Origin of the sequence: Pseudoalteromonas sp. SR43-3 (assembly GCF_014163875.1) — a bacterium.
Taxonomy (GTDB): Bacteria; Pseudomonadota; Gammaproteobacteria; order Enterobacterales; family Alteromonadaceae; genus Pseudoalteromonas; species Pseudoalteromonas distincta.
The window spans coordinates 156,365-209,830 of the sequence record NZ_JACJEC010000007.1 but is presented as its reverse complement, the minus strand read 5'-3'; the positions used below and the strand labels follow the sequence as shown (position 1 = coordinate 209,830).

The following is a 53,466-nucleotide window of genomic DNA, read 5'->3' as shown; positions in this document are numbered from 1 at the left end:
GGTGACAATAGCGTTTTGGACCCACCTGACTCCATGCCGAACTCAGTAGTGAAACGAAACAGCGCCGATGATAGTGTAGCATTTGCTATGTGAAAGTAGGACATTACCAGGCTTCAAATTGTAGAAAGCCCGACTAGAAATAGTCGGGCTTTTTTACGTCTGCAGAAAAGTGAAATACGCGTAATTAACACCCACTCATATCGCGCCACAAAGATAGTGTAGCATTTGCTATGTGACTTTCTACCGCTGTGGGCACTACGACATCCTACTGCGTAGCGCACCGACTTCAAATCGTAGAGAGCCCGACTAGAAATAGTCGGGCTTTTTTACGTCTGCAGAAAAGTGAAATGCGCGCAATTAACACACATTCACATCAACACCATCACGTAGGTCGGGTGAGCTTAGCCACTCCTGAAGTTAATTTAATCTTTTTTATTTTTTATAAAAGCTAATTACTCTCATTTCCTTAGATAACAAATTTAATTTTGCTTTGTTACTGTCTTTGATTTAGGATCAAATCAGTTTAAAACCAAGAACTAACAGCCTGTGTATAGATTATTAATTAGCGCCATATCCATTTTATTTTGTTTTTCTGTGTCGGCAGTTGAAGTAACTGATCTATATCAAGATATTTTAAAAGTGGATGACAAAACACGAGATACTCGATTAGCTGCGAGTCGAAAAGCTTTGCTTAATGTTTTAGTGAAAGTAAGCGGTGATGAAACTGCGGATCAAAATAAGTTAGCGCAGCAACGTACTAAAGATATTTCTGATTATATGCTTAAGTTTGAATATGACGAGAGAGCAAATGGACAATTGAAACTCGTTGTTAAATTTGAAGCTCGAAAGATCAACGCGCTAATCAAAGAGTTAAACTTACCTTTATGGGGAGTACAACGTCCATTAGTCGCAATATGGTTAGGTATTGAAGACAATTGGCGCAGAGAATTAGTAACACAAGAAAGTTACCCGCAATTAGAGCAGTTAATTTATGACAAAGCAGGGCGTCGTGGTTTACCTGTCGTTGTTCCATTACTTGATTTACAAGATCGACGTCTAGTAGGTATTCCTGAGGTATGGGGTAACTTTTCTGAACCAGTAGAAGAGGCCTCTAGACGCTACAGTGCTGAGCGAAGTATTACAGCAAGAATGTATAAAGAAGCTGATAGCGAAAATTGGATTTTAGATTGGCGTTTTACTAATGATGATCAATTTGATTCAAATAGATTAACGGGCGATAAGCAGCAAATAGTGAGTCAAATGATTGATACCTTAGCACGAGGTCTTGCAAGCGAGTATGCAATTGACCCAAATGCTTATTATGAACAAGCAACTGCTACGCTCACGCTAAAAGGCACACAAAGTTTTGTTGATATAGAATTAGCGAAACGAAGATTATTGAGCCTAAGTGTTGTTACGCAAGTCAAAATTGTTCGTAAAACACCGGAATTTGTTGAATTTAAATTAAATCATACTGGTAACTTGAGTGATCTTAAAAAAGGGTTAGGGCTAGACTCTTCATTTAAAGATTATGAGGATCCACGCGCATTTTATCATGTTGTTGATAAAAATAGCTTAGAGTATCAATGGGTAACACCATAATGCTAATGTCTGAGCCGATGCAAATGGCACTACCGGTTACTTTACCGGATGACGAAACATTTGCATCGTATTTTGGGGGAGAAGACTCTTTGGAGGTTAATCACCTAAAAGATAGCTTTTCCAAATTAGCAAAAACGTTTCAGTATACATACCTATGTGGTTTAGGTGATTCGGGCAAGTCTCATCTTTTATATGCAACCTGCATAAAAGCACAAGAGCGTGGCTTATCTAATATGTTGCTGTCTATGCGCGAAGTAATTGACTTTGGACCTATGGTATTAGACGGTTTAGAAGCACTTGATGTTCTATGTATTGATGACGTGCATTTAGTTGCAGGGAATGATGCGTGGGAAAAAGCACTATTTAACTTTTTTAACCGATTTAACGAACCCGGTAAAATGTTAGTAGTAACTGCTGATTTACTTCCTAGCATGCTCAATATATCTCTGCCTGATTTAGAGTCTCGTTTAACGTGGGGAACAACCTTTCAAATTCGTTCTATGAGTGATGACGATAAAGCACAAGCACTTGTTAAGCGCGCTCACATGCGCGGCCTTGAATTAAGTGATGAGTGTGCACGCTTTTTATTAACCCGTTTAAGCCGTGATATGCGAGCTTTATTAGATGTACTCGACAAATTAGATCATGCATCTATGGCTGCACAGCGAAAATTAACTATTCCTTTTATAAAATCAACGTTAAAGCTGTAGTAGGTCTAGAATCTAGACCCTGCTTTCAGTTATCATAAGCTATTATCAGAGCGTGTTTACCTTTCCTGATTGGAATTTGTTTAATTTAAGTGGGCTTTAATCGCGTCGTGAGGACATTAGCATAGTTTTTATATGCAATACCCGAACAACAAAGAGAGTAGCCACAAGATAAACACTTCGAACAACACGTGTTTGGTCTTTATTTAGGGTTATTGCATGACTTATGTAGGAAACTACAGCCCAATGCTTAACCTTATTTAATAGCCAACCACACAGTTGAGAAGCAATCTTGAAAGGCCAACACGCTCTTAAGCAATCACCTTCTGTGAAAGATCAGGTATCGAATGAACTTAGAAAATATATTAGCGCAAGCACTTGAGGCGGTAGCCAGTGCCAGTGAAATAGCGCAGTTAGAAGATATCAGGGTTAATTACCTTGGTAAAAAAGGCGAAATCACTAGCTTACTTAAAACGTTAGGTAAAATAGCACCTGAAGAACGTAAAGAAGCAGGCCAAGTTATAAACCAAGCTAAACAGGATGTGCAAGCTGCTATTAACGAAAAGCGTGAATTGCTTGCAAGTAAAGCACTTGAAGAAAAGCTAGCTGCTGAAACTATAGATGTAACTCTGCCAGGACGTGTTATGCCTACCGGCGGTTTACACCCAGTTACGCGCACTATTGAGCGTATAGAAAGCTTTTTTGGTGAGTTAGGTTTTGAAGTTAAATCTGGTCCAGAAATCGAAGACGATTTTCATAACTTTGATGCGCTAAATATCCCTGAGCACCATCCAGCACGTGCTGATCATGATACCTTTTATTTCAATCCTAAATTAGTACTACGCACACAAACTAGTGGCGTGCAAATTCGTACTATGGAAACTGAGCAGCCACCACTGCGCATTATTTCACCTGGACGTGTATACCGTAACGATTACGACCAAACACATACACCAATGTTCCACCAGGTTGAAGGTTTAATGGTTGATACCGATGTTAGCTTTACGGAGTTAAAAGGTATTTTGCATGATTTTTTACGTAACTTCTTTGAAGAGGATATGGAAATTCGTTTCCGTCCTTCATTCTTCCCATTTACAGAACCTTCAGCTGAAGTAGATGTTATGGGTAAAGACGGTAAGTGGTTAGAAGTACTAGGCTGCGGCATGGTACATCCCAATGTACTTAAGTCTGTGGGCATTGACCCAGAAAAATACACCGGCTTTGCCTTTGGCATGGGTGTAGAGCGTTTAACAATGTTGCGCTATGGCGTAAACGATTTGCGTGCATTTTTCGAAAATGACTTAAAATTCCTGAACCAGTTCCGTTAAGAGTGAAACAATAAAATGAAATTTAGTGAAAAGTGGTTAAGAGAGTGGGTTAATCCTGCTATTGATACGCAAGCTCTTTCGGAACAGCTTTCAATGGCTGGTCTAGAAGTTGATGGTGTTGAGCCTGCTGCTGCCAAATTTAATGGCGTAGTTGTTGGTGAAGTTGTTGAATGTGGTCAACACCCTGATGCAGATAAACTTCGTGTTACCAAAATTAACGTAGGTGGCGATGAGCTACTTGATATCGTGTGTGGTGCACCAAATTGTCGTTTAGGTATTAAAGTTGCTGTTGCAACTGTGGGCGCTGTACTTCCTGGTGACTTTAAAATTAAAAAAGCCAAACTACGCGGCCAACCTTCAAACGGAATGCTATGTGCTTTTGTTGAGCTAGGTATTAGCGAAGAAGGCGACGGCATTATGGAATTGCCAAGCGATGCACCAGTAGGCACTGATTTACGTGACTACCTAGGTCTTGATGACAATATTATAGATGTTGACTTAACACCAAATCGTGGTGATTGTTTAGGTATTAAAGGCCTTGCTCGTGAAGTAGGTGTTTTAAATAGCATTGACGTAAATGTATTAGATATCCCAGCGGTTACGCCAACAATTGATGACAAAGTATCAATTGAGCTAGTTAACGAAGATGCATGTCCTCGTTACCTTGGCCGTGTGATAAAGGGCATTAACCTTGATGCTGAAACACCACTTTGGATGGTTGAAAAATTACGTCGTAGTGGCGTACGTTCTATCGATCCTGTAGTTGATGTTACTAACTATGTATTACTTGAACTTGGTCACCCAATGCACGCGTTTGATTTAAATGCGATTGAAGGTGGTATTAAAGTTCGTAGTGCAAACGCAGGCGAAGAACTTGTTTTATTAGACGGTAATACCGCTAAATTAAACGACACAACACTTGTGATAGCCGATCATAATAAAGCACTTGCAATTGCGGGTATTTTTGGTGGGGAGCAATCAGGTGTTACAGATAAAACATCTGATATATTACTTGAAAGCGCATTTTTTAATCCTGTAGCAATTGCAGGACAAGCACGTAGCTACGGTTTACACACTGATGCTTCACACCGTTATGAACGCGGTGTTGATTTTGCTCTACAACACGATGCAATGGAACGTGCAACAGCACTTCTTCTTGAAATTGTGGGGGGTCAAGCAGGTCCAGTAGTTGAAGCTGTTGCGGCTGATAAACTACCAAAAGTGACTGAAGTACGTCTTCGTCGTGCACGTTTAGACCGTGTTATTGGTCATCATATTGAAGATGCTAAAGTAACAGATATTCTTACGCGTTTAGGTCTTGATGTTAAAGTAGAAAATGAAAGCTGGAGTGCGGACGTACCAAGCTACCGTTTTGATATTCGCATCGAAGAAGATTTAATTGAAGAAGTAGCACGTGTTTACGGTTACAACAGCATTCCAAATGTTGCACCAACTGCAAAACTTAAAATGACGACACATAACGAAGCAACTATTGCGCTTAGCAAGTTCCGCAATACGTTAGTGACTCGTGGTTACCAAGAAGCAATTACGTACAGCTTTGTAGACCCTAAAGCACAAGCTATTTTACACCCAGAGTGTAAAGCAATGGTATTACCGCATCCTATTTCAATTGAAATGTCAGCAATGCGTGTAAGTTTAATGCCGGGTTTATTAGCGTCTGTAGCGTATAACCAAAATCGCCAACAGCCTCGTATTCGTTTATTCGAACATGGTCTTAAATTTATAAGCGACGAAAGTGCAGAAAATGGTGTTTACCAAGTACCGGTTATTGGCGGTGTTATTACGGGTCTTGTAAATGGTGAACATTGGGTTGAAGAAAAACGCAATGTTGATTTTTACGATTTAAAAGGTGATGTTGAAGCCTTACTTGCAATTACCAATGACATTACTCGCTTTGAAATTAAAGCCGAGCAGTCAGATGGACTTCACCCTGGTCAATCAGCAGTAATATATGTTGATGGTAAAAAGGTTGGTTTTTTTGGTGCTTTACATCCTCAAGCTCAAAAGTCGTTAGATATCAACAACGCAACTTTTGTTTTTGAAATTGAAATGTCAGCAATAGAAAAAAGAAATTTACCGCAAGCCGAAGGGGTGTCTAAATTCCCTTCAAATCGCCGCGACATCGCGATTTTAGTGGCAGACAGCGTTAAATCTGGCGACATTTTAAGCGTGATCGAAAAAGTTGGCGGAAATCAATTGGTTGACCTAAACTTATTCGATGTGTATAAGGGCAAAGGTATTGAGCCAAATTATAAGAGTTTGGCGATTGCTCTAACACTGCAAGCGGTTGATAGAACACTCGAAGAGAAAGATATCAATCTAGTAGTTGATAACGTGGTGGCCGAATTGGCCGAACAGTTTAATGCATCGTTGAGGGACTAGATATGGCGCTTACTAAAGCCGACATAGCTGAACACCTATTTGAAAAGCTCGGGATCAATAAAAAAGATGCCAAAGATTTAGTTGAAGCGTTTTTTGAAGAAATCCGCTCAGCGCTAGAAAAAGGCGAGCAGGTTAAGCTCTCTGGATTTGGTAACTTTGATCTTCGAGACAAAAAAGAAAGACCAGGCCGCAACCCGAAAACAGGCGAAGATATTCCTATTTCGGCACGTCGCGTGGTGACTTTTCGACCAGGTCAAAAGCTTAAAACCCGCGTAGAAGTGGGCACAAGCAAAGCAAAATAAAAAAAGGCAGCGTAAGCTGCCTTTTTATTTGCCTGAATAACCTAGTTATTAAATTATACCAACCTGCATAAATCTTTGATCAATTTAACGAATTAAATAACACTATAACGTCGTTAAAATATTTTTATCTAGAACAACTAGATACAAAATTTTTGCCTAGTTCTAGCGTAATTTCCTTAACGTTAAATAGACCCCATACATAAGCAGATTGGTATTAGGTTATTTTTGCGATTATAAATTAAAACTCTCGAGGAGATACAAAATCACCTGCCATTATTTGCTGAAATGTTTGCTCTGCAAGTACATCTAGGCTATCTAAGCTTTTACCATTTGCGACTAATTTCTGCTCAATTTCAAATACATCAATATTTTCAATCCCCGACATTTGCGCTACTTTAGAAAATATATATGCGTGCTTAAACTTATCATGTTTATAAAAAAGACTAATAAGTGATGTATACACTTCCGGATTCGGTATGTTGTCTTTTTTATTGAGCTCTAGAGTTTTATAAAGTAAATCAATGGTTTTTTCATCATCAAATTTAATATAGTACGATGCTAAAAAAAATTGCATTTCGGCACTTTGCGTTACACTTTTATCATTTTCTATAGCCAATAATTTAGTCAACGCACTTTGGTTGTTATTTCGTGACCATTGGTAGTAGAGCAAACCTGGGTGGTTTGTATTTTGGGTATCTTGATATAACCGAGTCATTTCTTTAATACTCGTTAATTGACCATCAATACGTGACGTTTTTTTAGCTTTTAACTTAATATGTTCAATTTTAGCGGCCAAAGTTATGCATTGGTTATAAGATTCAAAATCCTTGAGTAATTGGTATTTATTTTCATCAGTAGGGTCTTTGTATTCTATGTAGCGTTTGATAATTACATCAGAACGCTCATCCTTGCAGTGACTGTCTTTGTTTAAGTCGCTACAAAAACCAGGTGTTTCTTTGCACACTTGTGCGAGTGTTAACGGCTCTTCACACCCTGCCAATGTTAGCAAACCCAATAGTACACTTGCTTTTTTAAGCATTCCTTAACCCCAAATGAATATTTACTTTGTTATTCTAACGCAATCATTTAACGCCTAACAGTAGAGAATAACTTCAGTTTAAATTAGAATAGCCCTGCCTGAAGTGCATTACTCTCAAAATATAGTGCATTTTTAAAGGCTATCCGTTCAAAATGATAAACTTAGGTAAATAAAATGACCTCATCTCACGAGTTAGAATACACAAATAGTTGGCAAGAGCGCCAAGATTACGCAGAAAGCATGCAACCAATTATTGGTAAGCTTTACCGTAATCGTGGTATCGAAATCGCTGTATATGGCCGTCCTCTCGTAAATGCCAGTACTATCGATATTATCAAATCTCACAAAACCGTTGCTCAGTTTGAAGGCACTAAATTACGTTTGCGCGAAAGCTTCCCATTTTTAGAAGCTATCAGCAAAATGGAATTAAACTCAGCACGTATTGATATTGGTAAGCTTGCATATAGTTATTTGTTCACTGAAGCCGCAAAAGGTCGTTCAGTAGAAGAGTTTGTAAAAGATGAACTTGCAGAAATAACAGACTCACCAGCGAAAGAGCCACGCGATGTAGTATTGTATGGTTTTGGTCGTATCGGTCGTTTATTAGCGCGTTTATTAATTGAAAAATCAGGTCCATATTCAGATTTACGTTTGCGCGCTATTGTTGTGCGTGGTGGTAAAGATGGGGATCTTGAAAAGCGTGCAAGCTTACTGCGTCGTGATTCAATTCACGGTCCATTCAATGGCTCAATCACGATTGATAAAGAACGCAATGCAATTAAAGCTAACGGTAGCTACATTCAAGTTATTTACGCTAACTCTCCTAGCGAAATTGATTACACTCAATACGGTATCGACAATGCATTAATTGTTGATAACACCGGTATTTGGAAAGACGAAGCGGGCCTTGGCCAGCACCTAGAGTGTAAGGGCGCTGCAAAAGTATTATTAACAGCTCCTGCAAAAGGCAATATCAAAAACATCGTATATGGTGTTAATAACAAAGATATTTTACCTGAAGATAAAATTGTTTGTGCAGCAAGCTGTACAACCAATGCAATTACACCAACGCTTAAAGCATTAAACGATAAGTTTGGTATCAATAATGGCCATGTTGAAACTGTACACTCGTACACGAACGATCAAAACCTTATTGATAACTACCACAAAGCAGAGCGCCGTGGCCGTGCCGCAGCACTCAATATGGTAATTACTGAAACAGGTGCTGCAAAAGCGGTTTCAAAAGCATTACCAGAGCTTGAAGGCAAGTTAACAGGTAACGCAATCCGCGTACCTACACCTAATGTGTCGCTAGCTATTTTAAATCTTAACTTAGCAACAAGCACATCAGTTGAAGAGCTAAACGCATTTTTACGCGATACAGCACTTCATTCAGACTTACGTGATCAAATTGATTACACTGCATCAACGGAAATTGTATCTACCGATTTAGTAGGTAGCCGTTACGCAGGTGTTGTTGATTCACAAGCAACAATTGTTGAAGATAACCGTATTGTTTTATATGTATGGTACGACAATGAGTTTGGTTACAGCTGCCAAGTAGTTCGTTGTATGCGCGATATGGCCGAAGTGTCATTCCCAAGCTTACCTCGCTAATTTATTTGCAGTGACTTAAAAGCCAGCATGTTGCTGGCTTTTTTGGTCGTGTATTATTTTTAAAGCGTATGCCTTGTGATAGGCTTTAATTAAGAAGATGCACATTCGTTTTACTATTTATAAAATAATGTCAGTTCTGTGAATTAATAAGCAGATAAACTTATTCAACCTAAAGGTTTTTTCATGAAAATCAGCAGCAATTTCGACAGTGGTAATATCAAAGTTATTGAAGCCACCGATCCTTTAAATATTCAATTAGAAATTAATAAAGATCACCAGTCTGAATTTTATCAGTGGTTTCACTTTCGTCTTGAAACAACACCTTACCAATTGCATAAGTTAAATATTAATGAGCTTGATAAATCAGCTTACCCAGATGGTTGGGAAGGGTACCAAGCCGTTGCATCATATGACCGCCAAACATGGTTTCGTGTACCATCAAGCTATGAAAATGGCACATTAAGCTTTGAAATTGAACCAGAGTGCGGCAGCGTATATTTTGCTTACTTTGCGCCATACAGTTACGACCGCCATTTAGATTTATTATCTTGGGCACAAAGCCAAGGCGCTTGCCAATTAATAACGCTTGGTGAAACACTCGATGGCCGCGATATGAGTGTGCTTAAAATTGGTGAGCCAAGTGAAGACAAGAAAACCATTTGGATCACAGCACGTCAACACCCAGGTGAAACAATGGCGCAGTGGTATGTTGAAGGTCTACTGCACAAACTTCTTGATGACGAAGACCCACATGCAGCTGCGCTTCTATCAAAAGCAGTTTTTTACGTTGTGCCTAATATGAATCCAGACGGTAGCGCACGCGGACATCTTCGTACTAACGCTAAAGGTGTTAACTTAAACCGTGAATGGCAAACACCAAGCATGGAAAATAGCCCTGAGGTTTACTTAGTGCTTAATAAAATGCGCGAAGCTGGCTTAGATATGCACTTAGACATACACGGCGATGAAGCTATCCCATATAACTTTGTGGCAGGAAGTGAAGGTATTCCAAGTTACGATGAACGCTTAAAAGGCTTAGAAGATAGCTTTAAAGCTGCGCTTTTAACTATTACACCTGAGTTTCAAGATGAGCATGGCTATCCAAAAGATGAGCCAGGTCAAGCTAACCTAACGGTAGGTTCATCAGCTACGGCTGAAGAATTCAAAGCATTAACGTACACAATTGAAATGCCATTTAAAGACAACAACGATTTACCTGATCCAGATTACGGCTGGTCAGATCGTCGTTCGTATCAATTTGGTCAAGATACATTAGCGGCTATTGTTAATGTTGTTGATGATTTAAGATAAAACGTTTATCTAAAAGGGTATCAATAGTTTTGATACCCTTTTTGCTTTTAATAAAACCCTTTGTATAAAAAATAATAATCATATAGCAGCTTTATTCTTAAAACGTTTTCAACGCTTCTTCGCTGCGTATCATCACCGTATCGGTACAAATCAATCTACTTTCATTTAAATACTACAGATGTAATGCCTTTCGCCAAGCGTGTAATTATATATTTTGAAAATTAAGTGTTAACAAAGTTAGGTTACTTAAGTTAAGATTAATTAAATCATGAGTCGGGACGGGAGAGGTAAAACCTTATTTCGTAAAGCTTATGTAGCGTAGTAGCTAAAGCAGAGTCTCGTAATTAAAAATAATAAATATAACTATAGAGGATATCCATGGAAGCTTTTGTAAGTGCTGTTAATGATGTTGTTTGGAGTAATGCACTCATCTATTTATGCCTAGGCGCAGGCTTGTTTTATTCAGTATTAACTCGATTTGCTCAAGTTAGACATTTTAAAGAAATGTGTAAGTTATTATTTAGTCCTAACACGTCTGATAAAGGTATCTCATCTTTTCAAGCCCTTGCAGTATCGTTGTCTGGACGAGTAGGCGTTGGTAATATCGCTGGCGTTGCTGCCGCTATCGGCTTTGGTGGGCCAGGCGCAATTTTTTGGATGTGGGTTGTTGCATTTTTAGGTGCAAGCACTGCATACGCAGAGTCTACTTTAGGCCAAATTTATAAAACAGAAGAAGATGGGCAATACCGTGGTGGCCCAGCGTACTATTTTGACCGTTGTTTAGGGCAAAAGTGGCTAGCTGTTTTATTTGCTGTTTCGGCGATTATTGCCTGTGGTGTTTTTCTACCTGGTGTACAAGCAAATGCAGTAGGTAATGCGTTTACCCAAGTGTTTGGCAGTGGCAACATGGTTACTACTAGCTTTGGTGACGTAGGTAGCTTTAAGTTAGTCGCTTTAGCAATCATCCTTATTGTTTTAGCGTTTATTATTTTTGGCGGTATAAAGCGTATTGCAAACTTTACGCAAGTAGTAGTGCCATTTATGGCACTGGGTTACATAGTACTGGCATTAATCGTGGTATTTTTAAATTTAGATAAAGTAGCTGATATATTCTATTTAATTATTAGTGATGCATTTACTGCACAGGCTGGTTTTGGTGCCGCTATTGGTTGGGGCGTAAAGCGTGGTATATATTCTAATGAAGCTGGCCAAGGTAGTGGGCCTCATGCTGCAGCCGCTGCAGAGGTTGATCACCCAGCTCAACAGGGTTTAGTACAAGCTTTTTCGGTTTACGTTGATACCATTTTTGTGTGTACTGCAACAGCATTAATGATTTTAATAACGCAGCAATATAATGTTGTGGGTGATTTACCAGCAGGACAGTTTATTGTACAAAATGTCGATGCAGCGACTGAAGTTGGCTCAGCAGCCTTTACTCAAATGGCTTTATTTAGTGTATTTGGCAGCTTTGGACAAGCATTTGTCGGTATTGCATTATTCTTCTTTGCCTTTACCACAATACTTGCTTATTACTTCATTGCAGAGACAAATATTGCTTACTTAAATCGTTACTTTAAAGGCAATATCCCGCTTGTCCTTGTGAAATTTGTGATTATGTTCATGGTTGCATACGGTATGGTTAATAATTCAGGTTATATCTGGACTATTGGAGATATTGGCGTTGGCTTAATGGCTTGGATTAACATATTGGGTATTTTAGCTATTTTCTTTGTAGCTAAGCCAGCTTTGTTATGTTTGAGCGATTATGAGGATCAGAAGAAAAAAGGCGGAAAAATCACATTTGACCCAGTTAAATTAGGGATTAAAAACGCCTCGTTTTGGGAAAAGCGTTTAGAGAAACAGTCAAAAGACGCTGAGTAATTAAACTTAGTGGGCAACTTAGAAAATTATAGCCCCTAAATCAGTTGTTGGTTTGAATTCAAAAAAGACAACGAGAAATAAAACAAGTACAATAAAGGCGCCGAAAGGCGCTTTTTTTATGCGTAGTATGGAGAGAAGTATGGCGATTATTCGTTGCCCAAAATGTGCAAAATCAATTTCAGATAAACATAAGCAATGTCCGCATTGCGAAAGCAACATTGCAGAGCTAAACGACGAGCAAGTTTTACAACTTCAGCGCGAACAGCGAATTAAAAAAAAGCAGATGTTTATAAATCACTCCTTTTTGGCGCTTATCTTATTTTTAGGTGGTTTTTTCTGCTTGTACTTTTTACAACCGCAAGAAGAAACACTTCAGTGGTATGCTTACACTGCCGCAATAGGCATAGGCTGTATCTGGTACCTTATAAATCGTATTATTTTAGTGACTCTAAAAAAGAAAAAATGACATGAACATCGACAATCTTGTACAAAATATTACTCCCGAATTATTCGAACGCTTACAATACGGTGCTTCTACTGGCAAGTGGCCAGACGGTACCGTTTTATCAGATGAACAAAAGCAACAAACAGTGCAGTTGGTTATGTTGTATCAAGCAAAGGTGGCTCAATCAAACGAGCAATTTACGATTGGTGCTAATGGTGAAATGATCCAAAAGACAAAAGCTCAACTACAAAAAGAATTCAAATCAGACAACGAAATAGCTAGGTTTAGTGAACATGATCTTTAAGCACCTTTTTACACCTAAGTGGAAACACCCAAAGCAACAAGTACGTCTTGATGCTATCGAAAAATTAGACATTGAACGTGATGCAACCATATTAAACACGTTAGCACTTGAAGATAGCTCAGCTGAAATTCGCCGTAAAGCGCTGCAAAAGGTAAACAATTTGCCGCTATGGTGGAAAGCGTATAAACAAGATCAAGCATTAAAAGATATAGCAGAGCTGCAAATATCTAATGCTGTTTTAAATAGCGAAAGTACATTAACAGCGCAAATCAAAAGTGAATACATAGAGCGTTTTGCACCTGTTAAAACACTCGAAAAGTTAGCATTTGCAGAAAAAGAACTGCAAGTACGCGTTAAATTATTAAAACGTTTAGCAAACCCAAAATTAGTAGAAAAAGCATTTAAAGAAGGTAGCGAAGAGCTACAAACTCAGTTAGTTGAACTTGTTATTACCCATCAATTAATTAAGCCATTAGTAAAACATGCAAAAGGTGATGCAAAAGCAGCACTTGAAACGCATATTGAAAATGAGCGTTTAGCAATTGAAATGCCACTTCAGGTTGAAAGTGCAACACGTGTTATTTTAGCTAAGTTAAATGCTTTACGTGAAAAAACAGATTTTGGTGTTGTAAATTCACAAGCCGGCGAATTAATGGCCCAGTGGCAAGCACTTGAGCTCAAATGGTTAAGTGATGAACGTGTAAAGCTGCTTGATGAAAAATATATTTCTATTACTACTAAGTTAGATGCACACATTGAACAGCTAAAAGCAGTACATGACAAAGAGCAGCAGCAATTAGCGCAACAACAGCGTCAATTATTAGCACTTGCAACACTTGAAGCTTTGGGTGAAGAAATTGAAAATGCCTTACAGCTTGGTCTTGAAACTCCAGAGCAAATTCAACAAGATTGGCTTGATGCAAAAGTAGCGCAAGCTAAGCAAGCTATTAGCGAAACAGAACTTGCTAATAATGCACAATCAAAACTCGCTGTAAGCAAGTTAGAAAAACTATTTACTCAAGTTGCTAAATTACCCGAGCTAACAACTGCTATTAAAGAGTACAAACTCGCTTTTGCAGCATTATGCGAAATTAAGCCAGCAGAAGATTTAGCACAATACGATGCAACTCTAACTGAATTTAATAATGGCTTTAAAGCAGCGCGTAATCATTTGAATGTTTTAGATGGCGCACTGCAAAGTACCTTTAAAACACAGTTAAATGGGCATAAAAAGCAATTTTTAGCACCAATGAATGAGCTAGTTAAGCCACTTGAAAAAAACCAAAGCCAAGCAAAGCGCAAAGCTCGTGATGTTAAGCGCCTAATTGAAGAAGGTCGTTTTAATGTTGCTTTTGGCGTGTTTAAAGGCTTTGAAGAGTTATTTAATACACTTACTGAGCAATATCAGCAGCCACTTGTAAACATAAAAGCAGACCTTGAAGCGCAACTTGCAGATGCGAAAGATTGGCAAAAATACGCTGCAGCACCAAAGCGTAAAGCTTTATTAGAAGAAGTAAGTGCATTAGTAAGCGAAGAGTGTACAGACCCACAACAACGCGCAGAGCAAGTAAAAGCGCTACGTAAACGTTGGAATGAGTTAGGTCGTTTAGACACAGATGAAGAAAAGCTACAAGGTGTGCAGTTTGATGAACAAATCGAGTTGTTATTTGCGCCTTGCCGTAGTTACTTCGCAGAGCAAGAAGTGCAACGCGAAGCATCAAAAGCACAGCGTGAAAGTATTATTAACGACATGCATGCGCTCCATTTACAGCCAACTGCTGAGGATGATTTTGATTGGAAACAATATGAAAGCCAATATAATCGTTTAAATAAAGCGTGGCGCAGTGTGGGTAAAGTTGACCCTAAAACATACCGTACACTAAACGATCGTTATAAAAATGAGCAACAACAAGTACTGGCTTTATTAAACGCATTTCATAAATGTAATGCAGCACTTAAAAATGAGTTAGTAGAAAAAGCGCAGCAATTATCACAAAGCGATGATTTAGCCGCTGCCTGCCAAGAGTTGAAGCAAATGCAGCAGCAATGGCAAACCATTGGCTTTGCTGGTTTAAAAGCTGAAAATGCGTTATGGCAAAAGTTTCGTCAGTATAACGATGAAACATTTACTAAGCGTAGTAGTGAGTTTGAGCAGCAAAAACTCGAGCAAAACGAGTCAGATAAACAAGCAATTGCAGAGCTTGCTGAGCTTGAAGCAGCACTTAGTGATGTTAATCAAAGAGCGCAGTTGCACGACCTAGAAACAAAAGTGAAAGGGTACACGCAATTTAGATCGTTAGCGCCAAAGGTTACTAAACTATTAGCTGCTATTGACGATAAACTTGCATTGCTTACAAGCAAATCAGAGCAAGCTAATCTAGATGCGTTAATTACAGCACTTGAAAACAATGAAGCGTTACCAAGTCAGTATCAAGCACCGCTTAAAACAGCATTAAATACAGATCAACTTATTACGCGCATGGAAATATTAGCGAACGTAAGTTCAACTGATAAGTCACTTAGAATGGCAGAACAAGTAGCCATGTTAGATGACAAACATCGTGGCGAACATGCTGATTTAAACTATTATTTAAAACAGTTATTAGCGCTCAGTGCTGGTTCAGTTGAACCTGACACACTAACGCGACTTAAAGCGACACTTGCAGCTTAATGCACTAGAACCAGCACAATATGTGCTGGTTACTATTTTAATAAGCCGCTTTAATAGCGGCTTTTTTATGTACCACTAATTTATAAACAAAAGGGTTCTCATGAGAATTTTAGTTATTATTGCAGCGTTATTTTTAACCGCCTGTAATACCACGCAAGGCATATCAGTATATTCATTTACTAACTCTGAGGTTGAGTCTGTACTGGGTAAGCAATTACCAAAGTTAAGTGAAAAAGTAAGCTTAATGGGTTTGCCGGTTCAGTTTGATGTAAACGACTTAAGTGTCAACATTGGACCTGATAACCGCGACGTTGTTGTTCTTGGTGCCGATTCTAGCGCTGAAATTAATGCATTCGCTCTTAAATACCCTGTGCGTTTAAAGCTGCAAATTGAAGGTAGCCCATTTTACGACAGTGAGAAAAAAGCAGTGTTTTTACGTAATATTAAATTACTTGATTCGAGTGTAGATGCCGGCGGTTTTAAAGGTAATTTAGGTGCGCTTGATAGCCAAGCAATGGATGTTATTAATGCTTTTTTAGCGGTTAACCCAGTTTATACTCTAAACATGGATGACCCTAAAATGATGCTACTTAGTAAACTTCCACTTGATATGAAAGTGGTTGAAGGCGCAATTAAGCTAGTACCTCGTCTATAAGTAGATCTACCTACTTACAATATACGTATTGATTAGCCTGACTTTCAGGCTAATTAGGTTTTAATATTATGGCGGCTCCTCGTACTGTTCCCACTTCTCGGCTTTCCCGTTTTGCAAAATTAGGCTCACTTGCCACAGGTGTTGCTACCAACATGTTAGTTGATGGTGCTAAGAGCGCGCTAACAGGTAAAGGTTGGGATAATAAAAGCTTACTACTACAACCTAAAAACATTGAAAAACTAGCCACACAGCTATCACATTTACGTGGTGCAGCAATGAAACTGGGGCAATTGCTCTCAATGGATGCCGGTGATCTACTTAGTCCTGAATTAGCTCAGTTACTTGCTTTACTTCGCTCAGACGCGAACCCAATGCCTCATAAGCAGCTTGTTGAAGTGTTAAAAGAGCAATGGGGGGATGAGTGGCTAGCGCGTTTTTCTCACATTGAGCTAAGACCTTTTGCAGCGGCTTCTATAGGGCAAGTTCATTTAGCTTATAAAGAAAATGGCGATCAGCTTGCTGTTAAAATTCAATATCCTGGTATTGCAAAAAGTGTAGTAAGTGATGTCGATAACGTTATTTCGTTATTAACGATTTCTCGGTTATTGCCAAAAGATCTTAATATTAAACCACTTATTAATGAGGCTAAGGCGCAGTTATTAGCCGAGGCTGATTATAAGCGGGAGGCTCAGTACTTAATACGTTATAAAAATGCATTAGCAACTAATCCCCACTTTAAAGTACCCAACGTATATCCAGAGCACAGCACACAACAAGTGCTAACTATGGAGTATATAAAAGCAGAACCTATTGAGAGCATTACAGAGCTACCTGATAGTCAAAAAAGCTTTGTTGCAGAGCAACTGATTGATTTGTTTTTTAAAGAAATGTTTGAATTTAAATTAATTCAAACCGACCCTAACTTTGCCAACTTTCATTATCAGCTTGATACACAAAAAATTGTTTTATTTGATTTTGGTGCAACGCGAGAAATATCAACCGAGCTTAGCTTAGCGTACTTAGCCTTATTTAAAGCGGGTAGCGAAAACAACCGAGAAGGTGTACTTAAAGCGGCATCACACATAGGTTATTTTAAAAATGACTTAGTTGATGAGTATAAAAACAACGTCATTGATTTATTTTTAATGGCGTGCGAGCCGCTAAGAGTAAAAGGGGAATTTGATTTTAAAAATAGTGAACTCGCGCTCAAAATTAAAAATGCAGGGCTTGCCCTTAGTGCGCAATCTCAGCAATGGCATACACCGCCTGTTGATGCGTTATTTATTCACCGAAAACTTGCAGGACTTTATTTAATAGCCGCAAGGCTAGGTGCAAAAATAGATGTAAAAACGTTATTTAAGCACTATTTATAGCTTTTTAACTTACGCGTAAGTGCACTTTAAGTAATGAGTGCAATTAGTGTATAAAATTGCCATAATGCTCGCGATATTTCGCGAGGTGTATTTATGATAAAACAATTTTTAAACGATCCTAAATTATTGCTAAACGCAGTAGGTGAGGGCATATACGGTTTTGACCTATCGGGTAATGCGGTGTTTGTTAATCCTGCCGCTGAGCGCATGACAGGTTGGTGCGCTGAGGAACTATTAGGTAAAAAAATACACCAATATCATCACCATACTCATGCTGATGGCACACCTTATCCCGCAGATGAATGCCAAATTTACTGCACCATGTTTGACGGAAAGCGTCGTGAAGTTAAAAATGAAGTTTTTTGGCGTAAAGACGGTAGCTCATTTGCAGTTCAATACACTTCAACACCGGTTTATCAAAATGATAAGTTAATTGGTGCTGTAGCGGTATTTCGCGATATATCACTGCAACAGCAAACACAAAATGCACTGCAAGAGGCACTTACTCAAGTAAAGCACTTAAGTGAGCAGCTAAAAGATGAAAACAACTACTTAATTGCAGAGCTCAACGAAGACTGGCAAGACTCAGGGCTAGTTGGACAAAGCCATATATTTCAAACCATGTTAGATCAAATAAAACTGGTAAGTGAAACCGACAGCACAGTGCTTATACTTGGCGAAAATGGCACGGGTAAAGAATTAGTAGCCCGTAATTTGTATCGACTAAGCAAGCGTAGCGAACAAGCTTTTATAAAAGTAAATTGCGCCGCATTTACCCCAAGCTTGCTAGAATCGGAATTGTTTGGTCATGAAAAGGGCGCGTTTACAGGTGCCAATGACCGCCGTAAAGGGCGCTTTGAACTTGCTGATAAAGGCACCTTGTTTTTAGATGAGATAGCAGAGCTTCCACTTGAGGCGCAAAGTAAATTACTGAGAGTCCTGCAAGAACAAGAGTTTGAACGCGTGGGTGGCAGCAACACGCTAAAAGTAAACATTAGAGTAATTGCAGCGACTAATCGCGACTTGTGGGAAATGGTACAAAAAGGCACGTTTAGAATTGATTTGTATTATCGGCTCAATGTATTTCCTATAAAAGTACCCGCCCTTAAAGATCGAAAAGAAGATATTCCTTATTTATGCGCTAATTTGATTGCGCAGCTAAATAAACGGCTCGGGAAAAACTTAAAAGGGCTAAGTAAAAAAGCAATTACGCAGCTGCAGGCTTACGATTGGCCAGGCAATATTAGAGAGCTGCAAAATGTACTTGAACGTGAAGCTATTTTATCTAATCAAGCGGTACTTCAGCTAAGTCAGCCTTTGCAAGCGGGTGGTGAAGTTGTTATTAATCCTTCACTTACGCTCGATGAAGCGCAAAAGCAGCATATAACCTCTGTTCTCGCGTTATCGCACTGGCAAATATCAGGTGATAAAGGAGCGGCAGTTAAATTGGGCTTACCTGAGAGTACACTACGCTCAAAAATGCGAAAGTTAGGAATCGCTAAAAATTCGTGATATATCGCGAAGTACGCTTTATATCGCGTGGTTGATTTTTATTTTTTAAAATAATTTCTTTAATATCAATGAAGTAATTAAGGTTTCAGCTTGGTCTGAAAGTTGCAAATGCTTGCGTAACACCCGTCATTATGAAGCAAGTACTATGAAGTTTGATATTAAAGAAGAAGACATGATTATTAAGCCCTATAACACAGAAGGGCCAATTTATATCCGCGAGCAAAAAGGATTTTTTCAGCGCATACGCCGTAATTTAGGTTGGCTGCTAATGCTAACTTTTATTGCAATACCGTGGATCCAATATAACGGTCAACAAGCTGTGCTGCTTGATGTGGCAACGCAAACCTTTACTATTTTTGGTTTAACACTCCTTCCTCAAGATTTTATGATTTTAGCCCTGCTATTCATGGTGGGGGCTTTTGCGTTATTTTTTGTAACCAACTGGCTTGGTCGGGTTTGGTGTGGTTATACCTGCCCGCAAACAATATGGATGCTCATGTTTTCGTGGGTAGAGCAACGCATAGAAGGCACTCGAAATCAGCGAATTAAATTAGATAAATCTCAGTGGACGCTAAGTACTTGGCGCAAAAAAATAACTAAGCACAGTGCGTGGATTATTATTTCAGTTTTAACCGCCACCTCGTTTATGGCGTATTTTATTCCAGCAAAAAGTTTGTATATGGAAATGCTTACATTTGAATGGTCAGGTATTACGAGCTTTTGGGTGTTTTTATTCGCTTTTTGCACTTACGGTAATGCAGGGTTTTTACGCGAAAAAATGTGCACGATTGCTTGCCCGTATTCTCGTTTTCAGGCTGTTATGTTTGATAAAGATACGTTGCTTGTAACCTATGATAGCACGCGCGGTGAAAGCCGAGGGCCACGTAAACGCAAAGCTGATCCAAAAGAGCTTAACTTAGGTGACTGTGTAGACTGTAACTTGTGTGTAGAGGTATGCCCTGCAGGAATAGACATTCGAAATGGCTTACAATATGAATGTATAAACTGTGGCTTATGTATTGATGCTTGCGACGATACTATGGAGAAATTTGGTTATCAAAAAGGCTTAATTAAATACGCCAGTGAAAAACAAATGGAAGGCAAAAAAACCAATCCATTTAGATTAAAACTAATAGGATACGGCGCATTAACGGTTTTGTTAATCATTTCTATGTTTGCATGGATGCTGCAACGCACACCAATAGAAGCCTCAGTACTACGCGATAGGAATGCGCTTTATAGAGTGAACTACGAGGGCCTGGTAGAAAACCCTTATACACTTACTATTATTAATAAAACGCAGCAAGCACTGCATTACAGTATTGCCATAGAGGGCTTGCCAGAAGCAACACTCTCAAGTCCAAGTTCTACACTTATACAGCCAGGTGCAATGAAAAGAGTCCCCGTTACTGTAACAGCCGATGGTTACAATATTGCGCACAAAGTGAGTAAGTTACAATTTATAGTAACAGCGCAAGAAGATGCCAGCATTACTATAACCAAAGACAGCCAATTTTATAAAAATTAGTACAGTATATAAGCTCTATATAAACAATGACTTGAGCTCTACCTAGCTCAAGTCATTGTTTAATTCATTTAAAATAAAATGCTTTGCAGATTCTAGATTATCAAAAAGACAATCTTTGAAAGTAACGTCTCTTTTGGCGTTTTGCATTATTCGTTGCATTTGGCTTATAGCAATAGGTGATGTAAGCACAAACGCGCTAATTAAACAGTTGTTTTGCTGCATGCTGTGGCTTATGGCTACCATTTCTTGCTCGGCCTGTGGGGTTGCAGCTACAACGTTTGATGAGTCACTTATATAACCCCATTTTTCGCCTTTAAATGATTGAATGGTTTCAAAAAGCGCTGTTTTAAAATTACTTAAAAGCTCAAGTTCTAGGTTTCCGCTAAATTGTGCAATAACTATATTATTTTCAAGCGATAAATTAACGTGTCCGTTTTCATTTTTGTATTCCATTAATACCTCCTAAATTAGCTTTTTATCTAAATTTAGTTTAGCAGCCAATAGGGTACAAGCGGCTGCAAACTTATTAAAGTGCTTTAATATAGTTAAGGGCGCTTTTAATAACCGCTACTTGCGCCAAAATACATTCTTCATCTGTGGCTGTTGGACTATCAGGGTATACCTCTGTTGTGGTTACATAGGGTGCATCTGTAAAGCCCATACACAAACCTAAATCGCGTGCTGCGTAATTAATAACGCCAAATTGCTCTTGAGGGACGCCTATTAACTGGTTATTTTCATCACTCGGTGCAATGTGCGTGACCTTTGTTACATCTTCGATAATTACTTTTTGAAATTCAGGCTCAGGCTTATTGGTATCGGCCACTAAATAAAACCCATCAGGTATGTTCCAATTAGTGTTTGTCGTGCCTTCACGGGCAGCAAGTGCGGGTCTAAATTCACTGTTATCGCTGTCGGTTGTTTCGTGTAAATCAATATGAGCAACTAAGTCTACATTGAGTGATTTTACAAACGCCATAATAGCTGCTGACTCTTGTGCTGGGCTGCCTTCGTAAAATGAGCGGTTAGGATCAATAGCATCAGGGTTCCAGCGGTTTATTGTTTCATATCCCCAAGGGCTAATGCAGGGCGCAACAACAATATTAAACTGCTCAGAGTGTTGCATAGCGGATGTTTTAGCAAATCTAAGTGCGCCATGTACGCCACTGGTTTCGTAGCCATGTACACCACCGGTGATTAAAACAGTTGGCTTATTGGCACTAAAGTTAGGCGTTTTTAATATATATAATGGGTAAGTACCAGCGGCGTAATTAAGCTCGCCGTATTGCTCTATATCTAAGGTGCTTTTAAGGTCATTAATTAGCGTTACGACTTCGTTTTGGTAACTGCGTTTAATGTTTTGGCGTGCTAACCACTGGGCTTTATCGTTGTTATTCCATTTTTTGCCTGGTGTGCCAATAGGGTATGTGCTGTTAGTCATAATAAACCTTTATATCAACTGTTATTTGTTCTCCTATAAATAAGGAGGGCAATTACAATTGGTAAAATTACTTAATAAAGGCGTAGCTTAACGCTGAGTAAATTAGCGTGCAAATTAAAACGTTAAAGTCATATTTTTAATAGCGCGTGATTGCTGGGCTTTAATATAACTTTGGTTTGCGAACTCACCCGAAATACTACCTACTCGTTCACGCCTTACACTAACGGTTAAACTACACGTTTTACTTTGATCTACTTGCGAGCTGCTAAACATATCTAAGCTTTGCAAATCTATTTCAAGGCGCGAAGTGCCAAGCGCAAAAAGCATTGATTGTAAAAGTGTTTCATTATTATTGTTAGTGCAGCTACTGCTAAGTTCTACTTGACTAGTACTATTGGGGTCAGTGCCATCTAACTGAACTGTAAGGGGACTATTAATACTAAAAGTTTGGTTGTTACTCGGGGTTAAAATAATAAAATTTAAAGGTAGCTCCACACTTGAATTCGCATTTATGCCATCGTCTCGTTTAAATTTTATATCAAACTGTTGATTATCGTCAGTGGCATTTATATACGCTTGGTAATCAACGTCTAAAAAGTCGGTATCTTTTGTAAGTACAATAGCAGTGTTATTAACAACAGCTTGTAATGAGTCGCTATCGCTTAAAACAATGTTTGAGCCATTAGCATCTCCCGCATTTAGCTCTGCGTTAACACGCGTGCGGTTACCGTCAGAAACCAGCTCAAAGCCTGCCCAAATTCCTTTTGTTTTTACTAAATTAGACTCTGTTTCTGTTGTACAGGCGCACAATAATAAAATTAAAGCAGTTGTGGTAATGCACTTTTTAAGCATGTTAGCTCCTTTTAACCACTGAATTAGCTATAAGTAATTGTTTAATTGCGGATATACCTAGTAAATATATTAAGTGTATTTGTGCATTGTTACACAACACGCTATCTGTAAATGTTTAAAATTGTTAATGGTTGTGAGTAAAATGATAACATTAAGTTTTAAAAGTCAGCCTGCTAAGAGGTTGCTTGATAAATGACTACTATTTAGCGTTAAATGTAATATAAAAGAGTATGTTACAATCAAGCCAAAGCATATCTTCATATTGAGTATTATGGCGCAGTATATTGCTACTCCAAGTTGGCTAGGCCGTTTTTTTACCCGTATTAAACACGTAACTATTGAACAAGAGCGCCTTGTTGTGCATTTTAGAAGTGCTCCCGCACGGACATTTTTAATTAAAGACTTTGATAATTACTCAATACTTGAAAATCGTTTATTTAGCGCCAAAATTAATTTGTGCGATAGTAGCAATACATCAATTAGCTTTTTAAACAAAGCACAAGCTAAGTCTTTAAATACCGCCCTTAATACGCAATTTTCAGCCATGCTTGAGCAAAAAGTAAATAACGCCAAGGCTTTGCTAAAGCGTTATGCTTTAGATGAGTTTTTACGTGATAGTTCCATGAAAATACTTAATAACGAAGTATTTTTACTTGCTAAACAATACGCTCAAAGTACAAATACATGGCAACAACACTTATCGCCAAGCAGTATTAAATTTTTAAATATACTGAGCTCCACACCCAATACTCACGATGCAATCGCACAGCTGCGCCATAAATATGAAAAAAAACAGCTAACTCTTAAAAATGACTTTTTTAATCAAGTAGAGTCAAATCCATTAACAACAGAGCAGCGCTTAGCGGTTATACGCGATAACGATAAAAACCTAGTATTAGCGGCAGCAGGCACAGGTAAAACATCTGTGATGGTCGCAAAATCGTTAGATCTAATAGCGTGTGATATTGCCAAGCCTGAGCAAATTTTGGTGCTGGCCTATAATAAAACAGCAGCAAATGAGCTTAAAGAGCGCTTTATTAAACGTGCCACGCATGCAAACTTGCATACCAAAGCACCCACTATTTTAACGTTTCATGCGCTTGGGCTTAAATTATTACAAAGTGCTAAAAAGCCAATCGAATTGTCAAAATTTGCAACCGACCCAGTTCAATTAAATAGTTGGTTAACTGGGTGGGTAAGTAAAAAAATACAAACCGAGCCACAGTTTTTAAAAGCATTTGTAGATTTACTCCATGAGCCGATTGATATATTTAGCTTTAAAGATAATGCACAGTACGAGCGGTACGTACGCGATAACGAATACCGTAGCCTTGCGGGTCATAAAGTAAAAAGTTATCAGGAAGTGCTTATTTCAAACTGGCTACATTTGAATTGCGTGGCGCACAGTTATGAGGTGAATTATCACTTTAATCAAGGCGCAGAGCTAAGTGGGCAATACCAACCAGACTTTTATATACCTCAATACGATATTTACTTAGAGCACTTTGGCATTGATAGGCAAGGGAATACTCGTGCCGATATAGATAAAAAACACTATAACGAGCAAATTGCATTTAAGCGTAAGTTACATAAACAAAATGGCACCACTTTACTCGAAACCTTTCATTACAACTGGGTAGAAGGAAAGCTAGAGCAAACTCTCGCTAAACAATTAAAGCAGCATAATGTTGAATTAACACCTTTAAGTAACGACGAAATATTTCATACTTTAAATAACTCAGGACAGTTACAGCAAGGCATTGATAAGTACATAAAATGCTTACAAGCTATTCGAGTGGAGCAACTAAGTAATAAGCAAATAGCGCAGCGCATCAAGCAAAGTGGTATTAAAAACTATCAACAATATGCAAACTTGTTAGTGCAAATTCATGACGCTTATATAAATGAACTAAGCACGCAAAATGCCATTGATTTTGACGACATGATTATTCAAGCAACAAAGGCGATAGTAAGCGGAGATTTTAATATTCCATGGAGCCACATTTTAGTTGATGAGTTTCAAGATATATCAAGTGCGCGTATGGGTTTTTTAAATGCCATATTAAAATATGGCAAAGGAATACGCTTTACTGCGGTAGGTGATGACTGGCAAGCAATTTATCGGTTCTCGGGTGGTAATTTAGCGCTTACTACACGCTTTAATGAATTAGTGGGCAGCCACTCACTTACTATGTTGCAAAAAACATTTAGATATAACAATAGTATTAGTGATGTAGCGGGGCGCTTTGTAATGCAAAACCCTGAGCAATATAAAAAGCAGATCAGCACACATACGCAAGTAACCACACCACAAGTTATTTTGTTAGACGATTTATACCAAGGCACTAAATCGATAGAAATAAAAGTACAGCAGAGCATAAGCACTATTCAAAAAAACGATGCATCAGCGAGCATTGCCATACTTAGTCGATACCGATACATGTTAAATAGCGTGCAGCAGCATTTAAAAGATAAAAAGCATACAAACCCTCTTTATTTTTGGACATTGCATAGCGCTAAGGGGCTTGAAGCCGATTACTGTATTATTATTGGTTTTGAACAAGGTAAATTAGGGTTTCCTAGCGATAATCAAAATAACGTCCTGGTGGAGTCGTTATTACCAGTGCAAGATGAATTCACTCACTCAGAAGAAAGGCGTTTGCTTTATGTAGGTATTACGCGCGCAAAACATAAAGCGTATTTAATTGCAGACCCTTATGCATGCTCAGCGTTTGTAAAAGAACTAGTAAATGACGATTATCCTATTCAAATCGGCTCCACGTTGTTTAACAAGTCGCAACTAAAGCAAAGAGAGTGTAATACGTGCAGCGACGGATTAATTGTGCCAAAAACGGGTCAGTATGGTGATTATTATAGCTGTACTAATACGCAGATTTGCGAAACTAAACTACGAGTGTGTAAAAGCTGTAGTAGCCCATCAGTTGATAAAAGCACGTATTCACAATGTGTGAATACAGAGTGTAAAACGCAGCATCCAATTTGTGAAAAGTGTGGTCGCGAAATGCGTAAACGTAAATCTAAGCACGGTGAATTTTTAGGGTGCAGCGGTTTCGCGCTTAAAGAGGATAACTGTAAAAACACTCGAAAAATGAATGTTTAATGGCTAACGAGCAGGTTTACACCTGTCTATTTTATAGAACAATGTAAATAGAAATTATATTCATTTGATTGATTTTAACAAGTTATCAATGTCTAATAGAAGAATGAGCTTTAACTGTTGTTTATTATGCATTTTTTCAATAGGTTCTTTTTATTAAACGATCACTATTCAGCCCCTGATCAGGTTGCTAATTGGCGAGTAAGTGCACTGCGCATTATTCTATCATTAGTAATGGTGTTATGTTTTGCTGTGGTGTGCCACACGTACGCAAGCGCTATTGAGTTTAACTTAATTTATATTGTTGTATTAACAAGCAGTTTTTTTGCGACTGTATGCGGTTTGCTTATAGCAAGTAAGCGTTTTTATCACTTCAGCGCTCATGTACTTTTAATAGCCATTGTAGCTGCTAGCGTGTCAATGAACTTATTTTTAACAGACCTAGAGCTTGCTAAAGTGGGCTCTATGTATATGTATTCCTGCCCAATAATCGCACTTATGCTACTTGGTTATAGAACAGCCCTTGCTTATGGCGTATTAAATATTGTACCGTTTTATATGATCATCAATAACGTTGATATATCGGGCTTAACTGGCATTGCTCAACAACTTCCCGATGCCAGCTTATACATTACAGGGCTAATATTCTTATTTTTTAACATTTGTATTCCCCTTGCTGTGGCACGCACAATTGTGGCTGCTAAGCGTTTAAACAAAACAATGATAAGCGCTAATACACACCTTAAAGATAAAAATGAGCTTTATCGAAGCCTGTTCACCGAATCAAATAAAGCCAAAATTATTGTTGACGAAAACCTTGTCATTACTGATTTTAATCAACACGCTATTGATATGTTTGGTATAAAAAAAGAATTAAAAGAAGAATGCGTTAACCTTTCTCATTTATTTCCTACTTTAGTTTTTGACGCTCCTAATGCTCAAAATAAAATTGTGAAGTACAAAAAAAGCTATTTTAAAGCCTGCTACCAGCAAATAACAATGAGTACTAACTACCGTGTATACGACTTTTACGATTGCACGCAAGAGCAGCTCATTAAACAAAATTTATCGATGATGGAACAAGAAAATAAACGTTTACGCTTTAGAGACTCGCAAACAAAACTACCTAATAGAGAATGGTTTGAGCTGCAATGTGACAGATTAACAAGCAAATACCAAAAAGGTTTTTTTATCGTTGTTACCCAAAGTGCAAATAGTGAATACTTAAATTTAAAGCTCACTAAAGCCGAGTCTCAAGCATTACTTATTAACGCGTACAAGCGTTTAAAAGCGATGCCAGATGGGCCTCTTTTGTGTGCCCATATAGGAGTAGGAAAGCTTGCTTTTATAATTGGCGCAAACTCGCAAAACGAGCTTGAAGATAAGCTATTAATGCAAATAAAAAATACATTAGATAAAACTTATAATGTGTTTGGCACTAAGTGTCAGCAATCATTTTTATTTGGTTTTGCAAAGTATCCTGATCACGGAAAAAACAGCACAACAGTACTTAGCAATGCGTGCGAAGCACTTAAAGTTGCAAACTGTAATATGCCTCTAAGTGGTTATAACGAAAAACAATCACAAGCTTTTATCGAAAAATACGAAATTTCGATGTTGCTAGACGAAGCGCTTCAGCAGGGCGATTTGTCGGTACACTATCAACCTAAAGTAGATGCAACGGGTCAATGTATTGGGCTTGAAGCTTTAGCGCGTTGGAACAGTCCAATACTAGGTAATGTGTCGCCAGTGGTATTTATTCCTATTGCCGAAGAATACAGAATGGTCAGTAGGTTAACCGATCTGATTATTCAAAAAGTCTGCGCTCAAATTGCCAATTGGACTAAGGCGGGTTTACCGAGTGTGCCGGTGGCAATAAATATATCTCTAATTGATTTTAGCCAAACCGATTTTATGTCAAAACTGGTTAAATACCTTGCCGACTTCAACGTAAAGCCACCTCAAATAGAGTTAGAACTGACTGAAACCTCTCTTGAGGCAAACCAAGCGCATTCGCTAAAGCTTATGCAAACACTGCAATCGTGGGGTTTTACTATTTCGGTTGATGATTTTGGAGTGGGGTATTCTAATATTGCACGCCTTGCCGATTACCCTATTAACAAGCTCAAGTTAGATCGCTCATTAATCAGCCAAGTAACAAGTTCTACGCGTCAAAAAAGTTTAGTTAAAGCGGTGCACGTTATGTGTGAAGAGCTTGATATTAAGTGTGTAGCCGAAGGAGTAGAAACCCAAGAGCAAGTAGCAATAATGGCGCAAATGGGGTGTAAAGAATTTCAGGGCTTTTACTTTGCGAAACCAATGTCAGCCGAAAATTTTGCAGAGCATGTTAGCCGCCATGGCTTAGTGTTTAATCCCAAAGAGATGACGGCTCAACTTTAAATGTATAGCAGGTATTTTATTACCTAGTTACAGAGCTGTTGGGCGTTTATAGTTATTTCGCACTGATGAATAACTCCTGCTCCCCAATGCTGTATATCTGATTGAGCAGTACAGCCTGCATCTTCAATTAAAGCCGTATTGGCATCACATAAAAGTAGCACTGCGTTATCATCTTGTACGTTTACAATAAGCGTGTATTCCCCAAAAGGTGCAAGTTTGCTTAAATCGTTATTAACAGCGGCTTTTAATAACTCATCAGTTGTTGAATAGGATGTTTCACTAAATTTTAGTGTGCCATCAACGGCTGTAGCAATATCTTTTAATTGTGAGGCTAAGTCGGCCATCACTTCTGGATTGTTTTTTTTAGGAGTGTAGCAACCGCTAAGTAATACTATGAGGCTTATATAAAGTAAGTGTTTCATTTTATTGGCTCCATACCGTCATCGTGTTGTGTTCATCGTAGCCTGTATCTAGGTTCCAATTTTTAATTGCACTGTAATCAGTATCTAAAAATACGGCATTGGCAATAATGGTTATGTAGTGCTGAATGTTACTAACGGCAAAGTCAAAAATATCGTTGTAATGCATAGGCTCGTGCGGCGTTTTTAGATGTTCAATAAAAGTGGGGTCTACTTCGTTTGGGCGAGGATAAAACAAGCCTAAATTAGCAGCAACATGGCGTGCACAGGCAAATAATCGATAGCTTTCTTCAACATTATTTACTACAAGCTGAAAACCGTTATGCCATGAATTAAAGTTAGGAGCGTGTTGTGCTGCGTAGCTTGGGTGAACCGTTAATAAAGCATGTCGCCAAATTTTTGCAATATCGGTATCAAAATTATCGTCTTTGTTAGTACAAGATCCAATATTTTGTTGCACGCGGTCAGCATAACCTAACTCACCTAAGTTTAAACGTTGCCAAATAAACGCGTCTTGATTCATTTCGCAGGTACGGTGCGCCGTTTGGTTTTGCGCGTAAGGGCCTACTTTTAATTCAACAACCGGATGCACTGTTATATCTGCAGCAACATGGGCCATATAACCGCATAACCAGGAAAAACACTTTTCAAATGCTTCACCTTCAAGTGTTTTACAGTATTCAATCATTGCTTTAAGTAAATCGCCTGTGTGCTCATAGTGCATTAGGTCGGCCCACGCATTTTGGCTAGGCTGCGCTACAGCTAAGTAAGGATAATCGGGGGCTACACAGCCTAGTTCAAGGTATGCTTGGCGTTGGCTTAAAATAAGCTTTGCTTTTTTAGGCATATCCATTTTAGCGAGTGACTTGGTTTGCGTTGCAAAATTTACAGCAGTGATGTGCGCAAAAGCACCTGGCATTGTCATATCCTTATGATTTATTAATAAGGGTACAGATTAACATTGAGAGGGGGTTAAATAAAGCCAACTAAATGCAAGTATAGCGGGGTAAACACCTATTAAATTAGCTGCTCAACTAATTGGCCATTCTCGTATAATTTAGCATGTTGACGCTTATGTTCTTCAAATAGGTAAGCTCTTAGTTGCTCTTGACCGCTATGAATTTGCGTTATTTTAGCGGCTATACCTTGCGTGCTTTGCCTTACGGGTTCTATTTCCATCGAAATACTTTGTTTGTTAGGTAAAATAAATTCCATGTGCTGCGATTTATTTAAATGGTTACCTTTTCTGAGGGGTTTTAAAAACATCCCCGTGTTTGATATTGATTCAATTTTAAACCCTTGGCTTTTAATATTTAGCTCACTCCAGCGCCAACTGCGCAGTGTGCCTTGTGTGTCTATTACTTCGGGGGCGGTTAAAATCGGTTTGATTATACCGGCGCTATCAATTTTCAAGTCCAACGGAAACCATAACTGATAGTGTGCAACCTCTGCGAGCAGGGTTAAATTAGCGCTACTAAGTAAGTGAGCAATATTGGCTGGTACTGAACTTTGTAACGTTAAAACGTGACTGTTGTGAGCATGTGACTTTGTATTGGGCTTAAATAACTCAGCAAAAAAATTTATCTCTTCATTAGAAAAGTCCATATTTCACCCCAGTTACATAAAATAATTCACCACCGTAATTTAAACAATGAAATTGGTCAATAAATGCTCCGTTTAAATTTGTTTAGATAATATTTACAAAGACAGAGGGGCAAACTAAACAATGTATTTAAATGCAGTGCTCAACCCGAACGTTTTTCAGAGACTTGAATTATTTAACATTTATAAAAATATATTTAGGCGCAAGTGGCTAGCTGTTAAACTACAACACATTAGTTTTATTATTTATATTAGAGTTTACATTATGATATGTGCATTTTTACGTGATCAACAGCCGAAGTTACTGGGTATGGTAGTGGCATTGTTCGGTGCCGGTTTTTCAATAAATGCAGTGGCTCAAGAGCAAAGCCAAACTTTAATTTTAGTGGGGTCAGAGCTTACTACCTGTACTAGCGCCAAGCTTAATAATTGCCAAAAAGAGGCTGTTATTGATGGTAAGTCACATAATTTATATACACTTAGCAGCTCTCAAATAAAAAACATCGCGCAGCATTGGCCTAATAATAATGTTGAGGCAAAAACGGCTGTATTAAAAACACTTAAAACCATACAAAGTAAATCGTCAAATAGCGTATCAAAAACAGATTTACTCTGGCAGTGGCGCGATATAAATAATCAGCAATTAGAAAGTCTAACTCAGCAAGAGTACAACTTTGTATTTGATATGCTAGAAGTACCGCTACTTAATAAAAACGGTGAGCGTTTAAAAGAGCAAGTAAATACCGATTTTAATAATGAGGTTGCGACTAATAATATTTTACAATTTGTGTCGGGCAGTTTAAAAGTTAATAACCCAAAACCAACCATGCTTGCTATTACGGCTTCGAGCCGCGACCCTTATGAGTCGGCAGATGTAGCGCAAAGTCTTTTGGCACAATCAAATATAAACACTCAATGGTTAGCACTAACGCCAGCGCTTGCTAAAGCGATTACGAGTAACTCGTGCGATGAATTACCAGCGCTTAGAAATACATTAATGAATGTGTATAACCGTGAAGTGATTTATCCCGATCGCACAAAGGCCGAATACGCTTTATGTAAAAATGGCACTAATGCACTTGTATCACTTATTAAAAATAGTACCGGTGTGATGTTTAATGATGGTGATGCGGCTTTAACACATAAGGTATTATTTGATCAAAACAATAACCCATACCCGTGGACGCAAGCATTGCAAACTCGCCCAGTAATTGTAGGTGAAGGAGCCGGTGCTGCAATCCAAAGTAAAGTGACGGGCATGCTTACAAATACGACAAGCCTTGAGGCACTTCGTAAAAGTGAAAATAACACTAATGCTGGTGGGCTGGGCAGTTTTAACTTTGGTGTACTAGATATTCAATTTAGCGAACAAAACCGTACATTTAGGCTTGCAGCAACGCTAAATAAAAACGAAGTGAAAAATACTAAAACAGAGATTCAACATGGATTTGGTATTGATGAAAATACAGCCTTAGTTGTTATTAAATCGCCAGAAGGTAGTTTAATAACCGTAATAGGCAAAAGTGGTGTAGTGCATTTGGCTAACCAAGGTAAAGCCCAACCTGAGAGTAAGAGCTATAGCTATTCGTACTGGCCTACTAGCAGTGTAATTGAAATTACCAATAACACGTTTACCTTAAGCGCACGCACAATAGATGAAGCGTTACCCGCTATAAAAATACCTCCACTGCCAGTGCAGCGTTTTGGCTCAATTTTAACAAATTCAAAACTGCGTTCACTTACTCAAGCTATGTGTTTAAGCCAAGAGCAAAGTGCGGTAGCCCAACAAGACGAGTTTATAATTAGCCTTACAGCAACGAGTGACACGCAGTATCATCGCATCAATGCAAAAGAGTTTGGTTGTGCGCTAAGCAATTTAGAGTTAGCTATAAAGTCGATTTAGTGACTAACCTGAGCCAAGGGTTTAAGTTTTTGGCTCTTCTATATAAAATAGCCACCATAATGATTTAAAAGCCTTACTAAAAGAGTGTTAAAATGAATAAAGAAAATGATGTAATTTCTAGTCTAGCCGAATTAGAAAGCTTTTTATTAAATGTAGAAAACGGCGGTCTTGGCCTTAAGGGTGTTTCGGGCGTTGGTATGGCAACAAACAATAGTGATGGTAGTCGTTTTGTAGCCGTGTTTGACGATAATCAAAAATTACTTTTAGCGCGCGGTATTACAGAAGATGTATTCCAAACCGGGCAAGACATGGTACGTAATGGTGTAGGGCGCAAGCACTAGTACTTTAATAAAAAAGCGCTTAGAGCGCTTTTTTATTTTAATTTCAATAAATTGAAATTAAATGGCTTTATATAGATCCCACAAAGGCCACTTCAAGTTAATAACAATTAAATACAACCCCCTCAAAAACTACAAGACTTACTAGGTAAATTCGTTTTATTAAGTGCGCTTAGATAAATAAGATAGTGCTACGGATAAATTGTAGAATCAAAACAGATGGATTTTGGCTATATTTTGAAGAGAAGTTTAACTTATTGATATAGGTGTAGTTAATTGGTCGGTATGGAGAGATTCGAACTCTCGACCCCTGCCACCCCATGACGGTTTTAGCTGTTGTATTTAAAGTTAAATTCAATCTTAAACTCTTGTTTATAATTGATTTTAGCTTCTCGTGATTTCAGCAAGTTTCTAAAAATTAAGTTATACTGGCTACACATTGGCTACACGCTCGGGTTCAATATGGCAGATTTAACTTCAATAACACAAGCTAAACTATCGACATTTAAAAAAAGTGCAAAACCGCGACAACAGTTAGGATGCAACAAAATTTCAGGGTTTTTCTATCTTAAGCTTTCTCATGGTGGCGCATGGAGATTGCGTTACACTGATTTACTTGGAAAGCGCAGAACAGCCACAATAGCAGACGCGAACATAAAACCAAGCCAAGCGGCAGCGGAGGCTATTTCATGGAAGGCTAAATTAAGAGAGGGCATCGATCCGCTTTCATACAAAGAAGGCTTAGCGCAATCACAACGCGAAGAAGAACAGCTAAAAGCAGCCAATGTATATTTAAAAGTAGGTGAGTTTTTTGAGGCAATCTATACCCCGCATAAATTAGATAACTACCGGTATGGCGCAGGTACACTAAAAGGTATTAAGCATAATTTTTCGCACTTGTTTGAGCGCGATATGGATAAACTAAATAGTGCTGATATTTTACAGTGGTACAACAAGCGCAGAAGCAAAGGCATTATGCGTTCAACACTCGTAAGGGATTACGGCGCATTTAAAGCCATGCTTAATTATGCTGCCCAGCCTTTAAGGGGAGTGAGTGAGCCAATTCTTAAAGTTAACCCTATTAAAAATTTTACGTTACCAGCGCTCACTATTAAAGAGCAAGACGACTTAGAAGTCCATAACGAAAAGCTAAGCCACCAGCGCGACATATTCAGCGATGAAGTTAAACAGCAAATAAGCACAGGCTTACAGCTTTACTCAGATAACCTTAAAAAGAAAAGACGTTCAAGCATAGCCCACGGTAAAAGCCATTTAATAAATTTAGATAATCACACTTACCCGCACTGGTTTATTCCCTTTTGCCATATAGCGCGATTAACAGGTATGCGCCCATCCGACATATACGCTTTGAGGTGGGATAACTTGGTATTCAATCAATTTAACAACCAAACCACACTTAGCTTTACACCCAGCAAAACCAAAAAGGCCGAGAATAGCCGAAAAATTAAATTCCCTGTAACGGATGAATTAAAATTTGTATTCAATACATGGGCAGCACAGCAAGAACAGGCTAAAAGCGGTTTAATATTTAAGTCTGAACGCACTAACAAAACTTTAGAGCGTAAAGCGCACCTTAGGCATTGGAAACAAGTTAAAGCGCTTGGCGGTGTACCTGAAAACTTAGATTTTTATTCATTTAGGCATAACTTTATTTCTGAGCTGGTGGCGCGTGGTGTGCCTGTATTAACTATTGCTGGCTTAGTCGGCCATAAAGACGGTTCAATGATTGCGGCTAACTATCTAAGACATGATGAACAAGATACGGCAAGCTATTTAGTGATCTTTGGGCAAAGCTGGAATGATATAAATAAGGAGGTTGAAAGTGGAGTATAAGCATATTGAGTTTCTGAATTATTACAGGGGTAAGCTTAAAGAAAGCGATATTTTTAATAGCTGCCCGAATGATTTAATAACAGTTCTAGCTAGTTCTTCTGCTCTATTCTTACATAGACCAATCACTAAGCATACTTACCATAGTGTAGATGTGTTCAACTCTTTTCTACTCAGAAATTCATTACCAGTGCCCGACTTTTTAATAGAGAAGCTCCTAGAAATAACAGAAGAGAGAATAAAAAAAACTAAAAAAACAACATTTGACCATCTCTCTGTTCGAATCAAGAAAGACAGGGTAAAAAGTAAGCTTTTAGGTTATATGAATAAATTAGTAATTGCTGGAGCTAGTGTAGAAAGAGCTTCTGAAATAGTTGTGCTTTCAAATAAAAATGATTTTGATGGTAAACCAGCTTTTAAAGCTTCAACGTTAGAAAAGAAATATCCAAAGTTTGCGTATGAACTCTTACCTAAAGAACAAATCACTAGAAAAGAGAGTACAAAGCGCTATATGGAGTTCTTCTCTAAACCTGAGAATATTCAAGCTAGCGAACCAGAAGATACGTTGCATTTTTGGGAGGACATTATTCAAAAAAGCGAAGGAATAAAAATTCCCGATTACTTGAAAGGAAATCGACGGGAATAATTAAATTTTTTGTATTCCCTGATGTAGAGCAAAATTACTTCCCATAATGTCACCTGAATCAACAACAAATCAGGTGATTTTTTATGAACCATTCAATTTCAAACGAAAACTTACGCTTAAAAGATGCCGCTGCCTATATAGGGGTGAGCAAGCCCACCTTATGGAGGCTTGCTGAACAGAACGAAAACTTTCCTAAAAAAATTCGCATAAGTACACGTTGTTGCATTTACAGAAAATGTGACCTTGATCAGTGGTTAGCGAGCAAGGAGGTATAACAGTGAAAAAGCTAAACGATTTTAACCCTTGTTATATACCTAAGTCACATACTCAAGCTTATAAACTACTGTCATTACTTTTAGATAATTATGAAGTATATGAAGCCGAATTAACCCGCATCTTTAACGGTCGGCAACGAAGCCCGCTACAAAGCTTAGGGGGAAGTAAGTATTGCTGGAACATCATTAACCACACAAGTGATAAAGGCGTTATCTTTGCGCGTAGTTTAGACCCGAGACATAAATCAGGTTCAAAGCTTGATGATGCTAAAGCAAGGGCAGAGAGAAAAAGCGAGTATAAACAAGATTCACATAAGCTGGCTAAACAAGGTCGAATTAGGGAGTCTACAGCCTTTCTTGAATCTATCAGAGCGAAGTCAGAGCTTGCCGATCTAGTGAGTGATGCTGCAAACGATGATTACTACAATCAACAAACCGAAAATGAAAAAGCCACTACAGCGCCAACTGTAACGGCCTCTAGTTCAAATACTGGTGATGAAGCTTCACAAACTAACCACCAGCCAAAAAAGGAGTCAAAATAATGAGCCCTTTTAAAAGTTACAAACAAATAAAGTTTGCGGTTGATAAGTTACTCAACTCAGAGGTAAGTGTAAAGCTTAGTGATATTTTAATTCTATTATTATATTTAATTTTTCAAATAGTGGTATTAGTGGCTTTGACTATCACTTTGATTAAATCGGGGGCTTTATGATTGAGCATAAAAAAGCCCTCGGCAAAGGGCTGATTACAAAACTATGTTGTGGCCTTTATTATACCAATAAACTTAAAACATTGTTGAGCGTTAGCCCCAACATAAACATGTTGCTTGTAAGTATTATTTTTAATAAAGGGCTTAAACATGCTTAAATTTTTACATGGCAAAAGCCACAACGTCACCGCTGATTTTACGCATATAAATTGGCATGAGTTAAAACTAAAGGTTAAAAGTCCTCAAGACTTAGGCGCATTAACACCGAAAGAAGCTAAAGCTAGATCGGCCGTAATTGCGGCTACTGATGCGGCTAATAAAACAAAAGAGTCTATTCTCTTACATGATAAGTTTACGCTACTTAGGCTTGATTTAGACGATACTAACCTAGAGTTAACGACTATTGCCGACATGCTAGAAAGTATGTGTATTGAGTCATACATAATCCATACAACAGCAAGCCACCAGCAACAGACCACAACAAATCGGTATAGAGTTTATATAGAACTAGCCGCTTCTATTACTTATGAGGTGTGGGCGGCAATGGAAAGCTATTTAAGCTATGTGTTCATGGCAGATGATTGCGCCAAACGCCCGCAGCAAATAATGTATTTACCTGTCCGCTTAAAAGGCGATAGTTACCAATTTAAAATTGCAGCAGGTAGGGCGCTTGATGTTGAAAGCTCTCAGCTTTACAAAGACGCACAAGCTTTAGAAGCAGAGCAAAACCAGGAATTAGAAAAGGCTACTAGCCTACCTATTAAGCCAAGTTATCAAACTCAGTTAATAGGTAAGCAGGTATCTATTATCGATGCTGTTAACAGCGCTTACTCATGGCATGAGTTACTTATTCAATACGGTTACAAAGCACAAGGTAAGGCGTATTTACCGCCAGAGTCCACCAGCAAACAGGCAGGTGTTTATATATTAACAAGTCATACCGATGGTAAGGAGCGTTATTATTCGCACCATGAAAATGACCCCTGCGCTAATGGCTTATGTATAGATAAGTTTGATTTTATGGTGATACGTTCCTATCAAGGCGATTATAAACGAGCGTTAAAGCTGGTGGCTGAAACTTACTTTTCTGAGTTGCACAAACACAACTTAAAAGAGTACAAAATTCATAAGCAAAACCAACGCACTCAAACGTTGTTTATGGGGGCTAAATTATGAGTATAGCTATACCAGCCCCGCACAAAAGCTACGAAATAGAGTTGCCTCAAAATACGGTATTAGATAGGCCACGCTTTACCGATTTAAAAGAGGATAATAAAGGCAATGTAAGAGTACTAAATACTAATCAAAACCTCGCTGATTTAGCTAATTTTTGTAGCTTAGATTTTAGGTTAAATATGATGACCTTTAATAATGAGGTGTGCGATATTTTTGGTAACTTAATCGCCGACTCGTTCGACAGCATTAACAGTAAACTTATATCAGCTGCAAATATTTATGGTTTACCTGAAAAGGCAATTAACACACATTTAGTTGCATTATGTGAGCAAACTAAATACCACCCTATAAAACTATACTTAGATGGTGAGAAATGGGACGGTAAAGAACGCGTAAGTGCGGTAATTAGCTGCTTAAACGCTAAACATGAAGCGTTAGCCGACACGATATTAAAACACTGGCTGGTGGGCTGTGTGGCTTCTCTTTATGAGAAAAATTTTAATAGTAAACTTGTGCCTGTATTGCAGGGCAATCAGTCTTTTAGAAAAACGGCGTTTGTCTCTCGCTTTGCTGAGATTATCCCACATGCGTTTTTAGAAGGGGCAGCTTTAAACCCCGATGATAAAGACAGTGTGTTGTCGTGTATTCGCTCATTTATTGTTGAGCTAGGCGAGCTTGAACGTACCAGTAAAAACTCACAAGGAAGTTTGAAAGCGTTTATCACTAATAAGGTTGATACGGTTCGCCCACCTTATGCAAGGCTCGATATTAAAAAACCAAGGCAAACACATTTTATTGCCACGGTTAACGGTAGCGAGTTTTTAAAGGATGAAACAGGCTCAAGCCGCTTTGCTGTTATTGAAATGGAGCGAGCCGCTAACATGGATAAGCTAAACGAGTTACTGGGCTGGCACTATGACGGTACAGGCTCATTAAAACAGGTTGATGAGTCACAACTTAAACAGTTTTGGCTTGAAGTAAAGCAGCTCTATTTAAGTGGTTATGGCTGGATGCTAAAAGACGAAGATTTGCAGCAAATAGCCAAGTTTAATGACAGCTACCAAGATAAGGGCTTTGCGTATAGTTACATATACGACAATTACATAGCACCAGCCAGCAAGATAGATTTTGCAAACGAAATTGATAGGCCACAGTGTATTAATGGTTGGTTTTCAGCTGGTGAGTTAATTTATGAAGATAAAAAACTTAACTCTTATACAAGCGGTGTTGTCGGTAAAGCGCTAAAGCAATTAAGCCGCGAAGGTTATCTACAAGCCAAAAAAGCAGGGGGGAATCAAACACGCTATAAATTAAGCATTTACTAGCCGCTTCTTTTATATCAACTGTTAGGTTAGTTGAGTAAAGTTAAGCTCTTAAAATTCACCTAACCCAGCTAAAGCCCTTTATTTATAAGGGCTTTACTTGTTTGTGTTAAGTAGTTAAGTAACTTTCTATAAATAAATTAAATAGCTGATTTAAAATAGTGTGGTCTGTAAAGGGAATAAGGACTACCGAGTATAGAAAAGGCTAATATAGTAAAGGTGGCCTTTTTACTTAACACTTAACTTAACAGCTTTTTATGATTTTAGAATCAATATATTAGGAGTAGTTAAGAGTGAATGTATGGCTTAACTAATTAAATAGTTGTAAATATTCACATGCTTGTATATTTTTATGGTTCATTAAATGAAAAGGGAATAACTATGAAATATGGAATTTTAATTTTATGTGCTTTATTACTAACGGCCTGTGCTACTGCAAATTACACAACAGGCAGCGACTTTAAAACAGATAAGGTTGATCAGATTGAAAAGGGAGTTACAACTAAAGAGCAAGTTGCAGATTGGTTTGGTGAACCGTATTCAAAAACTGTTATTAATGGCAACCAAGTAAAGTGGCTTTATTTTTACTCACAGGGCACATCTAAAGCCCAATCTTATGTGTTCACTATGAAAGTTCAAACCGAAGGCACTCAAAAAATGTTAGATATACTTTTTGATGACGGTATTGTTTCAAACTACACATTCACTAATGGCGCAGCGCCCCAGATGAGTATTAACTAATTTTAAAAGCGGCGTTTTTATACTTTATTAACGCCGCTATAAGCTAGCTAAAATAAATAATTAAATTTAATCCTCAACAATTACCGCAGTGCCAGAAGCAACGATAAATAACATACCGAATTTACCACCGCCCGATATTTCACTGTAATCTAGGTCTATGCCTACCACAGCGTTAGCACCTAGAGAAAATGCTTCTTTTTGTAGTTCAGCTAAAACGTTTTTACGAGCGTCTTTCAACGTATTTTGAATACTTTTATTTCTACCGCCAAAAATATCACTTATGCTCGCGAACAAGTCTTTAAATATGTTCATACCATACGCACATTCAGCAGTTATAACGTCCAGCCTTTTCAGCACATTTAAATTTGATGAGGTTTCAGTGGTTAGTATTACTTCATTTGGACTACGGATTATTTTATAATTTTTTGCAGTGAGACTCTCTTTTATTTTTACGATTTCGCTAACTGTTTTTTTGTCTTTCATTTTTTCATGGAAAGTAGACAACTTACGCTTTAAGTATATGTCTTTTGTGCTCTCTAATTTTTGAGCTGTTGCTTCTGACACATCAGTTAAGTGTTTCCCATAAAACAGAACGTCATATGATGAAGTACCTTTAACCGTTCGCAAGCCTGCAATACCATATTCTTTTGAATTAAAGTTGAGTAATGTGCTTGTCAGAGTGATTTCGTTATTGTGTACATCTGTCAGCTTATCCTCAATATTATTGGTTATTATTATACTTTCTTTAATACCGTGCTTTTTATAGATCCCAGATTGACTAAATAAAGTTGATAGATTACAAAGAAATTTATCCTTATAAAAGATTGATGCAACCCCTTTATACCCATCCTTTTTTAGTGAAAAGCTTAGGCTGTCAATATCATAAGTTATTTCTGTAAAATTATTCGTCAGGCCTTTGTCGTTTAATGTCCATTCTGTTTTTGTATTTGAAGAAGATGATTGTTGGTTGTCTGATAGAAACATAACCGTCCTTAGTAGTTGTAATTATTTTAGAATCACAAAAGAACGAGGCAAATTCAAGCTATTTAAATTTAATATTATAAAGCGATATTTAATGTACTTTTTAGTAGGTCATATCCGCATGATACTAAGCTAAGAAAGGGTATAATAAGAACTCATATTGGGGGATATATGAATACATCACATAAAATTAATAACGATAAGCTAATTTTTATAACGCTGGTGGAGTTGATAAACCAATCCAGTCGATACAAAAACCCTAGTTATCGTGTTTTAGTCAATTACCTGAATAATAGAGGCATTAAGACAAGCTGGGGTAATTCTTGGACTAGTAAAAGCTTATTCAGGTATCTACAAAGAAACGGCTTCTCTGGCGTATGGGGGCTAAGAAATAGCTTAGAACAACATAACAAATTAGCTAGATTTCTATAGGGTATTTTCAGACACCGTAAAAGGAAGATTCGCAACCAGTACGCGCGAACGATTAAAGAGATAAATTTTTTAATTCCCGACTATAAAAAAGAAAAGAGTGGCTACAGATTGGCTACACGGAGCAGTTTAGGTTTTAACGAGAGATTTATAAGTTGAGGTAAGATATTGATTTAAATGGTCGGTATGGAGAGATTCGAACTCTCGACCCCTGCCACCCCATGACAGTGCGCTACCAAGCTGCGCTACATACCGACGTTGTTTGCAATAGTACGTGTATTTTTTTAAAAATCAATAAGCGATTGTTTGTTTGGGTGTTTATTACGCAAGAGGCCTAAAAAGGCGCCCTTGCGGTGTATTAATTAGCTAGTCTTTATTTAGCCACTTTTTGATCGAGTCATACATCTCATCTCGTATTAATGGCTGAGCTTTTTTGTTAGGGTGTAAACTATCGTTTTGCATTAGATCAGATTGGCTGGCAATATCTAGCATAAAAAAGTTCATTAAATGCGCATTTGTCTCTTCGCTAACGCGCGAAAAAGTGTCAGTAAACATTTTACTGTAACGCGGGCCGTAATTAGGGGGAATGTAAATCTCCATTAAGGCGGTCATCGCATTAGCTGCTTGGCTTTTTTGAATAAGAGACGTTAAGTTAGTTTGCATTTTTTTAACTGGGAAACCACGTAAACCGTCATTAGCACCTAGCTCAATAAGTACATGAGTGGGTTCGTATTGCTCAAGCAATGCATCTAAACGGCGTAGGGCTCCACCAGATGTTTCGCCACTAATACTGGCGTTGATAAGTTCAATGTCGGCTTGTTCGTCATCGTATTTATCTTGTAACAATTTTACCCAGCCTTCTTCTTGTTGAAGTCCGTAGGCTGCGCTTAAACTGTCACCGAGTATTAAAATCGTGTTTTCGGCTGCTGCGCTCAGCGGTTTGATAACTAAAAATAAAATGAATACTAAACGAAGGATTGAATGAGTCATATGTCAGCGCTTTCTCAATTAAATATAATTCAGGTTAATGGTTTGTCTAAAGTAGTCTCTACCTTTGAAGGTGAGCTGCCCATCCTCAGCGACATCAGCTTTAATGTCAAGCATGGCGAGTCTGTTGCTATTGTTGGCACATCGGGCTCAGGTAAATCTACGTTACTCAGTTTATTAGCAGGGCTGGACACCGCCAGCAGCGGTGAAATATTTTTAGATGGTGAACCATTACACAATTTAGATGAAGAAGAGCGTGCTGCACTGCGCGCGGCTAAAATTGGATTTGTGTTTCAATCGTTTATGTTAGTACAAAGCTTAACGGCACTAGAAAACGTTATGCTACCAGCAGAGCTCGCTGGTGAAAGTGATGCAAAAGAGCAAGCAATTGCTTTGCTTGAAAAAGTAGGCTTGAGCCATCGAATTGATCATTACCCGTCGCAACTCTCTGGCGGTGAACAGCAGCGTGTTGCTATTGCGCGAGCATTTATTGGTACACCTAAAATACTATTTGCTGATGAGCCTTCGGCTAATTTAGACAGCAAAAACGGTAAAATGATTGAATCCTTATTATTTGATTTAAATACTCAGCACGGTACTACGCTTATTTTGGTAACTCACGATGAAGGGCTTGCACAAAAATGTGAGCACATTATTCAAATAGAAGCGGGTTTACTGGTAAAAAGCCAAGTAGAGGACGTTGCTAATGTGGGTTAAGTTAGCGCTTAAGTTATTTTCGCGAGAATTTCGCCGTGGTGAGCTTACGGTTATAAGCGCAGCTATCGCTCTTGCTGTTTTAACCGTGCTTACACTGTCGATGGTTACTGAGCGAATAGGGCAAAGTATTGCGCAAAAAAGCAGTGCTTTTATTGCAGCAGACCGTGTACTTGCAAGCGACCATGTTCTGGACACCGCTTTTATTACTCAAGCACAGAGCCAAAATTTAAAAACGGCGCAAATGGTGTATTTCGACACTATGTTGTTTGCCGATGATGAAATGCAGTTTAGCTCAGTAAAAGCGGCATCTAATGCGTACCCGCTAAAAGGGCAGTTAAAAGTTAAAGATACCCTAACCGGTGAAACTAAAGTTGCTAATAGCGGGCCAACGCCGGGTAATGTGTGGCTAAGTGAGTCGGTATTTTACAGTTTAAATATTGATATAGGCGCGCAAGTAGAGCTTGGCGCGGCATTATTTAATGTTTCAAAAGTTATTGTAGAAGAGCCAGACGCGCCATTTAATGTATTTTCAAGTAGCCGTCGTGTGCTTATTAATATTGACGATGTTGCAAAAACTGAAGTTGTGCAGCCGGGTAGTCGTGTTTATTACCGCCAACTTTATGCAGGTAGTGAGGCCGACATAAATAGCTTTTACGAGTGGCTTAAACCACAAATGAAAGAAAACCAACAATGGTATGGCGTTAAAGACCGCCAATCACCCATTTCAAACAGCTTAAACCGCGCTGAGAGCTTTTTATTACTTGCTGGTTTACTGGGCATTATTTTAGCCGCAGTGGCTATAGCTGTTTCAGCAAAACGTTATTGTGAACGCCAATACGACCCAGTAGCGATGATGAAAACGCTAGGCGGTAGCCGTTCAATGATCCGCAAAATATACATGCTCCATTTATTGCTTGTATGTGCAATGGCGGTAAGTATTGGGCTGTTAATTGGTTATGGCTTGCAAGAAATAGCAACAAGTTACTTATCAAAAAGTATGGGCACAGAGCTGCCTTTAGGTGGCTTTAAACCTTGGCTGGTAGCTATAAGCACTGGCGTAATTTGTGCCGTTATGTTTTCTATTAAACCGTTATTTGATTTATTTGATATTCCACCGCTTAGAGTACTGCGCCGTAACTTAGGTGACAAGTTGGCAGTGAGCCGTGTGCATTTAGGTATGAGTGCGCTAACTGTGTTTTTATTAATGTGGTTATTTAGTAACAACATAAAAATAACGCTTATTTTGTTTATATCAACACTTGCGCTAATTGGTGTGCTGTTTTTAGTATCTAAATTAATATTTGGTGGTGGTCGAAAGCTAGGATTAAAGCCAGGTAACAGCTGGTCGCTTGCAATTGCATCTATCCAAAAGCGTGCAAATGTGAACGCGGTACAGTTAATTAGTTTTTCGTTAGCAATTAAATTACTGCTGTTTTTAGTGGTACTTAAAAACGACATGATATCTGATTGGCAGTCGCAACTTCCAAGCGACGCGCCTAATGCGTTTTTAGTTAATATTACGCAAAATGAGCTTGAGCCAATTAATGAATATTTAGCTCAAAAAGATATTCAGGTATCAGAGTTTTATCCAACTATTCGTGGGCGCGTAAATGCGGTAAACGGCGAGTTGGTAGCACGTTCTGTATCGCTGCAAGACAACGAGAAAAAAGACGAAGAAGCACGTGCAGGTATTGGTCGTGAGCTAAACCTTACATGGCTTAAAGATGTGCCTGACCAAAATGAAGTAACACAAGGCACGTGGTTTGGTGAAAATGCGATGGCTGAGGCTTCAGTAGAGGAGTCGATGCTTGAGCGATTAGATGTTGAGATAGGCGATACGCTTACATTTTTAATTGGTTCGCAGTCGTTCGACGCTAAAATCACCAGTGTGCGCAAAGTAAATTGGGCCACGCTTAAACCTAACTTTTTTATTATTTTAAGCCCTGATGTACTTGCAGATTTTCCGGCGACGTATATTTCGTCGGTACGTATAAATCCAGATCAAAAACGTGACTTTAGCCAGTTATTACGTACTTACCCTACTATTACAGCCATTGATATTGATAACTTTGTTAAGCAAATACAAACTACTATTTCGCAAGTATCGCTCGCCATTGGCTTCGTACTTGCAATTGTTGTGCTGTGTGGCGCGCTTGTACTTATATCGCAAGTGCAAGCTAGTTTAGGTGAGCGTATGCAAGAAATTGTAATACTGCGAACGCTTGGGGCTAAAAGCCGATTAATTAAAAACGCGACCCTGTATGAGTTTTTATTACTAGGCGGTTTAGCTGGTTTAGTGGCTGCATTTTTTAGTGATATAGCGCTTTTGATTGTGCAGCAACAAATGTTTGATTTAGCAGGTAAGTTACACCCACATATATGGATTATAGGTCCGGTAGCTGGCGGCGTATTTGTGGCAGGCTTAGGTTATTTAATGATTGCCCGAACACTTAAACAAAACACCCAAGGATTAGTGCGTGCCCTAGGGTAAGCTTAAACTAACATGCTCTGTAAATGCCCACCTAGTACGTGGGCATTTTTGTTTTTCTTTGTACTGGTAATTTATACAGTGCTCTGGCATTATTAACGTAATTTAAAAATAATAACAATGGAGCGCTGTTTGGCCATCATTTTAGGGATCGATCCTGGTTCACGTTTGACCGGATATGGTGTTGTTGCCCATCAAGGTTCTAAATTTACATACTTAGGCAGTGGCTGTATTAAGTTAGCCGATCATCCTTTTCCGGTTAGGCTTAAAATGATCTACCAAGGCATTACACAGCTTATTGAGCAGTTTTCGCCAGAAACCTTTGCCATTGAAAAAGTATTTATGGCGCACAACCCCGATTCAGCTTTAAAACTAGGCCAAGCTAGAGGCGCTGCGATTGTGGGCGCTGCGATGGCCGACTTACCTGTATTTGAATACTCAGCTAGGCAAATTAAGCAAGCAGTAGTAGGCAACGGTGGCGCAGATAAAACTCAAGTGCAACACATGGTAAAAAATATTTTAAAACTACCTGGTACGCCACAAGCCGATGCAGCTGATGCACTCGCTATTGCGATTTGCCACGCTCACTCAGAACAAAATTTAATTAAACTAGCGGGCAGCGCAAGCAAAACCGTTAGAGGACGTTTAAGGAAATAATTATGATAGGCCGCTTAAATGGTATTTTAGTCGAAAAACAGCCACCAGAAATATTACTCGAAGTAAGTGGTGTAGGTTACGAAGTACAAATGCCAATGACCTGTTTTTACGACTTACCAAAAATTGGTGAAAATGCGATTGTTTACACTCACTTTGTAGTGCGTGAAGATGCTCAACTATTATTTGGTTTTAATAATAAAGTTGAACGTGCTTTGTTTAGAGAGCTATTAAAAGCAAATGGCGTAGGGCCAAAACTTGGCTTAGCTATTTTATCGGGCATGTCGGCAAAACAATTTGTAAGTTGTGTAAATAACGAAGACTCAACATCGCTTGTTAAATTACCCGGTGTAGGTAAAAAAACAGCCGAGCGTTTAGTACTCGAAATGAAAGACAGACTAAAAGATTGGGGCAATGATTTATTTACGCCATTTAGCGACAGCGCAGTAATAGAGCCAATGAGCGATGCGACAATTGCTAATAATGCAGCGGATGATGCCGTATCGGCACTGCTTGCATTAGGTTATAAATTGCCACAAGCTCAAAAAGCAGTAAAATCGATAAGTAAACCCGATATGTCTACTGAGGTTCTTATTAGAGAATCTTTAAAATCTATGTTGTGAGTAACCCATGATTGAAGCGGATCGCTTAATTGATGCGACTGAAAAAACAAATGAAGACTCTATAGATCGTGCAATAAGACCAAAACTTTTAGCCGACTACAGAGGCCAGCCTCATGTTAAGCAGCAAATGGAAATTTTTATTGAAGCTGCCCGAACCCGTGGTGAAGCGCTTGATCATTTATTAATATTTGGCCCACCTGGGCTTGGTAAAACCACGCTTGCAAATATTGTAGCCAATGAGTTACACGTAAGTATTAAAACAACATCAGGCCCTGTACTTGAAAAAGCAGGCGATTTAGCTGCTCTACTTACTAATTTAGAAGAGGGCGATGTACTGTTTATCGATGAAATACACAGGCTAAGCCCGCAAGTTGAAGAAATACTGTATCCCGCAATGGAAGACTACCAGCTTGATATAATGATTGGTGAAGGCCCAGCTGCGCGTTCTATTAAATTAGACTTACCTGCATTTACACTCATTGGTGCAACCACACGAGCAGGCTCGCTTACATCGCCACTGCGTGACCGTTTTGGAATTGTGCAGCGATTAGAGTTTTATTCTGTAGAAGATTTATCGCACATAGTAGGGCGCTCTGCACATTATCTTGGTTTAGAAATGTGTGACGATGGCGCTACCGAAATTGCCCAGCGCTCGCGCGGCACACCACGTATTGCAAACCGCTTATTGCGCCGTGTACGCGATTACACTCAAGTAAAATCTGACGGCACAGTAAACGCCGATGTAGCTAAGCAAGCCCTTGATATGATTGACGTAGATAAAAGTGGTTTTGATTATATGGACCGCAAATATTTACTCGCCATAATCGAAAAATTTATGGGCGGCCCAGTAGGGCTCGACAATGTAGCGGCTGCTATTGGTGAAGAGCGCGAAACAATAGAAGATGTAATAGAGCCATTTTTGATCCAGCAAGGATTTATTCAGCGCACTCCACGCGGGCGAATAGTGTCTGACAGTGCATATCATCACTTTGGTTTACTTCCTAAAAAAGACTAGCCTATATACTTTACTTGCTGTGGTTTATAGCGCAGCAGGTAATTGTTTCAGTATCCCTTTGTTTCAAATTATTATACTCAAAACCTCAACACACTGTTGCAAATGTTATTTCAAAATACTAATACGCTTTATAGTTAACTGTTAATTCACAGGGCGTTAAGACTCGCGAGGCTATCCTGCGTACCATTCAAACTAGTAAGCGAATTACTTATTGTAAATTAGGTAGGGCAATTATTAGTTTATAAATAAAATATGTAGCGCACTAAATTGCAGGCAAAAAAAAGCCCGCAAAAAATGCGGGCAAACAACAAGTTGAAGGAAGTAATCCAGGGGAACTACGTTTTACTAAATTTGGTTTTATCCAGAAAGAGTAAAACAATGTAATACGATAAAATATCCTATTACTAAGAACTTGGCTTAATGAAACTATTTCATTCAGTGCGCTAGCTCGGTATGGGAGAATAATACGTAAGTTTACTTTTTTGTTCAAACTAGAAAATTTGTATTTTCAGATTAGAAAAACTAATTTAGTGAATTTTATTGTTGTTTGAATCTTGTGCGTTAATTAATCGTTAAATTTATAAGTTTATGAAATTTATAACTTAAGTAATTTATTTCGTTATAGCTCGGTATTAGTTTTACTATTACGTGCAGGTGAGGCTTATAGGTTTTGAGTGTTTATGCTCTTATTTTGAATAAACGGCGCATTTTATGACGTTTCATGTATATATTTACGCATATTTATAGTTAGCGAGTTTGTTTTAAAGTTTAAATAAAATACTGAGGCAAAGGGAAATGCTAACTAAAGCTGTTTTTTTAACGTTTTTTGTTGCCTATTCATAGCAATACCGTTGTCAGCTTGAAATGGACTAGATACACTAGATGCAACTTTTGGCCGTGTAAGCGGTCATATTTACACAAATTAACCAATTTGCCGTATTTTGAAATTATTTAGGAGTTTAACGTGGGATCAGGGCTTAATTTTTTAGATCTAATTTTAGAAGCAAGTTTGCTTGTTCAATTAGTAATGTTAGGGCTAGTTGCCATGTCTGTAATGTCGTGGACAATTATATTTCAACGTAAAAAAGCAATATCGGATGCGCTAATAAATGCTAAGAAATTTGAGCAAAAGTTTTGGTCGGGTATTGATTTAAGCAAATTATATAACGAGATATCGTCACGCAGCGGTCAGTCTCAAGGCATTGAAGCTTTGTTTACTTCGGGCTTTAAAGAGTTTGCTCGTCATAAAAAGAATACATTTCAAAGTGCGAGTATTGTTATGGAAGGAACGCACCGCTCTATGCGTGTTGCGCTTTCTCGTGAAATTGAAAAAATGGAATCTAGTCTATCGTTTTTAGCAACAGTAGGTTCTATAAGTCCGTACATCGGTTTGTTTGGTACAGTGTGGGGTATAATGAATGCCTTTATAGCACTAGGTGAAGTTAAGCAAGCTACATTACAAATGGTAGCACCAGGTATTGCAGAGGCACTTATTGCGACTGCTATGGGTTTATTTGCGGCGATCCCTGCTGTTATTGCTTATAACCGTTTTTCAAACAGTGTTGAAAAGCTTGAGTCTCACTATATTAACTTTATGGAAGAGTTTGCTAATATTTTACATCGTCAAGCAGCTACACAAATAGAGGCACAAGCGAATGTATCAGCGTAAAAAGCGCCGTCCGGTCGCAGAGATTAATGTAGTACCTTACATTGATGTAATGTTGGTACTACTTATAATATTTATGGCTACAGCACCGCTTATTACGCATGGTGTAAAAGTTGATTTACCTAAAATGGAAGAGTCTGATTTAGTTGATACTAAAGATACTCCGCCTATTATTGCCTCAATAGATGCACAAGGTAAATATTACGTGAGTGTAGGTACTGATCCAGAAGAGCCTATGGAAGCACTTGATGTGGCTGCGGTTATAAAATTACAGCTAATGAAAAACCCTGACGTGCCGGTAATGATTAAAGGCTCGGGTAAGGTGTCGTATCAAGAAGTATTATTACTAATGGATTTTTTGAAAAATGCAGGCGTACCATCAGTAGGATTAATGACTGAATCCTTTGAGGGGAAGTAGCTGTATGAATAGTTCAGTAGTAAAATCAATAGTACTTCATTTAGGGATTGGTGGATTTTTGTATGCTTCTGCAAATATTCATCCGCCAACACCTAAAGTAATGGAAGTAACGCTTAATTCGGCTATACCTACGCCAGATAAAGCGGTATCAGCCGTTACAGTTGATCAAAAACAAGTTGAGCAAAAAATTGCTGAACTTCAAAAGAAAGAAAAAGATAAAAAAAGTGCTGAAGATAAACGTATCCGTGATTTAGAACGCAGAGCGGCCAATGCACGCAAGCAACGTGAATCAGAAGCACGTAATATTAAAAAGCTAGAGCAAGAGCGTAAAGCTAAAGAGAAAGAAAAAGCGCAAGCCGAGGCAGAAGCTAAAAAAGCACGTGCCATTGAGCAAAAAGAGCGTGCTAAAGCTAAGCAAGCCGAAAAGCAAAAGCAAGAAGCTGAAAACGCAGCAAAAGCAGCAGCTGACAAACGCAAAGCTGAAGAAGAAGCGCTTAAAAAAGCAGAAGCTGAGCGCAAAAAGCGTGAAGAGGAAGCAAAAGAGCGTGCTGCTGAGGCCGAACGTAAACGCCAGCAAGCAATGCAAGAGCAAATGTTACAAGAGCAACTTGCCAAAGAGCAGGCTGCCCGTAGTAAAATACGTCAGCAACAAGTGGTGAGCGAAGTTGATAAGTACCGAGCATTAATTATGGCGCGTATTCAGCAAAACTTACTGATTGATGAAAAAATGAAAAACCAACAGTGCCGAGTTAATATTCGTTTGGGCTTTAATGGTTTAGTAACGCAAGTTAAATCATTAGGTGGCGACAAGTTAGTATGTGAAGCTGCATTAAGAGCTGTGCGCATGGCTGACACATTACCGGTATCTAAAGATAAAGACGTATTCGAAAAACTTAAGAATATTAATTTAACAATCAAGCCAGAATTTTAAAGGAATGATATGTTCAACAAAATAAAAATAGCCTGTTTAGTTTTACTGTTTGGGTTTACGGGTGTTGCTAATGCAGCGCTTGAAATTGTAATAACAGAAGGTGTAGACGGTGCAAGGCCTATTGCCATTGTACCTTTTAAATACCAAGGTGTTGGTCCAATTCCTGAAAAGCTAAGTGGTGTTATTGCTGCCGATTTAATGCGCAGTGGTAAGTTTAAACCTGTTGATGTGGCGCAAATGCCGCAACAGCCAAGTAAAGATGGCGAAATTGATTATGCGTCTTGGGTTAATAAAGGTGTTGAAGCTGTTCTTGTTGGTGAGGTTGAACAACAAACTGATGGGCGTTATTTAGTTCGTTATGAGTTAGTTGATGTGATTCGCGGCCAAATTACCGGTGGCAATACGCAAATGATGAGTAACGGTAAGTTAGTTAAAAGCCAAGATCATATTTTAGAAGCGCGTGAAAGTGTTATTGGCGAGAGTGGTTTTCGTCGTTATTCACACCGCATTAGTGATGTTATTTATGAAAAGCTAACGGGTGAAAAGGGCGCGTTTTTAACTAAAATTGCATATGTAATAGTACGTGATAACGAGCCTAAACCTTATCAACTAGTCGTTGCTGATTACGATGGTTTTAACGAACAGGTATTACTTCGTTCAAAAGAACCATTAATGTCGCCAGCATGGTCACCAAATGGTACTAAACTAGCGTATGTAACGTTTGAAAACCGTCAAAGCCAAATTTACATTCAAGATATATACACAGGTAAGCGTGAAATAATAGCAAGCTACCGTGGTATTAATGGTGCACCGCAGTTTTCGCCAGATGGTAAAAAGCTATTATTAGTGCTTTCTAAGGATAAGACGGGTGCGACAGAAGTTTACATGCTTGACCTTGCTACACGTAAAGAAACACGCTTAACAAATCATCGTAGCATAGATACTGAGCCATCTTGGTACCCTAATGGCCAAGATATTGTGTTTACATCTGAAAGGGGTGGTAATGCTCAGATTTATAAGTTAAATTTAAAAACAGGTAGGTCACAACGACTCACCTTTGATGGTGATATGAACCTTGCTGGTTCTATAACACCAGATGGAAAAGAATTAGTGATGGTTAACCGTACCAACGGGCAGTACCATCTTGCTAAGAAAGAGCTGGCTACAGGTGCGTTTCAAGTATTAACGAGAACACGCCTAGATGAATCACCGAGCATAGCGCCAAATGGTTCGATGATTATATACAGCACGCTCCATAATAATAAACAGGTACTTGCGCTAGTATCGATGGACGGCCGCTTTAAAGCACGGTTACCTGTGCTAGACGGACAAGTAAAGGCACCAGCTTGGTCGCCATACTTACAGTAATATTACTGGTTTACTCAAAATAGGAATCTACTCAATGCAACTTAACAAAATACTTAAAGGCCTGCTAATTGCTGTGCCAGTAATGACATTAGCAGCTTGTAGCTCATCTTCTGATATTGATGAAGGTGCTGCAAACCAATCAAATCAAGGCGTTGTTGAGCAATCAACTAACACTGATACAGTTGAAGTAGCTACAATCTCTCCTGAGCAACAAGCAGAAGAGCAACTTCGTCAAAAGTACGAAGCACTACGTCAAGAGCAAGTAATTTACTTTGACTTTGATAAAGCGACTGTTGAAGGTAAGTACGCTGATTTACTTCGTGCACATGCTGAGTTTTTAGTTCAAAACCCATCAGTTAAAGTTCTAATTGAAGGCCACGCAGATGAGCGCGGTACTCCAGAGTACAACATTGCACTAGGTGAGCACCGTGGCCAAGCAGTTGAAAAATACCTATTAAGCTTAGGTGTTTCAGCTAGCCAAATGTCAGTGGTAAGCTACGGTGAAGAGAAGCCAATGGTTAAATCTCGCACTGAATCAGCTTTCGCTAAAAACCGCCGTGCGGTACTAGTTTACTAAGATAAGAGATATTATGAAGCCGAAAATTATTTTGGCAGCCATGATATTGAGCGGGAGCACCCAGTTAATGGCTGCTCCCGCTCCTGTTTCAGAAGCTGCAAGTTCACAATCAAGTATTGAGAAGCGATTAGCGTCGCTTGAGAATATGATGCAGTCGCGTAACTTTTTACAAGTAGAGTTACAGCAACAACTTAACTTGTTACAAGACGAAGTAAGTCAAATTCGCGGTGTAACTGAAGAGCAAAGCTACAAACTTGAAAAAGTACTGCAGCGTCAGCGTGAGTTGTATCAAGAGATTGAAAACCGCGTGAGCCAGGCTTATACACAGCCAACAGCAGCTCCAGTAGTCGATCAGGCGCAGCCAAACGATGCACAGAGCTACAGCAGTGACTTATCTGAAAATGAAGCGTACGAGCGTGCTGTTGCGTTAATAATGAAAGATAAACGTTATGATCAAGCGATTCCTGAATTTCAAACGTTTTTGACTACCTATCCAAACTCTGTATATGCGTCTAACGCGCATTATTGGTTAGGGCAGCTGCTTACCATTAAAAATGATGGCGTAAAAGCGGTCGAGCATTTTAAAGTGGTTGTTAACGAATTTCCAAATTCTAATAAACGCCCTGATGCAATGCTAAAGTTAGGCACACTTTTACAAGATCAAGGTTCAGCGGCGCAAGCACAAAAAATATTGAGCGATCTTATCAATCAATACCCAAGTACTACCGCTGCAAAACTAGCAACTGATCGTTTGGGAAACTAAAGTTCACCAGCGATTAAATTTCTAGTTAAGGCGAGCAAACTACATGGAAACTGTCGAATAATCTTGGATTTGCATGTAGTTTGAGCACAAACGGTTTAATTTTGTGCATCTAGACATAAAAACTTAAAAAAAGAGACAATTTCGGTTGCACTCATTTTATAAATAAGTATTATAAGCGCCCGCAGCAAACGAATGGTTACCCCACTCGAAATGCGACAAAAAGAGCGGGTTATTAGCTCAGTTGGTAGAGCAGTTGACTTTTAATCAATTGGTCGATGGTTCAAATCCATCATAACCCACCATTCTTTGAATGGTCTTTTATCGGCGGATTTACGTACAATACTAAGTTGTTATAAAACGCAACGTCAGAGCGGGTCA

The 53,466-nt window shown here is 38.6% G+C and carries 46 protein-coding genes, 2 tRNA genes and 1 rRNA gene; 39 read left to right on the top strand and 10 right to left on the bottom strand.

The genetic code is table 11. The features are described 5' to 3' along the window. From rrf to ihfA, 6 genes are all read left to right on the top strand, one after another. A 5S ribosomal RNA gene (gene rrf / locus H5088_RS11290) occupies positions 1-112 on the top strand; the annotation flags it as partial. 434 nt (positions 113-546) lie between these two features. Continuing rightward, entirely contained in the window at positions 547-1,602 is a 1,056-nt protein-coding gene (locus tag H5088_RS11285) for a DUF2066 domain-containing protein (RefSeq protein WP_024596168.1), read from the top strand. Beyond that, the gene (gene hda, locus H5088_RS11280) at positions 1,602-2,312 is read left to right on the top strand and encodes a DnaA regulatory inactivator Hda (protein ID WP_002960693.1); all 711 of its coding nucleotides are present in this window, start codon (positions 1,602-1,604) and stop codon (positions 2,310-2,312) included. Before H5088_RS11285 ends, hda begins: the two co-directional genes overlap by 1 nt. 344 nt (positions 2,313-2,656) lie before the next feature. Further along, positions 2,657-3,637, top strand: a complete 981-nt coding sequence (gene pheS, locus H5088_RS11275) for a phenylalanine--tRNA ligase subunit alpha (RefSeq protein WP_002960692.1) — start codon at positions 2,657-2,659, stop codon at positions 3,635-3,637. A gap of 15 nt (positions 3,638-3,652) precedes the next feature. Further along, positions 3,653-6,040, top strand: a complete 2,388-nt coding sequence (gene pheT / locus H5088_RS11270; protein ID WP_002960691.1) for a phenylalanine--tRNA ligase subunit beta — start codon at positions 3,653-3,655, stop codon at positions 6,038-6,040. Positions 6,041-6,042: 2 nt separating this feature from the next. Beyond that, on the top strand, positions 6,043-6,342 hold the full coding sequence (gene ihfA, locus H5088_RS11265; protein ID WP_002960690.1) for an integration host factor subunit alpha: 300 nt from the start codon (positions 6,043-6,045) through the stop codon (positions 6,340-6,342). Between the two features lie 238 nt (positions 6,343-6,580). Here ihfA and H5088_RS11260 read toward each other — a convergent pair whose 3' ends face one another. Then, positions 6,581-7,381 carry a DUF2989 domain-containing protein gene (locus H5088_RS11260; protein ID WP_024596170.1) on the bottom strand — a complete coding sequence of 267 codons (801 nt, stop codon included), beginning with the start codon at positions 7,379-7,381 and terminating at the stop codon, positions 6,581-6,583. 174 nt (positions 7,382-7,555) lie between these two features. Between H5088_RS11260 and H5088_RS11255 the strand changes: the two genes are divergently transcribed. The 10 genes from H5088_RS11255 to ccoG all read left to right on the top strand — a co-directional run bounded on the left by H5088_RS11255 (position 7,556) and on the right by ccoG (position 20,678). Then, entirely contained in the window at positions 7,556-8,998 is a 1,443-nt protein-coding gene (locus tag H5088_RS11255) for a glyceraldehyde-3-phosphate dehydrogenase (RefSeq protein ID WP_002960684.1), read from the top strand. A 183-nt stretch (positions 8,999-9,181) separates the two neighbouring features. Then, positions 9,182-10,309 carry a M14-type cytosolic carboxypeptidase gene (locus tag H5088_RS11250; protein ID WP_002960683.1) on the top strand — a complete coding sequence of 376 codons (1,128 nt, stop codon included), beginning with the start codon at positions 9,182-9,184 and terminating at the stop codon, positions 10,307-10,309. A 378-nt stretch (positions 10,310-10,687) separates the two neighbouring features. Beyond that, positions 10,688-12,190, top strand: a complete 1,503-nt coding sequence (locus H5088_RS11245; RefSeq protein WP_002960681.1) for a sodium:alanine symporter family protein — start codon at positions 10,688-10,690, stop codon at positions 12,188-12,190. Between the two features lie 139 nt (positions 12,191-12,329). Continuing rightward, positions 12,330-12,656, top strand: coding sequence for a hypothetical protein (locus H5088_RS11240; protein ID WP_002960680.1), 327 nt, complete (start codon positions 12,330-12,332; stop codon positions 12,654-12,656). A 1-nt stretch (position 12,657) separates the two neighbouring features. After that, on the top strand, positions 12,658-12,939 hold the full coding sequence (locus H5088_RS11235; RefSeq protein WP_007378333.1) for a YeaC family protein: 282 nt from the start codon (positions 12,658-12,660) through the stop codon (positions 12,937-12,939). Next, positions 12,929-15,610 carry a DUF349 domain-containing protein gene (locus H5088_RS11230; RefSeq protein WP_182752888.1) on the top strand — a complete coding sequence of 894 codons (2,682 nt, stop codon included), beginning with the start codon at positions 12,929-12,931 and terminating at the stop codon, positions 15,608-15,610. The genes H5088_RS11235 and H5088_RS11230 overlap by 11 nt, the downstream gene beginning before the upstream one ends. 100 nt (positions 15,611-15,710) lie before the next feature. After that, positions 15,711-16,265 (top strand): DUF1439 domain-containing protein, encoded by a 555-nt coding sequence (locus tag H5088_RS11225; protein WP_002960677.1) that lies wholly within the window; start codon positions 15,711-15,713, stop codon positions 16,263-16,265. Positions 16,266-16,333: 68 nt separating this feature from the next. After that, positions 16,334-17,638, top strand: a complete 1,305-nt coding sequence (locus H5088_RS11220) for an AarF/ABC1/UbiB kinase family protein (RefSeq protein WP_182752887.1) — start codon at positions 16,334-16,336, stop codon at positions 17,636-17,638. A 93-nt stretch (positions 17,639-17,731) separates the two neighbouring features. Continuing rightward, positions 17,732-19,150, top strand: a complete 1,419-nt coding sequence (locus tag H5088_RS11215) for a sigma-54-dependent Fis family transcriptional regulator (protein WP_182696238.1) — start codon at positions 17,732-17,734, stop codon at positions 19,148-19,150. Positions 19,151-19,295: 145 nt separating this feature from the next. Next, positions 19,296-20,678, top strand: a complete 1,383-nt coding sequence (ccoG, locus tag H5088_RS11210) for a cytochrome c oxidase accessory protein CcoG (protein WP_182752886.1) — start codon at positions 19,296-19,298, stop codon at positions 20,676-20,678. A 42-nt stretch (positions 20,679-20,720) separates the two neighbouring features. Here ccoG and H5088_RS11205 read toward each other — a convergent pair whose 3' ends face one another. The 3 genes from H5088_RS11205 to H5088_RS11195 all read right to left on the bottom strand — a co-directional run bounded on the left by H5088_RS11205 (position 20,721) and on the right by H5088_RS11195 (position 22,971). Beyond that, on the bottom strand, positions 20,721-21,131 hold the full coding sequence (locus H5088_RS11205; RefSeq protein ID WP_182693656.1) for a hypothetical protein: 411 nt from the start codon (positions 21,129-21,131) through the stop codon (positions 20,721-20,723). A gap of 73 nt (positions 21,132-21,204) precedes the next feature. Further along, positions 21,205-22,119 (bottom strand): M14 family metallocarboxypeptidase, encoded by a 915-nt coding sequence (locus H5088_RS11200; protein ID WP_182752885.1) that lies wholly within the window; start codon positions 22,117-22,119, stop codon positions 21,205-21,207. 114 nt (positions 22,120-22,233) lie between these two features. Beyond that, positions 22,234-22,971, bottom strand: a complete 738-nt coding sequence (locus H5088_RS11195) for a hypothetical protein (RefSeq protein WP_182752884.1) — start codon at positions 22,969-22,971, stop codon at positions 22,234-22,236. A gap of 271 nt (positions 22,972-23,242) precedes the next feature. Here H5088_RS11195 and H5088_RS11190 point away from each other — a divergent pair, with 271 nt between their 5' ends. Then, the gene (locus H5088_RS11190; protein WP_182752883.1) at positions 23,243-26,092 is read left to right on the top strand and encodes a UvrD-helicase domain-containing protein; all 2,850 of its coding nucleotides are present in this window, start codon (positions 23,243-23,245) and stop codon (positions 26,090-26,092) included. A 126-nt stretch (positions 26,093-26,218) separates the two neighbouring features. After that, positions 26,219-28,489 carry an EAL domain-containing protein gene (locus H5088_RS11185; protein ID WP_182752882.1) on the top strand — a complete coding sequence of 757 codons (2,271 nt, stop codon included), beginning with the start codon at positions 26,219-26,221 and terminating at the stop codon, positions 28,487-28,489. Between the two features lie 23 nt (positions 28,490-28,512). On the opposite strand, the gene H5088_RS11180 is transcribed toward H5088_RS11185, so the two are convergent. The 3 genes from H5088_RS11180 to H5088_RS11170 form a co-directional block, all read right to left on the bottom strand. Beyond that, positions 28,513-28,911, bottom strand: coding sequence for a hypothetical protein (locus H5088_RS11180; protein WP_002960664.1), 399 nt, complete (start codon positions 28,909-28,911; stop codon positions 28,513-28,515). Position 28,912: 1 nt separating this feature from the next. Further along, a complete protein-coding gene (locus H5088_RS11175; protein WP_182752881.1) occupies positions 28,913-29,827 on the bottom strand; it encodes a zinc dependent phospholipase C family protein in 915 nt (304 codons plus the stop codon). A 98-nt stretch (positions 29,828-29,925) separates the two neighbouring features. Further along, positions 29,926-30,513, bottom strand: a complete 588-nt coding sequence (locus tag H5088_RS11170; RefSeq protein WP_024596834.1) for a hypothetical protein — start codon at positions 30,511-30,513, stop codon at positions 29,926-29,928. Positions 30,514-30,775: 262 nt separating this feature from the next. Between H5088_RS11170 and H5088_RS11165 the strand changes: the two genes are divergently transcribed. The 9 genes from H5088_RS11165 (at position 30,776) to bamE (ending at position 39,471) form a co-directional block, all read left to right on the top strand. Then, complete coding sequence (locus H5088_RS11165; protein WP_182752880.1) at positions 30,776-32,413, top strand: cyanophycinase; 1,638 nt, start codon at positions 30,776-30,778, stop codon at positions 32,411-32,413. Between the two features lie 92 nt (positions 32,414-32,505). Next, positions 32,506-32,754 carry a hypothetical protein gene (locus H5088_RS11160; protein WP_024596835.1) on the top strand — a complete coding sequence of 83 codons (249 nt, stop codon included), beginning with the start codon at positions 32,506-32,508 and terminating at the stop codon, positions 32,752-32,754. A 459-nt stretch (positions 32,755-33,213) separates the two neighbouring features. Next, a complete protein-coding gene (locus H5088_RS11155; RefSeq protein WP_182752879.1) occupies positions 33,214-34,605 on the top strand; it encodes a tyrosine-type recombinase/integrase in 1,392 nt (463 codons plus the stop codon). Continuing rightward, entirely contained in the window at positions 34,595-35,248 is a 654-nt protein-coding gene (locus H5088_RS11150; protein ID WP_182752878.1) for a hypothetical protein, read from the top strand. The genes H5088_RS11155 and H5088_RS11150 overlap by 11 nt, the downstream gene beginning before the upstream one ends. An 83-nt stretch (positions 35,249-35,331) precedes the next feature. After that, complete coding sequence (locus tag H5088_RS11145) at positions 35,332-35,523, top strand: AlpA family transcriptional regulator (protein WP_182752877.1); 192 nt, start codon at positions 35,332-35,334, stop codon at positions 35,521-35,523. A gap of 2 nt (positions 35,524-35,525) precedes the next feature. After that, positions 35,526-36,065: a hypothetical protein gene (locus H5088_RS11140; protein ID WP_182752876.1), complete on the top strand. Its 540-nt coding sequence runs from the start codon at positions 35,526-35,528 to the stop codon at positions 36,063-36,065. 317 nt (positions 36,066-36,382) lie between these two features. Beyond that, positions 36,383-37,408, top strand: a complete 1,026-nt coding sequence (locus H5088_RS11135) for a hypothetical protein (protein WP_182752875.1) — start codon at positions 36,383-36,385, stop codon at positions 37,406-37,408. Next, complete coding sequence (locus H5088_RS11130; protein ID WP_182752874.1) at positions 37,405-38,733, top strand: VapE domain-containing protein; 1,329 nt, start codon at positions 37,405-37,407, stop codon at positions 38,731-38,733. Before H5088_RS11135 ends, H5088_RS11130 begins: the two co-directional genes overlap by 4 nt. Before the next feature lie 378 nt (positions 38,734-39,111). Beyond that, positions 39,112-39,471 (top strand): outer membrane protein assembly factor BamE, encoded by a 360-nt coding sequence (bamE, locus tag H5088_RS11125; RefSeq protein ID WP_182696223.1) that lies wholly within the window; start codon positions 39,112-39,114, stop codon positions 39,469-39,471. A 66-nt stretch (positions 39,472-39,537) separates the two neighbouring features. Here the strand turns inward: bamE and H5088_RS20335 are convergent, their stop codons facing one another. The 3 genes from H5088_RS20335 to H5088_RS11110 form a co-directional block, all read right to left on the bottom strand. Beyond that, positions 39,538-40,455, bottom strand: a complete 918-nt coding sequence (locus H5088_RS20335; protein ID WP_182696222.1) for a YbjQ family protein — start codon at positions 40,453-40,455, stop codon at positions 39,538-39,540. A 604-nt stretch (positions 40,456-41,059) separates the two neighbouring features. Then, positions 41,060-41,136: transfer RNA gene (locus H5088_RS11115), tRNA-Pro, on the bottom strand. Between the two features lie 111 nt (positions 41,137-41,247). Continuing rightward, positions 41,248-41,871 carry an arylesterase gene (locus tag H5088_RS11110; RefSeq protein WP_154903886.1) on the bottom strand — a complete coding sequence of 208 codons (624 nt, stop codon included), beginning with the start codon at positions 41,869-41,871 and terminating at the stop codon, positions 41,248-41,250. On the opposite strand from H5088_RS11110, the gene H5088_RS11105 reads away from it, so the two are divergent. The 12 genes from H5088_RS11105 (at position 41,872) to H5088_RS11050 (ending at position 53,390) form a co-directional block, all read left to right on the top strand. Then, on the top strand, positions 41,872-42,585 hold the full coding sequence (locus H5088_RS11105; protein ID WP_008137049.1) for an ABC transporter ATP-binding protein: 714 nt from the start codon (positions 41,872-41,874) through the stop codon (positions 42,583-42,585). After that, positions 42,575-45,076, top strand: coding sequence for an ABC transporter permease (locus H5088_RS11100; protein WP_002960651.1), 2,502 nt, complete (start codon positions 42,575-42,577; stop codon positions 45,074-45,076). Before H5088_RS11105 ends, H5088_RS11100 begins: the two co-directional genes overlap by 11 nt. A gap of 129 nt (positions 45,077-45,205) precedes the next feature. Beyond that, positions 45,206-45,730 (top strand): crossover junction endodeoxyribonuclease RuvC, encoded by a 525-nt coding sequence (gene ruvC, locus H5088_RS11095; RefSeq protein WP_002960649.1) that lies wholly within the window; start codon positions 45,206-45,208, stop codon positions 45,728-45,730. Between the two features lie 2 nt (positions 45,731-45,732). Then, positions 45,733-46,350 (top strand): Holliday junction branch migration protein RuvA, encoded by a 618-nt coding sequence (gene ruvA, locus H5088_RS11090; RefSeq protein WP_002960647.1) that lies wholly within the window; start codon positions 45,733-45,735, stop codon positions 46,348-46,350. Positions 46,351-46,357: 7 nt separating this feature from the next. Continuing rightward, positions 46,358-47,365, top strand: a complete 1,008-nt coding sequence (gene ruvB, locus H5088_RS11085) for a Holliday junction branch migration DNA helicase RuvB (protein WP_002960645.1) — start codon at positions 46,358-46,360, stop codon at positions 47,363-47,365. 964 nt (positions 47,366-48,329) lie between these two features. Beyond that, on the top strand, positions 48,330-49,034 hold the full coding sequence (gene tolQ / locus H5088_RS11080) for a protein TolQ (RefSeq protein ID WP_002960643.1): 705 nt from the start codon (positions 48,330-48,332) through the stop codon (positions 49,032-49,034). Continuing rightward, positions 49,021-49,449 (top strand): protein TolR, encoded by a 429-nt coding sequence (gene tolR / locus H5088_RS11075; RefSeq protein ID WP_002960641.1) that lies wholly within the window; start codon positions 49,021-49,023, stop codon positions 49,447-49,449. Before tolQ ends, tolR begins: the two co-directional genes overlap by 14 nt. Before the next feature lie 4 nt (positions 49,450-49,453). Further along, positions 49,454-50,380: a cell envelope integrity protein TolA gene (tolA, locus tag H5088_RS11070; protein ID WP_002960639.1), complete on the top strand. Its 927-nt coding sequence runs from the start codon at positions 49,454-49,456 to the stop codon at positions 50,378-50,380. Between the two features lie 9 nt (positions 50,381-50,389). Beyond that, positions 50,390-51,748: a Tol-Pal system beta propeller repeat protein TolB gene (tolB, locus tag H5088_RS11065; RefSeq protein ID WP_138488837.1), complete on the top strand. Its 1,359-nt coding sequence runs from the start codon at positions 50,390-50,392 to the stop codon at positions 51,746-51,748. A 34-nt stretch (positions 51,749-51,782) separates the two neighbouring features. Further along, positions 51,783-52,325 carry a peptidoglycan-associated lipoprotein Pal gene (gene pal, locus H5088_RS11060; protein ID WP_002960636.1) on the top strand — a complete coding sequence of 181 codons (543 nt, stop codon included), beginning with the start codon at positions 51,783-51,785 and terminating at the stop codon, positions 52,323-52,325. Between the two features lie 13 nt (positions 52,326-52,338). Beyond that, positions 52,339-53,088: a tol-pal system protein YbgF gene (ybgF, locus tag H5088_RS11055; RefSeq protein ID WP_033021320.1), complete on the top strand. Its 750-nt coding sequence runs from the start codon at positions 52,339-52,341 to the stop codon at positions 53,086-53,088. A 226-nt stretch (positions 53,089-53,314) separates the two neighbouring features. After that, a tRNA-Lys gene (locus H5088_RS11050) sits at positions 53,315-53,390 on the top strand. The last annotated feature ends 76 nt before the right edge of the window (positions 53,391-53,466 follow it).

Bases quoted from the DNA above. Each gene is read 5' to 3' on its own strand.
- hda (WP_002960693.1), top strand. From the start codon at position 1,602: ATGCTAATGTCTGAGCCGATGCAAATGGCACTACCGGTTACTTTACCG.
- pheS (WP_002960692.1), top strand. From the start codon at position 2,657: ATGAACTTAGAAAATATATTAGCGCAAGCACTTGAGGCGGTAGCCAGT.
- pheT (WP_002960691.1), top strand. From the start codon at position 3,653: ATGAAATTTAGTGAAAAGTGGTTAAGAGAGTGGGTTAATCCTGCTATT.
- ihfA (WP_002960690.1), top strand. From the start codon at position 6,043: ATGGCGCTTACTAAAGCCGACATAGCTGAACACCTATTTGAAAAGCTC.
- H5088_RS11260 (WP_024596170.1), bottom strand. From the start codon at position 7,381: ATGCTTAAAAAAGCAAGTGTACTATTGGGTTTGCTAACATTGGCAGGG.
- H5088_RS11255 (WP_002960684.1), top strand. From the start codon at position 7,556: ATGACCTCATCTCACGAGTTAGAATACACAAATAGTTGGCAAGAGCGC.
- H5088_RS11250 (WP_002960683.1), top strand. From the start codon at position 9,182: ATGAAAATCAGCAGCAATTTCGACAGTGGTAATATCAAAGTTATTGAA.
- H5088_RS11245 (WP_002960681.1), top strand. From the start codon at position 10,688: ATGGAAGCTTTTGTAAGTGCTGTTAATGATGTTGTTTGGAGTAATGCA.
- H5088_RS11240 (WP_002960680.1), top strand. From the start codon at position 12,330: ATGGCGATTATTCGTTGCCCAAAATGTGCAAAATCAATTTCAGATAAA.
- H5088_RS11235 (WP_007378333.1), top strand. From the start codon at position 12,658: ATGAACATCGACAATCTTGTACAAAATATTACTCCCGAATTATTCGAA.
- H5088_RS11230 (WP_182752888.1), top strand. From the start codon at position 12,929: ATGATCTTTAAGCACCTTTTTACACCTAAGTGGAAACACCCAAAGCAA.
- H5088_RS11225 (WP_002960677.1), top strand. From the start codon at position 15,711: ATGAGAATTTTAGTTATTATTGCAGCGTTATTTTTAACCGCCTGTAAT.
- H5088_RS11220 (WP_182752887.1), top strand. From the start codon at position 16,334: ATGGCGGCTCCTCGTACTGTTCCCACTTCTCGGCTTTCCCGTTTTGCA.
- H5088_RS11215 (WP_182696238.1), top strand. From the start codon at position 17,732: ATGATAAAACAATTTTTAAACGATCCTAAATTATTGCTAAACGCAGTA.
- ccoG (WP_182752886.1), top strand. From the start codon at position 19,296: ATGAAGTTTGATATTAAAGAAGAAGACATGATTATTAAGCCCTATAAC.
- H5088_RS11205 (WP_182693656.1), bottom strand. From the start codon at position 21,131: ATGGAATACAAAAATGAAAACGGACACGTTAATTTATCGCTTGAAAAT.
- H5088_RS11200 (WP_182752885.1), bottom strand. From the start codon at position 22,119: ATGACTAACAGCACATACCCTATTGGCACACCAGGCAAAAAATGGAAT.
- H5088_RS11195 (WP_182752884.1), bottom strand. From the start codon at position 22,971: ATGCTTAAAAAGTGCATTACCACAACTGCTTTAATTTTATTATTGTGC.
- H5088_RS11190 (WP_182752883.1), top strand. From the start codon at position 23,243: ATGGCGCAGTATATTGCTACTCCAAGTTGGCTAGGCCGTTTTTTTACC.
- H5088_RS11185 (WP_182752882.1), top strand. From the start codon at position 26,219: ATGCATTTTTTCAATAGGTTCTTTTTATTAAACGATCACTATTCAGCC.
- H5088_RS11180 (WP_002960664.1), bottom strand. From the start codon at position 28,911: ATGAAACACTTACTTTATATAAGCCTCATAGTATTACTTAGCGGTTGC.
- H5088_RS11175 (WP_182752881.1), bottom strand. From the start codon at position 29,827: ATGCCAGGTGCTTTTGCGCACATCACTGCTGTAAATTTTGCAACGCAA.
- H5088_RS11170 (WP_024596834.1), bottom strand. From the start codon at position 30,513: ATGGACTTTTCTAATGAAGAGATAAATTTTTTTGCTGAGTTATTTAAG.
- H5088_RS11165 (WP_182752880.1), top strand. From the start codon at position 30,776: ATGATATGTGCATTTTTACGTGATCAACAGCCGAAGTTACTGGGTATG.
- H5088_RS11160 (WP_024596835.1), top strand. From the start codon at position 32,506: ATGAATAAAGAAAATGATGTAATTTCTAGTCTAGCCGAATTAGAAAGC.
- H5088_RS11155 (WP_182752879.1), top strand. From the start codon at position 33,214: ATGGCAGATTTAACTTCAATAACACAAGCTAAACTATCGACATTTAAA.
- H5088_RS11145 (WP_182752877.1), top strand. From the start codon at position 35,332: ATGAACCATTCAATTTCAAACGAAAACTTACGCTTAAAAGATGCCGCT.
- H5088_RS11135 (WP_182752875.1), top strand. From the start codon at position 36,383: ATGCTTAAATTTTTACATGGCAAAAGCCACAACGTCACCGCTGATTTT.
- H5088_RS11130 (WP_182752874.1), top strand. From the start codon at position 37,405: ATGAGTATAGCTATACCAGCCCCGCACAAAAGCTACGAAATAGAGTTG.
- bamE (WP_182696223.1), top strand. From the start codon at position 39,112: ATGAAATATGGAATTTTAATTTTATGTGCTTTATTACTAACGGCCTGT.
- H5088_RS20335 (WP_182696222.1), bottom strand. From the start codon at position 40,455: ATGTTTCTATCAGACAACCAACAATCATCTTCTTCAAATACAAAAACA.
- H5088_RS11110 (WP_154903886.1), bottom strand. From the start codon at position 41,871: ATGACTCATTCAATCCTTCGTTTAGTATTCATTTTATTTTTAGTTATC.
- H5088_RS11105 (WP_008137049.1), top strand. From the start codon at position 41,872: ATGTCAGCGCTTTCTCAATTAAATATAATTCAGGTTAATGGTTTGTCT.
- H5088_RS11100 (WP_002960651.1), top strand. From the start codon at position 42,575: ATGTGGGTTAAGTTAGCGCTTAAGTTATTTTCGCGAGAATTTCGCCGT.
- ruvA (WP_002960647.1), top strand. From the start codon at position 45,733: ATGATAGGCCGCTTAAATGGTATTTTAGTCGAAAAACAGCCACCAGAA.
- ruvB (WP_002960645.1), top strand. From the start codon at position 46,358: ATGATTGAAGCGGATCGCTTAATTGATGCGACTGAAAAAACAAATGAA.
- tolR (WP_002960641.1), top strand. From the start codon at position 49,021: ATGTATCAGCGTAAAAAGCGCCGTCCGGTCGCAGAGATTAATGTAGTA.
- tolA (WP_002960639.1), top strand. From the start codon at position 49,454: ATGAATAGTTCAGTAGTAAAATCAATAGTACTTCATTTAGGGATTGGT.
- tolB (WP_138488837.1), top strand. From the start codon at position 50,390: ATGTTCAACAAAATAAAAATAGCCTGTTTAGTTTTACTGTTTGGGTTT.
- pal (WP_002960636.1), top strand. From the start codon at position 51,783: ATGCAACTTAACAAAATACTTAAAGGCCTGCTAATTGCTGTGCCAGTA.
- ybgF (WP_033021320.1), top strand. From the start codon at position 52,339: ATGAAGCCGAAAATTATTTTGGCAGCCATGATATTGAGCGGGAGCACC.